General features: G+C 65.4%; 31 protein-coding genes (1 of these 31 only partly in view). 13 read left to right on the plus strand and 18 right to left on the minus strand.

Annotated elements, in window-relative coordinates; genetic code table 11:
- From PSET11_RS11935 to PSET11_RS11995, 13 genes are all read right to left on the minus strand, one after another.
- Positions 1–1,125, minus strand: the 5' portion of a protein-coding gene (locus PSET11_RS11935; protein ID WP_124092543.1) for a serine/threonine-protein kinase. The gene continues 570 nt to the left of window position 1, outside the view; 1,125 of the gene's 1,695 nt are visible here — the first part of the coding sequence; the start codon lies at positions 1,123–1,125; its stop codon lies beyond the left edge, outside the window.
- The gene (locus tag PSET11_RS11940; protein WP_124092544.1) at positions 1,122–3,071 is read right to left on the minus strand and encodes an FHA domain-containing protein; all 1,950 of its coding nucleotides are present in this window, start codon (positions 3,069–3,071) and stop codon (positions 1,122–1,124) included. The genes PSET11_RS11935 and PSET11_RS11940 overlap by 4 nt, the downstream gene beginning before the upstream one ends.
- Entirely contained in the window at positions 3,058–4,050 is a 993-nt protein-coding gene (locus PSET11_RS11945) for a PP2C family protein-serine/threonine phosphatase (protein ID WP_124092545.1), read from the minus strand. Before PSET11_RS11945 ends, PSET11_RS11940 begins: the two co-directional genes overlap by 14 nt.
- Positions 4,047–5,321, minus strand: a complete 1,275-nt coding sequence (locus tag PSET11_RS11950; protein ID WP_124092573.1) for an RDD family protein — start codon at positions 5,319–5,321, stop codon at positions 4,047–4,049. The genes PSET11_RS11945 and PSET11_RS11950 overlap by 4 nt, the downstream gene beginning before the upstream one ends.
- Positions 5,322–5,629: 308 nt before the next feature.
- Positions 5,630–8,281 (minus strand): transglutaminase TgpA family protein, encoded by a 2,652-nt coding sequence (locus tag PSET11_RS11955; protein WP_124092546.1) that lies wholly within the window; start codon positions 8,279–8,281, stop codon positions 5,630–5,632.
- Complete coding sequence (locus PSET11_RS11960; RefSeq protein WP_124092547.1) at positions 8,278–9,609, minus strand: DUF58 domain-containing protein; 1,332 nt, start codon at positions 9,607–9,609, stop codon at positions 8,278–8,280. Before PSET11_RS11960 ends, PSET11_RS11955 begins: the two co-directional genes overlap by 4 nt.
- A gap of 53 nt (positions 9,610–9,662) precedes the next feature.
- Complete coding sequence (locus tag PSET11_RS11965) at positions 9,663–10,634, minus strand: AAA family ATPase (protein WP_124092548.1); 972 nt, start codon at positions 10,632–10,634, stop codon at positions 9,663–9,665.
- 73 nt (positions 10,635–10,707) lie between these two features.
- Positions 10,708–16,833, minus strand: a complete 6,126-nt coding sequence (locus PSET11_RS11970) for an Ig-like domain-containing protein (RefSeq protein WP_124092549.1) — start codon at positions 16,831–16,833, stop codon at positions 10,708–10,710.
- Between the two features lie 181 nt (positions 16,834–17,014).
- Entirely contained in the window at positions 17,015–23,185 is a 6,171-nt protein-coding gene (locus tag PSET11_RS11975) for an Ig-like domain-containing protein (RefSeq protein WP_124092550.1), read from the minus strand.
- 117 nt (positions 23,186–23,302) lie between these two features.
- Positions 23,303–24,457 carry an adenylate/guanylate cyclase domain-containing protein gene (locus tag PSET11_RS11980; RefSeq protein ID WP_124092551.1) on the minus strand — a complete coding sequence of 385 codons (1,155 nt, stop codon included), beginning with the start codon at positions 24,455–24,457 and terminating at the stop codon, positions 23,303–23,305.
- The gene (locus PSET11_RS11985) at positions 24,447–25,052 is read right to left on the minus strand and encodes a PH domain-containing protein (protein WP_124092552.1); all 606 of its coding nucleotides are present in this window, start codon (positions 25,050–25,052) and stop codon (positions 24,447–24,449) included. Before PSET11_RS11985 ends, PSET11_RS11980 begins: the two co-directional genes overlap by 11 nt.
- Positions 25,045–25,953 (minus strand): biotin--[acetyl-CoA-carboxylase] ligase, encoded by a 909-nt coding sequence (locus PSET11_RS11990; RefSeq protein ID WP_124092553.1) that lies wholly within the window; start codon positions 25,951–25,953, stop codon positions 25,045–25,047. Before PSET11_RS11990 ends, PSET11_RS11985 begins: the two co-directional genes overlap by 8 nt.
- A 70-nt stretch (positions 25,954–26,023) precedes the next feature.
- Positions 26,024–26,911: an SDR family oxidoreductase gene (locus tag PSET11_RS11995; protein ID WP_124092554.1), complete on the minus strand. Its 888-nt coding sequence runs from the start codon at positions 26,909–26,911 to the stop codon at positions 26,024–26,026.
- A 236-nt stretch (positions 26,912–27,147) separates the two neighbouring features.
- On the opposite strand from PSET11_RS11995, the gene PSET11_RS12000 reads away from it, so the two are divergent.
- From PSET11_RS12000 to PSET11_RS12015, 4 genes are all read left to right on the plus strand, one after another.
- Complete coding sequence (locus PSET11_RS12000; protein WP_124092555.1) at positions 27,148–28,731, plus strand: acyl-CoA carboxylase subunit beta; 1,584 nt, start codon at positions 27,148–27,150, stop codon at positions 28,729–28,731.
- Positions 28,728–28,955: an acyl-CoA carboxylase subunit epsilon gene (locus tag PSET11_RS12005; protein WP_124092556.1), complete on the plus strand. Its 228-nt coding sequence runs from the start codon at positions 28,728–28,730 to the stop codon at positions 28,953–28,955. Before PSET11_RS12000 ends, PSET11_RS12005 begins: the two co-directional genes overlap by 4 nt.
- A 256-nt stretch (positions 28,956–29,211) precedes the next feature.
- On the plus strand, positions 29,212–30,897 hold the full coding sequence (locus tag PSET11_RS12010; RefSeq protein WP_124092557.1) for a DUF885 domain-containing protein: 1,686 nt from the start codon (positions 29,212–29,214) through the stop codon (positions 30,895–30,897).
- 173 nt (positions 30,898–31,070) lie between these two features.
- Complete coding sequence (locus tag PSET11_RS12015; RefSeq protein ID WP_124092558.1) at positions 31,071–32,531, plus strand: dicarboxylate/amino acid:cation symporter; 1,461 nt, start codon at positions 31,071–31,073, stop codon at positions 32,529–32,531.
- A gap of 125 nt (positions 32,532–32,656) precedes the next feature.
- Here the strand turns inward: PSET11_RS12015 and PSET11_RS12020 are convergent, their stop codons facing one another.
- Complete coding sequence (locus tag PSET11_RS12020; protein ID WP_124092559.1) at positions 32,657–33,223, minus strand: hypothetical protein; 567 nt, start codon at positions 33,221–33,223, stop codon at positions 32,657–32,659.
- Between the two features lie 165 nt (positions 33,224–33,388).
- On the opposite strand from PSET11_RS12020, the gene PSET11_RS12025 reads away from it, so the two are divergent.
- The 6 genes from PSET11_RS12025 to PSET11_RS12050 all read left to right on the plus strand — a co-directional run bounded on the left by PSET11_RS12025 (position 33,389) and on the right by PSET11_RS12050 (position 40,537).
- Positions 33,389–34,078 (plus strand): TetR/AcrR family transcriptional regulator, encoded by a 690-nt coding sequence (locus PSET11_RS12025; RefSeq protein WP_238989136.1) that lies wholly within the window; start codon positions 33,389–33,391, stop codon positions 34,076–34,078.
- 17 nt (positions 34,079–34,095) lie between these two features.
- Positions 34,096–36,603 carry an MMPL family transporter gene (locus PSET11_RS12030; protein WP_124092560.1) on the plus strand — a complete coding sequence of 836 codons (2,508 nt, stop codon included), beginning with the start codon at positions 34,096–34,098 and terminating at the stop codon, positions 36,601–36,603.
- A 141-nt stretch (positions 36,604–36,744) separates the two neighbouring features.
- A complete protein-coding gene (locus PSET11_RS12035) occupies positions 36,745–37,395 on the plus strand; it encodes a Maf family protein (protein WP_124092561.1) in 651 nt (216 codons plus the stop codon).
- Positions 37,396–37,555: 160 nt separating this feature from the next.
- The gene (locus PSET11_RS12040; RefSeq protein ID WP_124092575.1) at positions 37,556–39,334 is read left to right on the plus strand and encodes an acetyl/propionyl/methylcrotonyl-CoA carboxylase subunit alpha; all 1,779 of its coding nucleotides are present in this window, start codon (positions 37,556–37,558) and stop codon (positions 39,332–39,334) included.
- Positions 39,335–39,348: 14 nt separating this feature from the next.
- Positions 39,349–39,789: a YybH family protein gene (locus PSET11_RS12045; protein WP_124092562.1), complete on the plus strand. Its 441-nt coding sequence runs from the start codon at positions 39,349–39,351 to the stop codon at positions 39,787–39,789.
- Positions 39,790–39,799: 10 nt separating this feature from the next.
- Complete coding sequence (locus PSET11_RS12050; protein ID WP_124092563.1) at positions 39,800–40,537, plus strand: glutamine amidotransferase; 738 nt, start codon at positions 39,800–39,802, stop codon at positions 40,535–40,537.
- A gap of 78 nt (positions 40,538–40,615) precedes the next feature.
- Here the strand turns inward: PSET11_RS12050 and PSET11_RS12055 are convergent, their stop codons facing one another.
- Complete coding sequence (locus PSET11_RS12055) at positions 40,616–42,028, minus strand: MFS transporter (protein ID WP_124092564.1); 1,413 nt, start codon at positions 42,026–42,028, stop codon at positions 40,616–40,618.
- A 269-nt stretch (positions 42,029–42,297) separates the two neighbouring features.
- Between PSET11_RS12055 and PSET11_RS12060 the strand changes: the two genes are divergently transcribed.
- From PSET11_RS12060 to PSET11_RS12070, 3 genes are read left to right on the plus strand one after another with little or no spacing between them, the layout of a single operon-like run.
- On the plus strand, positions 42,298–43,743 hold the full coding sequence (locus PSET11_RS12060; protein WP_124092565.1) for an MFS transporter: 1,446 nt from the start codon (positions 42,298–42,300) through the stop codon (positions 43,741–43,743).
- Between the two features lies 1 nt (position 43,744).
- Positions 43,745–45,976, plus strand: a complete 2,232-nt coding sequence (locus PSET11_RS12065) for a molybdopterin oxidoreductase family protein (RefSeq protein WP_124092566.1) — start codon at positions 43,745–43,747, stop codon at positions 45,974–45,976.
- The gene (locus tag PSET11_RS12070; RefSeq protein WP_124092567.1) at positions 45,973–47,547 is read left to right on the plus strand and encodes an FAD-dependent oxidoreductase; all 1,575 of its coding nucleotides are present in this window, start codon (positions 45,973–45,975) and stop codon (positions 47,545–47,547) included. Before PSET11_RS12065 ends, PSET11_RS12070 begins: the two co-directional genes overlap by 4 nt.
- A gap of 182 nt (positions 47,548–47,729) precedes the next feature.
- Here PSET11_RS12070 and PSET11_RS12075 read toward each other — a convergent pair whose 3' ends face one another.
- The 3 genes from PSET11_RS12075 to PSET11_RS12085 all read right to left on the minus strand — a co-directional run bounded on the left by PSET11_RS12075 (position 47,730) and on the right by PSET11_RS12085 (position 49,873).
- Positions 47,730–48,452 carry a VIT1/CCC1 transporter family protein gene (locus tag PSET11_RS12075; protein ID WP_124092568.1) on the minus strand — a complete coding sequence of 241 codons (723 nt, stop codon included), beginning with the start codon at positions 48,450–48,452 and terminating at the stop codon, positions 47,730–47,732.
- Positions 48,453–48,550: 98 nt separating this feature from the next.
- Complete coding sequence (locus tag PSET11_RS12080) at positions 48,551–48,901, minus strand: cytoplasmic protein (RefSeq protein WP_124092569.1); 351 nt, start codon at positions 48,899–48,901, stop codon at positions 48,551–48,553.
- A 75-nt stretch (positions 48,902–48,976) separates the two neighbouring features.
- The gene (locus tag PSET11_RS12085; protein WP_238989137.1) at positions 48,977–49,873 is read right to left on the minus strand and encodes a methyltransferase family protein; all 897 of its coding nucleotides are present in this window, start codon (positions 49,871–49,873) and stop codon (positions 48,977–48,979) included.
- Between the last annotated feature and the right edge of the window lie 139 nt (positions 49,874–50,012).

Raw genomic sequence — 50,012 nt, forward strand, 5'->3', positions numbered from 1 at the left:
TGCGGCCGCCTCCGCAGCCGGTGTGGGCAGCCACGGGGTGGCGGGCGGAGCGGGAACGCGCGACGCCGGACCGTTGGTACCAGCAGTGCCTGCACCGGCGTCGTACGTCCCCGGGCGCTGGTTGGCTGTGGTGGGCCGGGTCCGCGCCGGGAACGTGGGGGCGCTGCCCGTGCGTTCGGGGTCGATGCTGGCGATGCTGCGGACGCGAGTCTCCTCGGCCCCATCGTCAGGGTGCTGCTCTTCGAGGTGCGGTTCATCCACCACTTCGAAGGGAGTGACGGAGAGGTTCAGTTCGGCCTGGATCCGCTGCAGCGCCAACGCGAACGCGTGGGCGGACGAGTAGCGGGACGCCGGTGTCTTGGCCATGGCGGTGGCCAGGGCCAGCTCCAACGATTCCGGTACATCGGCCCGGCCAAGGCGCGGCAACGTCATGGAACTGATCCTGCTGATCAGTTCGCGCTGGGAGTTGTCCGCCCCCGGCATCACGAACGGGGAGCGGCCGGCCAGCAGGGTGTAGAGGGTGGCACCCAGGGCCCAGACGTCCACCCTGATGCCGTCGACGCTGCCGTCGGTGAACTGTTCGGGCGGCGACCAGGGAATGGACATGCCGGAGTCGTCGTCGGTGTCATCCGCCAGCGTGCCGGAGATGCCGAAGTCGGTGAGGGCCGGTCGGTTGTAGTCGGTGACCAGGATGTTGGCGGGCTTGATGTCGCGGTGCACAATGCCTGCGCGGTGTGCGGTTTCCACGGCAGAGGCCACCTGGATTCCCACGGCGAGCACCTCGTCGACGCTGAAACGCTGGCGCCGGTACCGCACGTCCAGGCTGGGCCGGGAGCAGTACTCCATGGCCAGGTAGGAGTGCCCGGCGGCGGTCACCTCAGCTTCGTAGATGGTGACAATGTAGGGGTGCGAGGACAGTTGGGCCATCAGGTTGGCCTCGGACTCGAACCGGCGGCGGGCGCCCTCGGTCTTCAGGTCCGAGAGCAGCACCTTGACGGCCACCTTGCGGCGCGGCCGGTCCTGTTCGTAAAGGTAGACGTCGGAGAAGCCGCCGGACCCCAGCAGGCTGATGTAGTTGAACCCCGGAATTAAGGGGGGCGGCGCGATGGGCCGTTTGGAACTCAAAGAATCTCCTCAAAACGCAACGAGATGCCCTCGCCCAGCTCGGCGATATCGCCGTCCAAAAGGATGGCCATCTCGTTCTGAGCCAGCCGACGCGGCGGCTGGCCTTCGCGCACCAGCACGGTGCCGTTGGTGGCTTTCAGGTCGCACAGCATGACGTGCCAGCCCTCCAGGCGAACCTCCACATGCGACCGGGAAATATCACCCTCAGGACTGGCTACCTGCACCAGCTTGGGCATGCCGGCGCCCTGGACCCGCGACACCGAGGGGTGCCGGCCAACAATCAGCGACTGGTCCAGGTCCACCAGTTCGCCGGTCGAGACCCGCATCCGGCCAAGGCGTGGCCGCGCCACTTGGATGGCGTCGGGCAGCAGCGCGGCGCCGCAGGCAGCGCACTGTGAACGGGTGGGTGGGTTGGCGTGGCGTTGGGCACAGACGCGGGCCAGGACCACGGGGCCCTTGCCGGGATCAGCTGGCGAGGCTGCCCCGCCCGGCCCGGACGACGACGACGGCGCTGCTGAGTCCTTGAGGCTGCTCTTCATCACAGTCTGGCCATCATGGTCACCGAAGTCTTCCGCGGCCGCATCGGTTGCCGGGCTGTCAGGGGCGACTACGACACCGATGCTGGCCGCCGGTTTGGGTGCGCTGGGTGCACTGGAAGTATCCGGCGTTTTCGTCGGCGCGGCGGACCCGGTGCGCCATGGCACGGAGTCGATCAGGAGGCCGGCCGGCTTGGCGGCCACAGGCGCGGCTGCAGCCGTCTCCGCGGAAGTGGGGAGGTTGCGGTTGTTGTCCGGTGCTGGAACGTCCTTGGCGTGCGCCTGGTCGGGGTTCGAGTCCTGCTCCGGGGCCTCTGCTGCCGGCTCTTGGTTCGTGGCCGGATCTGGGGCTGTGGCCGGCTCGGCGTCGGGGTCCTCGCGTACGGCGGCGTCTTCGATGTTCCGCATCACCGTCCGTTCCCACAGGTGGTCATAGGAACTGGTGAACTCGCTGGCCGGGGCTTCATCGCCGGCCGGGGAATCGGCAGGTTCTTCGTCTGGCGCTGCCACAGGTTCGGCTGAGGAAGCTACTTCTTCAGCAGTGCCATTCGCCGACGGTTCAGCGTCCTGGCCCGCAGACGCGATGGTCTGGCCGTCCGAGGCTTCCGGCTCTGCGGCAAGTCCGTGGTCCGGCATGATGGTGATGCCCAGATCTGCTGCTTCCTCGGAAACGTCCCCGTCCTGGACGGGGTCTGTAGCCGGGAGCGGGATGGCGGCAGCAACTGCCTGGCCTGCCGCGTCCGGGTCCTGGGGCGCCTCAGCTTCATCTCCGGTGGTTCCCTCCTGAGACGGCGCGGCCGAAGGGACCTGTACTGCGTGGGTCAGGGTGGGCGCGTTGGGCTCTGGCACCACGGCGGCCGCTACGCTCTGGGGCGTTGCAGCTGCAGGGAGCACGCTGCCGGGAAGAACAGCCGGAACCAAAACAGGACCGCCGATTCCGGCAGCGGAGTCGGCCTCTGCGGGCACGCCGGAAAGGGTCAGGGTCAGAGAACGAAGCAGCACCACGCCTTCCACCAGGGGAAGCTCGGCAACGTCTGTGGCCTCAACGTCGGAAATAGTCAGCTGGCAACGCTCGGCGCCCTCGAACCTGCGTTCGTTCCAGGTGGTGACGTCCCGGCCATCAAGGTCAACAGTTCCCTGCGATGACTGGACAGCCAGGTCCAACGGGCCACGCAGGAAGACCCGGAGCGGACCGGTGAAGTCCACAATGCCGAAGGCGGGGATGTCAGCTAACGATCCGCCCGCACTGCCCGTGACGGCGTGCAGGATCTCGTGGACCTGGGGTCGCTTTGCGAGCAGGTCCCAGAGGGCAGCCGCAAGTCCGGTGGGCGCGTCCGGGCCCAGGACTACTGCCGTCTTCGCCCGGACAACGCCTACCCAGGCGCCCGGCTGGTAGCTAGCTGCGCTCATTGTCCACGGCTCCCTCGGTCGCGTCGGCGTCACGTGCGACGGCGTCGCTGTCAACAGAACGGTCATCCTCGCTGTCTGCGGCCGCAGCCTGCTGGACCTGGTGCGGGAGCGGCGCAGTGGTGGCGTGGGGTGACTGCGAGCGCGGCAGGGTGTTTTCGTCCTCGGCGTCGGCGCCCCGGCGCGGCGCAGTGGTGGCAACGCCGGCGTCGTTCATGACATTTTTTGCGTCCACCACAATGACCGTGATGTTGTCGCGTCCGCCGCTGCGCAGTGCCGCCTGGATGAGGGCGTCCACGCACTCCTGCGGGCTGCCGGCAGTGGCGAGCAACCGGAAGATATGTTCGTCCGACAGTTCGCCGTTGAGCCCATCAGAGCAGACCAGAACGCGATCTCCCTCTTCGACGGGCAGCAGCCAGAAGTCGGCTTCCGTTTCGTCCCCGGTTCCCAGGGCGCGGGTCACCACGTGCCGGCGCGGGTGGACGGTGGCCTGTAGCGCGGTGATCTGGCCGGCGTCCACGAGTTCCTGGACCTCGGAGTGGTCCACGCTGATCTGGTCGAAGCGGCCCTGGCTGAGTCGGTAGGTCCGCGAATCGCCGATGTTCATGACCAGCCAATACGGCATGCCCATTTGCTCCACCACCACCGCACCGGTCAACGTGGTGCCGGCCCTGGCGCCGGTAGCTTCGCGGATGGCGGTGTCGGCGCGGACCAGGTACTGCTGCAGGATGGCAGCCGTGACGCTGCGCTCCCCCGTGGCAAGCTGCGGAATGGCAGCCAAAGCGCGGACACACATGCCACTGGCAATTTCGCCTGCCTCGTGGCCGCCCATACCGTCGGCCACGGCGAACACGGGGTCCGACGCAATAAACGAATCCTCGTTCAGTTCGCGGCGGAGTCCCCGGTCCGTGCCGTAGCCGTAGTTCAGGCTGAGGCCGGAACCCTGCCTTGTGGCGGAAACGCTGGCGGGCTGTTGGTTCATGCCTGTCCTAGGTAAAAGGTCCGGTCACCGAAGTGAATGGTGGATCCCGGGGTGACAAAGGTGGGGACGCCGGGGGCCAAGGCGTCGCGCCGGCCGTCCGGAGTGGTGACGGCACTGCCGTTCGTGGAGTTCCGGTCGGTCACCCAGATGCCGGCGCCGTCGCTGAGGAGGTGAAGGTGGGTTTTGGAAATGGATCGGCCGGGATCGTCGACGGCGAGAAGTTGGGCGTGCTGTTCGCCCGCCTGGCCCACGGGGTTCCGTCCCACCAAGACGCTGCGGTCCAGCTGGAAGTCTCGGCCGTCGTCGAGCCGCACGCGCAGCACGGCAACGGGTGCCGGGACCGCGGTTCCGGGGCGAATGTGGGTGCGTTCCACATCATCGTCAGGGTGGCTGGGTGGTTGCGCTGGTGCAGCAGCCGCTGGAACCACGACGGCGGGCGGCGCCGAAAAGGTGGGGGTCACGAACGTGGGTGGCACGGCGGGTGCGGGCGCTGGCGCGGAAGCGGCGGCCGACGTCGGGATCCCTGCCGAAGCGGCAGCAGGAGCGGCAGCACCGGGTACGACAGGAGGTGAGGCCGGCGCCGGCGCCGAGCTGGCCGCGTTCGCTGCCGGGCGGAAGCCGGCCACGGGCGACAGGACCTGCTGCACCGGCGGCAGGTCCATTGGGGCGAAACTGTAGGGTCCCTGGATGCCACCGCTGGTGATGGGATCGCGCCCTGCCTTGACGTCGAAGACCAGCGTCTTGGCAGCCGAATCGTGCCAGCCGCGGAGCCCGCCTTCCTTGTCCCACCGGCTGGACACCACCACCAGGATGGCCCAGATGGCAGCTACCAGCAGCAACGGTCCCAGGATAAACAAGGCAACGCCGAACCACTGGAAAATCAGCACCAGGACGCTGGCGATCAGGGCCAGGATGACGCCGGCGCCGGTGATCAGGCCGCGGAGGAAAACGGCGCCGGCCCCGGGTGCATAGCCGTCGGCGTCGGCACTGCGGATGCCCAGCAGGATGTTGCCAAGGGTCTTGCCGGTGCGCGCCTCAAGACCCAGCAGCACCGCGGCATAGATGATGGTCACGCCCACGCCGATGCCACCGAAGAGGACCACGGAACCGGTGTCGTACACAATGAAACCGCCGCTGCGGGTTCTGGTGATCCCGGCAAAGCCGATGCTGAAGGTCACGGCCAGGACAGCGAGCGGGAAGAGCCAGTCCAGCACGGCAGCACCCAGCCGCTTGCCCGCCGTAGCCGGTACAAGCTGAAGGTTCACTGCCATCCGGGTTCCTCCCCCTAGAGCGGCGCCATGAGGTGCGCCGGGTCCGCTGGCACCACCGCGCGGTGACGGCGATACTGCGCCCCCGGCAAAGCCCGGGAGCGTTTCCACTACCGGGATAGTACCGGGAATCCCGGCACCGTGCGGCGCGGGGGCCGCCGGTTGGCCGGGCAGCGCGGCCCCGGCACCCAGGTCCTGGTTGCGGACGCTCCGGGCCGCACGGTTGGGCAGGGGCACCCCGCAGGCGGTGCAAAAGGTAGCCCCGGCCCGCACCACCTGGTGGCAGCGCGGGCACTGTTCGGTGGGCGCGGTCATGGACCCTCCGGCGGGGACGACGGCGGATCCGCAGGCCGCTCCGGATCGGCCGACGACGGCGGCGCAGGAGGTTGCTGCGGCTCGGCTGGCCGCTTCGGTTCGGCCTGCTCCTGCGCGGAAGGCTGCGGTGACGCTGCTGTCACTTCCTGGGATGGCTTTGCGGCGGGGGCTTTGGCTACGCCCGGCAGGGACAGTCGCAGGCTGCGCCCGTTGAGCGCCGTCCGGGCGTCAGAGAGGAGGGACCTGGGTGAGAACCTGGCTTGTTGCCGACGCCAGAAACCCACGGTCCCAGTCATTTCCTTCAGCGACCCGTCAACGATCTTCCAGTACTCTGCAACCTCTGCTTCGCTGGGCGAACCAGCACCGAAGATGGCGGCGTCGGCGCGCCGGGCAAGCAACGTGGTGGCGCTGCTGCTGCCCGGGAAGGCGTCTGCCAGGACGACGGCGCTTTCCCGGCGCGTGGACCGGGTGTCCACTGCGGCACCCATGTCGGTGGCCAGGCTGACCACCTCGCTCCACCCGCCGCCTACCCGCTGCGCGGGGTGACCGGCGCTGAACCGTGACTTCCGTCGTCGTGATTTCAGCAGTGCCACCAACAGCAGCGGCAACGCAATGATCAGCAGCGGAATGGCAGCGATCCCCAGGGCGCTCAGGAGGGCGCCCCAGAACAACCAGGGGTTGTCCTTCTTCTGGTCGGCGTCCAACGCATCCGGTGAGGAATCCGGCGGGAGGTCCGCTGGCTCCTGCGGTGGCGGCGGCGGCTGCAGGACCTGCGGCTTGGGCTTGGACTTGTTTTCCGGGTCAGGTGGGATGGGGATGTTGTCTTTCGGCGGGGTGGGGTCGAAGCTGACCCAGCCCACGCGCTCGAATGCTACTTCCACCCAGGCGTGCACGTTCTTGCCGGTGATTTTGACCTCACCGGCACCGTTTTCCGGGCTGGTGGGATCAGGGTAGAAGCCCATCACCACGCGGGAGGGAATTCCCAGGTGGCGCAGCATCAGGGACATGGCCACCGCGTACTGCTCGTCATCACCCAACATCTGTTTGGCCGTGAGGAGGCTCCGGATGCGGGCGGCACCGTGGCCGGAGACGCTGGGCAGCTGCCCATCGCTGACCAAGCCGTTGCTGAACGCCCCCGTTTTCTGGAAATGCGCTTCGATCTGCCTGACCCTGTCGATCGCCGTGGGCGCGTCGGCTGACAGGTCGTTGGCCTGGGAACCCACCACGGGCGGAACCTCGGCGGTGTCGGGCAGGTTGAGCCGAGCGAAGTCGTATTGGGTGAGCTGACCGTGCTCCAGTTTGACAGGTTCGGAGACCTGGACGCTGTAGGAGTCGCCGCGGGAGAGCCCGTTGGTGGTGACGGCGGTGTCCGTCCCGGCGTTGAAGTAGAGCCCGGCCGCCGCTGCCGCCGCGTCCTGGTCGAAGCTCAAGCCGGTGGTGGTCCGGCCGCCGGGCACGAAGAAGCCCTGGTAGTCCTCGATGCTGATGTCGATTTCGTAGTCCTTGGTGGGGACTACGCCTCGAGTGTCGGCCAGGGTGTTGATGGACTGGGAATCGCCAACCTTGCTGAAACTACCTGAGCCGTTGGGGTCCATGGTGTAGTTGGTGCCGTTGTAGGAGTCCAGCGCGCCCAACCGGACCCTGCTGTCCCGAGGCAGCCCCTTGACCACGAACAGGGTGTCGTCCTTTTGGTCTTTGACGTAGGTTCGGAAGCTGGCCAACGGCGTGATGTAGGCCTTGGGGTCGAATGGCGGCACCACCACATTGCGGAGCACTTTTCTGTCATCCGCGGCGGTGATGAGTGGCGAGGCGAGGGCTGTGACCCCCACGCTGACGGCGATGACGCCTGCCGCGAGGCCCAGCCGCTGCAACCTGGCGCGCTGGGCGGTGCCGGCGTCCACCTGCGGGTTATTGACGGCCACCCGGCGGGTGCTGCTCTGGCGGAGCACGTCCCGGCGGAAGGTAGCCCAAGCGATACCCAGGACTGTCAGGCCGATGCCACGTTCCAGGGTCAGGAAGGCAGCGTTGGTGCTGAAGGCGATACCGGTGACAAACAGGACCAGGACGGGCAGGAGCGGGAAGTACGGGCTCCGCGTCCGCCACGTGAGGATGCCGGCGGCCAGCGCGGTGATGAGCGCACTCAGGAACGGCACGATGAGGACACCGCCGGCAGTTCCAACGGGCACGCCGACGGTGAGCATGTCCTTCCAGGCGAAGACGACACCCAGGAGCAGGGTCCGGAGCGAATCAAGGGTGGGAACAAAACCAGCAATCGCGGCGTCTGGAACGGCCAATACCGTGCCGAAGACCAGGTAGGCCGCCAGGGCAAGGGCTGTGGTGATCAGCAGGCCCAGCCTGAGATGAGCGTTGAAAGCCCCGATTCCCAGCCCAAGGATGATGCCACCGAATCCTGAAATCAGGTAGTAGGCATCGCCACCGAAGCTGAGGCCGAAGCCCAGCAGGCCCAGCCCGAGCAGGACGGTGAGGGCGCCGGCGTCGAGCAGGAAGTGCCACAGCGGCTGGCCGGAAGCGAAGCCGGACTCCTGCTGTCCTGCCGTCTTGCGGCGGGCACGGACGGGTTGCGGGGCGGCGAAGCCCTTGGCAGGTGCGGTCTTGCGGCGGGGCCGCTTGCCGGGTGCGGAGCTCATGCTGCCGCCTTTCTCAGCATGATGGCCAGATCGGACAGGTCGCCCAGCGTGAGGACGGTGAGGTCAGCAATGTTGGCACGGGCGGGAGCGGCGCCTTCGTCGATCCGGATGGCGAGGCTGCGGACGCCCATGGGCACGGAGGCCGCCGCGGAGCGGAGCTGGGTGGGGGTCACGTTGCTGCCCACCACGAAAAACACCACAGAGGCGTTGGGGACGGTATCTGCCAGGCTGCGGGCGAGGTCGACGGCGGTGCGGCGCATGGGTGCGCCTACGATCCTGGTCATGTCGTCCAGCATGTTGCGGCCGGTTTCGCAGCGCAGCGGACCCTTTTGGGTCAGGACGTCCAGCTCGCGTTGTTCCCGGATGGCCTGCCGGCCGATGGACGCCGCGGCGGAGATGGCCATTTCGAATTCCTGGTCGCTGGCGTATTCCTCGGTGTTGATGGACAGCGAGATGGCCAGGTGGGCCCGGCGGGTCTCCTCGAACTGGCGGACCATGAGCTTGTTGGTCCGGGCCGTGGTTTTCCAGTGGATGTGCCGGCGGTCATCGCCCGGAACATAGTCCCGCAGGGCGTGGAAGGAGACGTCGGCGCTGGAAAGGTCGGTGGTGGGCATGCCTTCAAGGTCCCGGATGAACCCAGCGGCGGAGCCTGCCAAGGCCACCGTCCGGGGATGCACAAACAGGTCCTCGGGTTCGGTCCACAGGACCTGGCGGCGGAGCAGGTGCAGCGGGTCGGCGCGCACGGAGCGGACCGGACCCACCACGATCACGGCGCGCCGGGCCGTGGGAATGGTGAACAGGTCCTCGTGAACCTGCTGCGGCTTCATCCGGGGCAGGTGGAAAATGGCTGTGGCGTTGCCGACGGGCAGTTCCAGGGCTGCCGGCAGCAGCGGCCGCGCCGAGGTATTGGACACGGCAATGCTTCCCACCGCGTTGTCCCCCACCGCCACCCGGGTGCGGGCCAGGTCAAGGACCACACCGTAGGACGATCGGCCCAGGATGAATGCCACCGCCACCGCAAACAGCACAAAAGCGGCGATGGCTGCGGCCTTGGCTTCCTGCCAGCCGAAGGACTGCCCGGTGATCCAGAGCAGCAGTGAAGCGGCCAGCACCGACCAGCCCAGGACGCTGACGACGGACAGGACCGGCCAGGGGTACTTGAACCAGAAGTACCGAACGGATTTCCAAGCCGGTGCCGCGGCCAAGGCTGCCGTGTTCGTGGCTTCTGCCCACACTGCGGACGGATGCAGGGCGGTGGGGCGGCCGTTCTTGATGAAAGGCCGCTTCAGGCGCTCTGCGAGCCTGGTCAACGGGGTGCCGCTGGACATATGTGTTGCCTTCGTTTTGCTGGGTCTAGTGCTGTCGGGAGGTGTAGGAAGGGTCAGGCGTTGGTGCGCTGTTGTGGCGCTGCCACGTCCGCAAGAATCCGCGTCAGGACGGCTTCGGCGGTGGCGCCGGAGAACTCGGCCTCGGCGTCCATCACGAAGCGGTGGGTCCACACCACGGCGGCCAACTCCTTGATGTCATCCGGCAGGACAAAGTTACGGCCCTGGGCGGCAGCCCACACCTTGGCTGCCCGGACCATGGCCAGTGCACCGCGGACGGACACACCCAACCGGGTCTCCGGGGCGCTGCGGGTCTCTTCGCAGAGCCGGGAGATGTATTCCAGCACGGCGGTGTCCACGTGGACAGTGGTGGCCAGGTCGGCCATGTCAGCGACGGCGGCGGTGGTAATGACCGGAGTGAGGTCCTGTGAGCGGTCCTTGAGGTTGTTGCCGCCCAGGAGCCGCACCGTGGAGGCGTGGTCAGGGTAGCCGATGGAGGTCTTCATCAGGAAGCGGTCCAGCTGAGCCTCGGGCAACCGGTAAGTACCGGCCTGCTCGATCGGGTTCTGGGTTGCCAACACCATGAAGGGCCGGCCGGCGGAGTGGGTCACGCCGTCCACCGTCACCCGGGACTCTTCCATGACTTCCAGGAGCGCAGACTGGGTCTTGGGTGAGGCCCGGTTGATCTCGTCGGCCAGGACGATGTTGTTGAAGATGGGTCCCTTGTGGAACTCGAACTTCTGCGTCTTCTGGTCGTAGATGGTCACACCGGTGACGTCAGAGGGCAGCAGGTCGGGAGTGAACTGGATGCGGTTGTTGGAGCCCTGCACGGTGGCGGCCAACGCGCGGGCCAGGGAGGTCTTACCCGTTCCCGGCGCGTCTTCGAAGAGGATGTGCCCCTCGGCAAGCATCGCTGTGAACGTGAGCCGGATGACGTGTTCCTTGCCCAGAACGGCCTGGCCCACGTTGGCAACCAGCTTTTCGAACGTGTCGGCAAACCATTCGGCCTGCTCTGTGGTCATGGTCATGGTGATTCCTTCTTCTGCTGTGTCAGGGGATTCTAGGGTGGGGCCGGTTGGCCGATCCGGGACGTGCTGGAGGTTATCTGTTGGGCATGCCGTTGGGCGGGTTGCAGCCAAGATTGGAGGTGTCGCAGCGGAGCCAGTTACCGGCCGCTGGACCGGACGTCAAGTGGTACCAGATGCCGCTCGGGTTGTTAGACGTCTTGTACCAGACCTGGTACCTGTCCGACTTCGATCCGACGTTCGCGTCCAGCCACTTGCCCTCGCCCACGCACGACGACGGGTTGCCGTCTCGGAAGCTGTCCGTTCCCTTGCGGGGTTCGGTGCAGCTGCGGACGGGGCTGGCCGTGATGCCCCACGAGTCGGGCACAGGCGGAGGCGGCTCCGCACCACTACGGGACGTATCGCTGCCGATCCGGCCCGGCTGGCCGCCGCTGATGGCCCGCACCCGGAGCGTAAGGGTCTCGCTGAAACCAACCGTCTTCGAGAACGAGCGCTGGTCGGTGTCCTGCCAGCCGCCGCCATCAAGGCTGTACTGGTAGCCCGTGACAGCGCGGCCGTTTCCGTCCGGCTGGTTCCAGGTCCAAGACACTGTCTTGTCGCCCACGCCGCTGCTCTTGCTGCCGTTCACGTTCGGAGCAAAGGCCAGGCCGTAAGGATTGACCTGGTTGGACGGAGCGCTGGCGTCTCCGGCGGTGGAACTTCTCGAGGAGACGGCCCAGACCACCACCGAGGTGGGCGTGCCATTTGCGGCGGCAACAGTACCCCCGCCGGCATTGATGGCTCCACTGCTTCCACCCGAGGTCAGGCTGTATCTGTACGTGATTTCCTGCGCGGTGGAACCATTGCGCTGGGCGTCAGACAGAGGAGTAAATCGGATGTCGATCTTTCCGCCTGCTCCACCGGTGTCCACAAGCGTCGCCGTCGGTGCGCCGACGATGCCGGGCTTTCCTACCGCACGAATCGCCGCCGACTGGGCACTGGTGGCACTAATTCCCGCTTTGTTGGTGGCCGCCACCGTGAAGGTGTAGTTGGCCTCGGAGTTGTCCACTGTGACGTTTTGCGATGTGCCGGCCACTTGCTGGGTGGCTACCGCCGCACCGCCCCGGAGGGTGGTGAGAGTGTAGGCCTTTACGTCGTCACCGTTGTTGTTCGGTGCAGTCCAGCTGACCTTGAGCTGGCTCTGCGGACCCAAGGGCGCTGCCTGGGCGGCCGTGGGTGCAGCCGGGGTGGCAGGCACACCAGCCGGTACTTCAGCTGCAGAGTATGGGCTCCACTCGGACGGCTCCTTGGCGTCGTTGCGTGCCAGGACACGGACCTTATAGGACACGCCGTTCGTGAGGCCCTTCCAGACGTAGCTGACAGCCGTCAGGTTCTGGATCTGGGCGTTCTGTCCGGCCGGTGCCGGCGAAATTTCAAGATCATAGCTCTTGACCGGGGAGCCCTTGCCGGCAGGAGCAACCCAGTAGACGGCGAGTTCCTTGTCCCCGAACTTGAGCCCCGGCGCCAGCGGAGTATCCGGCTTGACGTCCGGCCGCACCTCGGCCGAGGCCGGCGACCTGTCGGAGTCGCCGAACTCGTTGGTGGCGGTGACCTGGAAGTGGTACTTCGTGTTGTTGATCAGCCCGTTCAGCGTGCAGGTATTGGCGGGACAGTCCTGCTGGAACCCGCCCTCGCCGTACACGGTGTACTTGGTGATGGGTGAGCCGCGGTCAGCAGGTGCCGTCCAGTTCAGCAGTGCGGTCCGGTCCCCTACGCTTTGGGCCTGCGGCGTCGTAGGGGCCGCGGGCGCGTCCTTTACGGTGAGCCGAACGCGGGCCGTGGCATGCCTCGAGGCGTCCTGGGTCTTGTCCTCCACAGTGTAGGTGACCACCATGGTCCCCGTGAATCCGGGAGCGGGCGTCACCGTCACAGAGTCGCCGTTCACTTCCACGTTGCCGTTTCCAGTCTCGGCGCCCGCGGCGATGATCTTCAGCGCTGTCTCGGGGAACGGATTAACGTCGTTGGCCAGGACGTTGATGGTGACGGGTTTGCCGGCCGCGGCGTTGGGTTCAACGTCGTCGTTGGCTACCGGTTTGGGCCGGTTGGATGCCGTCACGGACAGCTGGAACGTAGCAGTCGCTTCAAGGCCGCGCGGGTCCTTGGCCTTGACCTGAACGGCACCAGCTGTACCGGCCCGGCTGGAGTCAGCCGCAGAGACTTTGAGGCTCTTGCCGTCGACGCTCACATTAAACCCGGCCGGCACGCCGTCGAGAAGCTCGTACTTCATGTTCTCGACATCGTCCCCGTCCGGGTCCGAGGTGAGCTTCCCCAGGTCGATGCTCGTCGAGTCGCCCATCGGCACTTCGACGTTCGACCCCAAGAGCTCGGGCGGGTTGTTCTTGTTGGGATCCGGGAGGACCTTGGTGCGAATGCTGAGCGTCGCCTTCAGGCCGGCGGGGTCGTCGGGTCCGGATCCGTCAGTAACCTCAAAGGTCAACGAGCCCGGCCCCACGTAATCGGTGCCAGCCGTGTATTTCAGGCCGGTTCCGTCACCGGTAATCGGGTTGCTGCCATCAGCTCCGATGAGTTTGATCTTGTCGGCCTGCGTCAGCCGTGGCGAGCGGCCCTCGCGGACCTTGACCCATTCGGCCAGGTCCACGGTGATGGACTGACCGGCAACCACCTCAATGACATCGTCCTTGGCCAGGGTTGGCACCTGCTGGCCGATACCGGGGACCCAGATGATCGCCGTCGAGCGTTGCCCGTCGACGTCCTCAACCGTGTAGGGAATGAGCTGCGGACCTTCGGTGAGATCCACCACCACATTGCCTTCGGTGCCAGGCCGGGCCGCGGGGTTGTCAGTGGTGACCACCAGGTTCTCGCCGACACCGTCCGGGTCCTCATCGTTCTTGAGGACCGGCACGTCAACGGCGGTCTTGCCCATGGTCTGGGCGGAGGTGACGCGGTCGTCCCGGGCGATCGGCGCCTTGAGCGGCACCTCTCTGTCGACAATCACGCGGATGGTGGCCTGTGCACTCGCGTCCCGGTCATCGCTGACCGTGTAGCGGACGTTGACGGTGCCCTCTTCCTGGGGCGCGGTCAAGAGCACCCTGCCGCTGGTCTTGCTGACGGACGCCTGCAGCGCAGGGTCAGCCTCAAGGCCGTCGGTCCGGATCCGGATGGTGTCGCCGTCAGGGTCGGTGTCGTTCTTGGTTGCGTCGACGGCAATCTGCCGCCCGGGCCGGACCCGCACCTCGTCATCAACCGGGGTGGGGTTCTGGTTGATGTCGCTCCGCGGAGCGATGCCCACAGTGACGGTCCCGGTGTTGACGGCACCTTGACGGTCCACCACCTTGTAACGGAAAGCATCCGTGCCTGCGCCGTCGCCGGCGGCGGTGAAGTCGATGAAGTTGCTGCCCACCGTGGCGGTACCCAGTGCGGGAGAGCTGTCAATACCGGTGAGCTGGACAGAATCACCATCGGGATCAATGCCATCCAATGGAACCGGGATCCGGACCGTGCCACCGGCAACCACCCGGGCAGTCAGGTTCTGCGGCTGCGGGCGCGAGTTCTGCGCTCCCTCAAGCGGGAGGATATGAATGGTGATGGCTGCTGCGCTCTTTTGGCCCTGCGGGTCCACGGCGTTGTAGATGGCGCGGACTGTCTTGGGCTGGGCGCCGGCGAGGAACCGGACGGTGTTTTCCGAGACGAAGCTCTTGCCATCGGCGGGATCCACGCCCTGCGGCAGGACCGGGTCCACGGAAAGTTCCTGGCCCTGTGGGTGGGTGTCGTTGTCGAGCACCGGAATGGTCACCACATCGTTAACGCGGACATTCACCTCGTCCGGCTTGGGCTGAGGTGCTTCCACCACGGCCGGTGCCGGAACGGGTACCACGGAGACGGAGCCGGTGGCCGACTTCTTGCCGTTGGACATGGTGTATTCGAAGAGGATCGGGTCCTTGGTTCCCAGGATGTCCGTGATGCGCAGGACGCTGTGGTCGATCACGCTGACCGAGATGGTCGCGTTGTCCGGCAGCTTCACGGATTGCAGCACCAGGACGCCGCCGGAGGGATCGGAGTCATTGGCGAGCGGGTCCAGCAGGACGCTGCCGCCAGTGGGCATCAAGGCGACGTCGTGCACGGCCACGGGATCGCCGGCGTCGTTCCCGGATTCCACGTCGACACGGATCAGGCCCTGGCTGCTTTGCGGGCCGTTGCTGGCAATGTACGTCAAGTAGACCGGGCCCGGTGTACTGCTGCGGAAGGTAAAAGTGCCGCCATCCGTCACGGGGCCGACGTCGGCGGGACCGTTGGCCTCAACCTGGGCCAGGCGCAATGCGCCGCCATTGGGGTCCACATCGTTTTTCAGCGGCGAGATGACCAGGTCTTGCCCCACGACGGCGGTGACGTGGTCGGCGTTGACAACGGGCGCGAGGGCACCGGGCGGTTGGACGTTGATGACCACCTTTCCCTGCACGGTGTCGCGGCCATCCCAGATGGTCACCTCAACGTTCTTTTTCCCGGCGGTGGCGCCGGAATCCTGGAAGGTAAGCAGGCCGTCGCGGCGGACCTTCACTTGGTCCTGGTCATTGTCGGCCTTGGCGTCGAGCAGCACCAGGTCGTCGCCGTCGGGGTCGACCCAGTCCGTGAGGATGTTCTGGCTCACGGTCTTGCCCTGTTCCACCAGCATGGTGGTGGTGTTGTCGCCGCGTTTGAACTGCGGCGGTTTGTTCTGGTCCGGCGCAACCACGGTGAGGGTTACCTGTCCGGTGGCGGAAAGACCTCGCCCGTCAGAGGCTGAATAGCTGAAAGTCTCCGTTCCCGGCTTAGCATCGCCAGGCACGGAGATCTGGAAGGCGGTACCGCCGTAGATACTTTCCAGCGTGCCGGCCTTCGGCGGATTGCCCTGGACTGCGGCGGTGAGGACATCGCCGTCGGGATCCGAGTCGTTGTCCAGGACGCTAAGAATGGTGGTCCGGCCGGGGCGCACGCCCACAGCATCGGGCTTGGTTTCCGGCGGCCGGTTGGGCTTGGTGCGGTCCGGGAGCACGTTGATGGTGTTGTTGTCCGCGGACTCTTCGTCTTGTTCGTCCGACTCGTTCTTGGGCGGGACAACGTCGTCCCAGTTGTTGACCAACTGCATGTTCTGGTTCACCAGCCACACGTTGCCGGAGTTGACATCGTTGAGGACCACCAGGTCACGGTTTACGCGGAAAACGTACGACGGCGACGCGCTCGCCTTGGGCACGGCCACGTTCTTGTCATCAACGTCATTGACGCAATCCCGGACATACTTGTTGGCGCCGGACCAGGCTGCGTGCACGCAGCCGCCCAACTGGACCGGGGCTGCCGGGACACCTTCGCCGTCGAACGTGACGGTCTTGGCGGTGCCACCACCCAGCGGCTGCTTCAGCAACGCTTTCGGCGTCGAGATAGCCACAAAGTCGCTGGCAGGGCCGCTCTGCTGGAGCTTGGCGTTGCCAGCGTCCGCGAGCTGCAGCCGTTTGCCGCCCGGTAGGAAGAGATTACCAGCGGCGGCGTCCAGGACCACGGGCTGGTCCCCCACCACTGTCAGTTGCAGATCGCCTGCGTCTTTGAGGTCATTCCATGTACTGGAATCGGTGGACACCACTGCACCGTTGGCGTCGACACTCGTCACCGTCACCACGCCCGTGGCGGGGTCCGCGGAGTAGATCCGGTCGTCGGTGCCCACGGCGGAGACCGTCCCCTCTGACCCCACCAGGACGGGCTCCACGGATTCTTCGTCAAACCCGTTCACGGTGGACGGCGATGCAGCCCAGACCTTGCCGGACGCAGCGTCGGTCACCGAAATTACCTGGGCACCGAAACTCACGTCAGCGGCACCGGGCAGCTGCTTGTCGCCACCCAGGCGCATGTTGGCCGGCGATACCTGGTTCAGCGTTGAACCGGCCTCGTCATCGACAAACACATCGCCCGAATGCTGAAGGATGTCAAAGGTAGAGGATGCCGGTGTCACGGCGCCGTCAAGCACGCGGGACGGATAGTTCAAGCGCCCCACTGCGTTCTTGGACTTGGACACCACCCAGACGCCGCCGTCATTGAGCTCGACCTCGGCGGTCTTGAACCCCGGGTAGATAATGGCGCCGGTTACCAGCACGGCTGTGGCGGCGGCAAGTGCCGTGCCCGCAACGGCTTTCTTGTGGCGGCGTTTTAGGCCGAGCTTCGCCAGCAGAGATGTCACAGAGGTGTTCCTTCGTTCGGGCAGCCGGCCCAGATGTGGCACGTCCGAAGCCCCCCAGCGGGGCCCGCGTTCGGGGCAAGCCTACCCAACGCGGAGGCACCCTGCGATGGGCAGGGCTCCCCTGCCAGCCGGCTCCTCAGCGGAAGTGCGCTTTGACCTGCGACGACGTTCGTAAGGTGGCTTAGCATCGGGGTGCACCCAGCCCGGCTGGATCGGCCAGTGTGGTGTGGCTGGCAATGACGTAACGTCCCACGTTGCGGGCCGAGCCGGCTTCCACGCGCCACCAGCGGACAACACCGCTGTTGGACCAGTTGTCGTCCTGGTCGATGTAGCACTTCACGACGATCCGGTCCTGAGTGTCCTTGTAGAACCACGGCGGGTTATTACCCGTAACACGGTCGCAGTCTGTATACGGGTAGGGCCGGTAGTTCGATCCACCCAGGGTGTACGTACAGGTCCGTTGGAACTTAGGATCGTACGTCCTGATGGCCGTCACCCACTCCCCCTGTTGGCCCGACGTAGCAGAAGCAGACACCACTGCGCTACCCGTGCCCAGCGAGTTGAGCGTCTGGACGTCAAAGGTGCGGGTCTGCTGCCAGCCGCCAGTGTTGACCGTGCGGCTGCCGGAGGCCGCCACGTTCTCCCACGCGCCACCGTTGATGCGGATCCTGGTGCTGGCCACATCGAAGGCAGAGCTTGACGGTGACGACCAGGAGAAGCTGACACTCTGATCGTTGACGGCACCGTTGGTTCCGCTGGCGGATGGGGTCCCCGGCGAGCCGTAGGGGGTGGCTGTTGCTGGGGTGCTGGCATCGGAGCTAGGCGCCACGCTGGAGACCGCCGTAATGGTCACGCTGGCGGCCTGCCCGTTGGTGAAACCGCCGATCGTGGCACCGCTGACGATGGGTCCGGACAGGTTGCCCGCCCGGTACTGGTAGCTGACCTCGCCGGCCGACGAACCGTTACGTTGGGCTGCCGTGAGGTTGTTGAACGTGATGGTCAGTTGCCGGCCAGCAGCGTTGGTATTGGCCGGCACGGCGCTGACGCCGGTCACTGTTCCGAGTTTTCCAGTGGCACGGCGGGGTGCGGAGGGGTTGCTGACCGCTCCCTTACCGGCCTTGTTGTCGGCCTGAACGGTGACCGTGTACGCGGTCTCGGAGTTGTTGGCCACGAACACCGCGGAACGGACAGTTCCTGCCACTGTCTGGGTCTGCGGTGTGCCGCCACCGCCGCTCATGGTGACGTAGTAGTTCTTGATGGGATCGCCGTTGGTGTTTGGCTGCTCCCAGGTCACCTGCAGCTGATTGGTGCTCCCCACAGGTCCCGCCACCGAGGTCTGTGGTGCAGCCGGCGCTGCCGGCACACCTGCCGGGTTGTCCTCGGCCGAGTAGGCGCCCCACTCGGAAGCGCCGAGCTCGTTGACGGCCTGGGCGCGGACCTTGTATTTCACGCCATTGGTCAGTCCTGGCCAGGTGTAGTTCAGGCCGGCCACCTCGGATTTGAGGCCCACGCCGGACGCGGGTGGCGGCGAGATCTCCAGGTTGTAGAACTTGACGGCCGAACCCTCGGTTTTGGCTGCCGGCCAGGTGATGGCCATGTCCTTGTCGCCGGCCTTGACGGTGGGGGCCTCAGGCGGCGATGGCTTCTCGTCCGGCCTGATCTCGTTGGAGGCGGCAGATGCGGGTGACTCGCCTACCTCGTTGGTTGCTTTGACGGTGAACGTGTATTTCACGTCGTTGGTGAGTCCGCTGAGGGTGCACGTGGTGGTGGCGCACTCCTGGCTGAAGCCGTTGTTGGCCGTCACGGTGTACTTGCTGATGGCTGCACCGTTATCCGACGGCGGCGCCCACTTCAGCACGGCAGTCCGGCTCCGGACGTCCGTGGCAGTCGGGGCCGAGGGCGCGTCGGGGGCGTCCCGGACGGTGATCCGGACCCGGCCGTCCGCCTGGCGCGAGAGCTCGTTGGTCTTGTCCGCAATGGTGTACCGGACCACCATGACGCCCTTGAAGCCGTCAGCGGGTGTCACGGTGATGGAGTCGCCGTCGGGCACCGGCTGGCCCTGTGCTGAACCGGTCTCCACGACAGCGCCCGCAATGCGCAGCGGGGTGTCGCTGAAGGGGTTGAAGTCGTTGGCGAGGACGTTGACGGTTTCGCTCTTACCGGCGTTGGCCTTCTCCACCACGTCGTCGTTGGCCACTGGCATGGGCCTGTTGGAAGCCACGCGCCGGACCTGGACCGCGGCGGACACGGGATCCGAGCGGCCGTCCGTGACGGACACCCTGATGGTGCCGGAGACGCCCACCCCCACCGAGTCGTCGGCTTTGACCACCAGGTTGCTGCCGTTGAGTTGGGCCTGGAACCCTGGCGGCAGTGCTGGATCCACGGCGAACGTGAGGTTGCCCTGGTCACGTTCGTCCACGTCCTTGGCCAGTGGAGCCAAGTCAAGGGTTCCGGTTTCGGTGCTCGGCACGTCAAGCGATGCGCCCTGGAAGGTGGGCGGGGTGTTGGCCTGGTCGGGGTCTGGGATGACGATCGTCTTGATGACCAGCGTCGATTTCAGCCCCTCGGCGTCGTCGGGTCCACTGCCGTCGGTGACCTCGAAGGTGATAGAGCCGGGGCCAGCATAGCCCTCCCGTGCGGCATAACGCAGGGCATCGCCGTCGCCCACCACTACACCTTCAGGTGAGCCACCCAGCACAGACACGGACTCCACCACGGTGATTCGGGGCTTCCTGCCGTCGCGGACGCGGACGTACTCGGCAAGGCTCAGCGTTACTTCCTTGCCGGCCATCACCTCCACCGGATCGGTGCGTGACAGGGTGGGGTGCTGGGCGCCCTGGCCTGGAATCCAGATCACGGCGGTGGCGCTCAGCCCGTCCACGTCGGTCACGGTGTACGGCACCAGTTGGTCCTCGGGGGTGAGGTCCACCAGCACCGAGCCGGTGCTTGAGACCCGCGCGTTGGGGTTGCCGTCCGGCAGTGTGACGTCGAGTTCTGAAGCTACCCCGTCAGGATCGGAATCGTTTTTCAGGACAGGGACATCAACGGCTGTCTTGCCCAGTGTCTCGGACAGCGTCACCCGGTCATCCTTGGCGATGGGCCGCTTAAGTTCGGCGTCGGGGCTGACCCTGATCCGGATGACGGCGCTGGCCTGGGCCTTCTTGTCGTCCTGGATCCGGTAACCGATACTTTCGTTGCCAGCAGTGTCAGGAGCGGTGAACAGGACGTTGGCGCCGTCCACCACCTCCACCGCAAGTTCAGGCTTGGCTTCGAAACCGTCCACCAGGAGGGCAATTGGATCGCCGTCGGGGTCTGAATCGTTGGCGAGCGCCTCGACGGCCACGTTCCGGCCCGGCCGAACGTCTACGGCGTCATCAACGGCAATGGGCTTCTGGTTGATGGCCTCCGGCGGGGCGATCCCCACAATCACGGTGCCGGTGTTTTCTGCGCCGATGCGGTCGCGGACCCGGTAGGTAAAGGTATCGGTGCCAGCACCATCGCCGGCGGCCGTGTATTCCAGGAACCCGTCGCCCAGGACGGCGGTGCCCATCCGGGCAGCCTTATCGATGCCGATCAGCTGCACGGAATCGCCGTCCGCATCGATGCCATCCAGCGGCACGGGGATCCGCACGGTCATTCCGGAGACCACCCGGCCGGTGAGGTTGCGCGGTTCGGGGCGGGTGTTGCGGTCATCATCGCGGGCCACGATCCGGATGCTCACCTGCTGGGAATCGACCTGACCGGAAGTGTTCTGCACCTTGTAGATGGCGTAGACGGTTTTGGGGGTAGGTCCGGCAATGAAGCGGAGCTGGTCGCCGGCCACGAAGGTCCGGCCGTCCGCCGCATCAGGCTGCTGCGCCAGATCCGGGATGAGGCTAAGCGTACCGCCGTTGGGGTCCACGTCGTTTGCCAAGACGGGAATGGTCACCACATCGCCCACGCGCACCGTGGCCTCATCCGGTTTGGCCTGCGGTGCCTGCAGCTTGGTGGGCGCGGGCACCACCAAGACTGCGATTTCTCCGGTGGCCGAAGCCTTGCCGTTGGAAATTGTGTATTTGAGGGTGAGCTGACCCTCTGCCCTGAGATCCGTAATGCGTACCACTGAATGGTCCAGGACGGAAACGCTCACCGGCAGGGAACTATTTGCAGTGACCGACTGGACCACCAAGACCCCGCCGGAGGGATCCGAATCGTTGCCCAACACGTCCACCAGAACGTTCCCGCCCGTGGGGAGCAGGGCAATGTCGCGGACCGCCACCGGGGTCCCCTCCGCGGTTCCGGGCACGACGTCGACCCGCACCAGTTGCTGGGCGCTGGCCGGCCCGTTGGTCACCAGGTACTCCACATAGTGGGAGCCCAGGGTCTCGGAGGTGAAGGCGAACGTTTGCTGGTCAGTTCCAATAGACACCCTGCACTGCTCGTCCGGCGTGACCTGGGCCAACCGCAGGGTGCCGCCCTGCGGATCGATATCGTTGCTGAGCGGGGTGATCACCGTTTCGGTTCCGGCCACGGCAATGACATGGTCAGCGTTCGCGATCGGTGGCAGCGCGCCGGGGGCGCGGACATCAACGGTGATCCTGCCCTCGGTGGTTGCTTGGCCGTCGGAAATCATCACGGTGAGGACCTTGCGGCCGGGGACGGTGCCCGAGTCCTGGAAGGTGAGTTGGCCGTCGGGCTGGATGCGGACCTGGTCCAGGGGATCCGGACTGGAGACCGAGACCGCGAAGAGGTCATCGCCGTCGGGATCGGACCAGTTCGGCAGGATGTTCTGGGCCACCGATTTACCCTGCTGGACCACCAGGGTGGTGTCCCGGTTGGGTTTCTGCGCGGGCGGCGCGTTCTCGGTCAGCGGCACGATCCGGAGCGCGACGCTGGCCGAAGCGGACAGGCCGCGCCCGTCATCCACCGTGTACTGGAAGGTTTCGTTGCCGGACTTGCCCTCCGGAACGGCGATCTGGAAGCCCGTCTCACCGTAGATGGTGGAGAGGGCCCCGGTGGTGAGGTTGCCCGGCGCGCGGACGGTGAGGATGTCGCCGTCGGGATCGGTGTCATTGTCCAAAACCGGAAGGATGGTGGTTTTGCCCGCCCGGATGCCAAATGCATCGGGTTGGGCCACCGGCGGGCTGTTCGGTTTGGTGCGGTCCGGCAGGACGGTCTGCTGCACCTCGTCAGCGGAGTCCTTGTCGGCGTCGTCAGAGGTTTCCTTGGGCGGGATGACGTCGTCCCAGTTGTTGACCAGCTGCATGTTCTGGTTCACCAGCCACACGTTGCCGGAGTTCACATCGTTGAGGACCACCACGTCCCGGTTCACCCGGAAAACGTACGACGGCGATGCGCTCGCCTTGGGCACTGCCACGTTCTTGTCGTCCGCGTCGTTGACGCAGTCGCGGACGTACTTGTTCACGCCGGACCAGGCAGCGTGCACGCACCCCGCCAGTTGGACAGGAGCTGCGGGGACGCCCTCACCGCCAAAAGTGACCGTCTTGGCGGTATCCCCATTCAGCGGCTGCTTGAGCAACGCTTTCGGGGTTGCGAACGCCACGAAGTCGCTGGCGGGGCCGCTTTGCTGCAGCTTCGCATCGCGCGCATCCGCCAATTGCAGTCGCTTACCGCCGGACAGGAACAGGTTGCCGGCCGCAGCATCCATGACCACAGGTTTGTCCCCCACTACCGTGACCTGGAGTTCCCCGGCACCCTTCAACTCGGGCCATGACTCGGTTTCCTGGGACACCACTGCGCCCTCGGCATCAACAGCCGTCGCGGTCACCACCCCGGCCACCGGGTCAACGGAGTACACCCGATCATCAGCACCCACTGCGGAGACCGTGCCAGCGCCACTCACCAGGACGGGTTCGGAAGACTCCTCGTCGAAGCCGCTGACGGTGGACGGCGAAACCGCCCAGACCCTCCCGGAGGACGCATCCGTGACGGATAACACGGCCGAACCGAAACTCACCGTGGCCGCGCCGGGCAGCTGCTTTTCGCCGCCAAGGCGCATGTTGGCTGGTGATACCTGGTTCAGCGTTGAACCCGAGACATCGTCGACGAAGACCTCTCCGGCATCCTGCAGCACCTCGAATGTGGACGAGGCAGGAGTCACGGCACCATCCAGCACCCGCGACGGGTAATTGAGCCGGCCCACGGCATTTTTCGCCTTGGACACGACCCACACGCCACCGTCGTTGAGCTCAACCTCCGCGGTCTTGAACCCGGGATAAACCACAGCGCCCACCACCAACGCCACCAGGGCGAGGCTGAACACTGAACCCCGCAGGGCAGCCGAACGGCGGAAACGGCCAAAGGCAGCGGCGACGGTGGTGCGATCTGCGCGCGGTTGATCGCTACGACTCATTGGTTGGTTCCCCCAGAGATGCTCCGACAACTGCCGGTTTCAGGCGGACTGGTGCCCGGGCACAACAAATGTACCGCCTTAACCTAACAAATGGATAAACTGCCCGCCGGGCAGGACTCAGTCCAGGACCAGTCCCTTGCCGCGGCCACGTGCCAGCAGGAAGGGCAGGATCTCACCGAACCCGCGCACGTTTTCGATGGGCTGCGGTGCCAGCACAAACCGCTCATCGTTTTCCAGGGCTGCTGCCGTCATGGAATCCACCAGCACGGTCCCCGGTTCGGCCAGGGAGGTGAGCCGTGCAGCCAGGTTGACTGTGGGGCCGTAGATGTCACCAAGGCGGGACAGGATCCGCCCCCAGACCATGGCCACGCGCGCTTCCGGCAGGATCTCATCCTCGGTCAGCGCCTGGGCCAGCGCCAACGAGATCTCGGCGCCGGCTGCCGGAGTTTCGGCGATATAAAGGACTTCGTCGCCAACGGTCTTGACCAGCCGGCCACCACCCACGGAGATGATTTCGGCGCACTTGTTTTCGAACCGCTGCACCAACCGGGCCAGGGTTTTCTCGTTCATGCGCCGGGACAGGCTGGTGTAAGAGACCAGGTCGGCGAAGCCCACGGCCCGCGCCAGAGGCAACGGTGCGTCATCCTCGTCACCTTCGCGGCCCTCTTCGCTGGCTTGCAGGCCGGCCTCAGCCCGGACAGCCAGCCGCTGCACACCCGCGTTGAGTTGCCGGCGCCACGAATAGACCAAGACCTGTTCCAGCGCATCCACAATATCCGGGAGCTCGGTGACCATCTGCTTGCGGGCCACCGCATCCGTGAGGCCTTGCTCTTCCACCAGGTCTTCAACCAGGGCTTCAATCTGCCAGACCACCATGCGGTCCGTCATCTGCCCGATGGCGCGGGTCACGGAAATGGCTGCTTCTTCGGTGATCATGCCGGAGCGGACCATGTCCACGATCGCGGACAGGGCTTCCTGGTCGCGTTCGGTGAAGGCAACGTCATCGTCACCGAAGTTGGGGAACCCTAGCGCGCGCCAGAGTTTCCGGGCCGAGAGCAGGGACAGCCCGGCACCGGAGGCAATCTCCCGACGACGGAACTTACGCGGGCCGCCCAGCAGCCTGGTTTCAAGAGCCTTGACGGCGAGCCGCTCCGCTGAGAGGGAAGACGTGGGCGGCGTGGGGTCTACTGCGGGTGCCGGTTCTGGTGTCTGCTCGGCTTCGGCTGCTGGCACGACGGCGTCCGTGGGGTCTTGCAAGGCCTCATCGTTCATTCCGTCCACCTTCTCTCAGCCACCTGTTTCGCTCATCCAGCCACGGCGCGGCACTAGCAGGGTGTCCAGGCTGGGCCGCATATTCTTCCGGGAGATCGTCGATGGCGTCGAGGATGAATTCCCGGAATCGGGCCACCTCCGGGACGTCCTGCAACGTCACCACGCCCTGATGCCCGACTTCCAAGGATATAGTCCCCGACCGCAACATCCGTTGCAACACCGAGCCGTGGATGCTCACGTTCCGGACCGAGCGCAGGTTGACCTGCTGGTCACGGCGCTTGAGAAGGCCAAACTTGGCCACGACGCGTTGGCTGGTCAGGGTGTAGTTCGTGCTGGACCAGCGCAGGAGTCGCGGCAGGCAGAACCCCACCAGGATCCAGGCTGCCAGCACAAAGAAAGCGCCCATGAGCCATGGCTTCCAGGAATCGTTGAGCGCCGGAAAAACCTGCTGTGCCCCGCCCCGGTTGACCCAGGCGGCGCCAAACGAAGCTGCTGCCGGCGCAACAATAAATGCCACAGCTGAAAGGGAGAGTCTCCTCGGCTGCGGCCTGGTGCTGACAATCAACTGCTCGCCAGGGAAGAGGTCCTTACGCATAACCGCCGGCGCCGGACCCATCTTCGGCCGGCCAGGGCCGCAGGTGCACAACATCGCCGGCGGTGACCACGTGCTCCCGGGAATCCCGGTCCACCACCAGGAGCGAGCCATATTCATCCAGCCGTGAGGCGTGGCCGATGATTTCGTGGTCACCGGGCAACTGGGCGCGGACCTGCTTGCCCAGCGTGGCCATGACGGCCTCCACCCGCTTACGCAGTGACGGACCGCCGCCCATCCCGGCGGTGGGATCGCCGTCGGCATCGCAGAACTGGCGGTAAAGCGCAGCGAAACGTTGCAGGTAGCTCTTGAGCAGCACTGTCCGGTCGAGGGTGCGCGAGCCCGCCAACACCACAGACGTTGCCGTAGGAACGGGGAGCTCGTGCTGGCGCAAGGTCACATTCAGGCCCGTTCCCAAGATCACCGGTGGCGGGGTTCCATCCACCATGGGCCCAAGCTGCGCGAGAATGCCGGCGATCTTTTTGCCCCCCACCAGGACGTCATTGGGCCACTTGATATCGGCAGCCACACCACCGGTCTCGAGGAGCATGTCCCGCAGCGCCAACGCCGCGATCAGGGACAACCACGAGTAACTCTGCGTTGGCAAGGGACGGCCCTGGGCGTTGACGGGCCGGAGCACCAGCGACACGGAGATGGAGCTCAACGGCGGCGCCTCCCACTGCCTGTCCAGCCGGCCGCGCGCCGCTGTCTGGTATTCGGCGGTCAGGACTGACAGGTCTGGCCAGTTGGCGCCGTCCACGTTGGCCAGCCGGACCAGGTCAGCATTGGTGGAGCCCGTGGAGTCCACCACGTCCAACCGTGCGATCCCCGTCGCGGCGAAGAACTCTGGGTCAGCCAGGTCCCGCCGGTTCAATGGAGTCCCGGGAATGTGTGCGTCAGCCATCCTTGAATCTTACCGACTGCCGCTGACAACGAGCCGGATCGTTGATCCGAGGCCCCTTGTCCTGGCGTGCCTAAAGGAAGATGTCCGGAACCAGGCGATCTTCGTCCGCGCCAAGGCTGTAGGAGCGGAAATCCGTCACGCCAGCAGCTCCCAGGACCTCTTCATCTGTGTAGAAGTTGCCACTGGGTACTGCCCCACGGCGCAGATGCGCACCGGTCAGGACAGCGTGCGCAGCATCGGCCATGATCTGCGGACCCCTGGCCGACAGCGCGATGGCCTCCCCCTGGGGCATGTTGCGGATCGCTGCGGTGTCGATCAGGGTGCAGGGCCACAGCGAATTGACCCGGATGCCCTCCTCCTGCAGCTCGTGGGCGAGTCCCAGCGTGGTCATGCTCATCCCGTATTTGGCCATGGTGTAGGCCAGATGGCGGCCGGCCCACTGCGGGTCAAGGTTCAGTGGTGGCGAGAGCGTCAGGATCTGACCGGCGGCCGATTTCCGCAGCGCCGGTAGCGCCAGTTTGGCCATCAGGAACGTACCCCGGACGTTGATGTCCTGCATGAGATCGTACTTTTTCATGTCCACTGCATCTGTCCGGGACAGGTCGATGGCGGAGGCATTGTTGATCACAATGTCGATCCCGCCGAATCGTTCTTCCGCCGCCGCGACCGCGCCGGCCACGTCCTCGTCCCGGCGCACATCACCCACCAACGGCAAAGCCTGGCCGCCAGCGTCGACCAATGCTTGGGCAGCCGTATGCACGGTGCCCGCCAATTTTGGATGCGGTTCGCCGGTCTTGGCCATCAGGACAATGTTGGCGCCATCGCGGGCGGCCCGGGTGGCGATAGCGAGGCCAATCCCACGGCTCCCGCCCGAGATCAAGATGGTCTGTCCCCGCAGTGAGCCAGTGGCCCGATAGGGACTGTCGAGGGCAGGCACAGCGTCATCGCTTGGAGTCATGGAAACACTGTAACCCAAATAAGTTACCGGCGAGTAACATTGGGGCCAACTCTTCGGCACGGCAGAAAATTGTAGGTTCCCTACAGCTCCAGGCGCGCACGGCGTTACTAGACTTGCCTGCAGGGATGGGCCTTTGTGCGGAAGCTACTTAACATTTCGACCGCAGGCCCGGCCACTTGGCCCCGCCCCATGCACAGCAGTACCGAACCAATCTGCAACAGAGCCGGAGACATCTGATGAGCCACGATCTGAGTACCACCGCGGGAAAGATCGCCGACTTCCGCGACCGCCAGGCCCGTGCCGAACAGCCTTCCGGCCCCGAAGCGATCGAGAAGCAGCACGCGCGCGGCAAGAACACGGCGCGCGAACGGGTCGGCCTGCTACTGGACGAGGATTCGTTCGTGGAGTTTGATGCCTTGGCCGTGCACCGGTCAACGGCCTTCGGAATGGAGAAGAAAAAGCCCCTGGGCGACGGCTTGGTCTCTGGCTACGGCACGGTGGACGGCCGACTCGTTGCGGTCTACAGCCAGGACTTTTCCGTCTACGGCGGCTCCCTCAGCCAGGTCAACGGCGAGAAAATCGTCAAAGTACAAGAGTTCGCGCTCCGAAACGGCTGCCCGGTGGTAGGCATCCTGGACGGTGGCGGCGCCCGCATCCAAGAAGGCGTGGCCTCGCTGGCCATGTTTGCCGACATCTTCCGCAACAACGTCCACGCATCCGGCGTCGTCCCCCAGATCTCCCTGATCATGGGCCCCTCCGCCGGCGGTGCGGCGTACTCCCCCGCACTGACCGACTACGTGGTGATGGTGGACAAGACCTCCCACATGTTCATTACCGGCCCCGACGTGATCAAGACCGTCACCGGCGAAGACGTGGACATGGAAACCTTGGGCGGCGCACGGCAGCACAACGCCACCACCGGCACCTCTACCTACCTGGCCGTTGATGAACCCGACGCCATCGAGTTCGTCCGCGAACTTCTCGACTTCCTTCCTTCCAACAACCTGTCAGAGGCTCCGGTCACGGATTTCCTGCAGTCCCTGGAGGTCGACGACGACGATTTTGCCTTGGACAAGCTGGTCCCGGACTCCGCCAACCAGCCCTATGACATGCGCACCGTCGTCGACCAGATTGTGGACGACGCGCACTTCCTGGAAATGCAGTCGCTGTATGCGCCCAACGTCATGATCGGCTACGGCCGGGTGGAGGGGCACACGGTGGGCATCGTCGCCAACCAGCCCATGCAGTTCGCAGGCACCCTGGATATTGCTGCATCTGAGAAGGCCGCCCGCTTTGTCCGGAACTGCGACGCCTTCAACATTCCCATCATCACCCTGGTTGACGTGCCCGGCTTCCTGCCCGGCAAGGACCAGGAATTCCAGGGCATCATCAGGCGTGGCGCCAAGCTTCTCTACGCCTACGCCGAGGCCACCGTCCCCAAGATCACCGTGATCACGCGCAAGGCTTACGGTGGAGCGTACATCGTGATGGGGTCCAAGAAGCTGGGTGCCGACCTCAACCTGGCCTGGCCCACCGCGCAGATCGGCGTCATGGGTGCCCAGGGTGCCGTCAACATCCTTTATCGCCGCGATCTTGCCGGCGTGGCCGAATCCGGTGGCGATGTCGATGCGCGCCGGGCCGAGGTCATCCGCCAGTACGAAGACGAGCTCCTCAACCCGTACCAGGCTGCCGAGCTCGGTTACGTGGATGCCGTTATCGCCCCGTCCGACACCCGGGTCCAGATCGTCCGCGGCCTTCGGGCCCTCCGCGACAAACGCGCCAGCCTTCCCGCCAAGAAGCACGGGAACATCCCGCTGTGACCACCGACGCCAAGCCGGGCGGCACGCCGGAACCACTACTGTCCGTGGTCAAGGGCAAACCGGACGCCGAAGAACTGGCGGCGCTGACCGCCGTCGTGCTGTCCCTGGCCGCAGCGGCGCCAGAGCGGGCCGCCGAACCGTCCGTCCGCTCCTGGGTGCGCCGGCACCAGCTCCGGCTGGCTCCCAAGCCCGGCCCGGGGGCCTGGAAGCGCAGCCGCGGCTGACCCTCCCGTAGCTCTTACGGCCAAAACCGCATCCCTCCCGGAGCTTTGGCACCCGTCCGGCTAACGCTCCCGGAGCTTTGACACCCGTCCGGCTAACGCTCCCGGAGCTTTACTTGACGCTTTGGGACACGACGGCGGGATCCCCCAGGAGGGTTGTCCAAACTCCCGCAACAACTCCGGGAAGGTTGTCCAAACCGCTGCAACAACTCCGGGAGGGTTGCCGGCGTGGCGTGCGCAGTCCGGTTAGTCTCGGAGGGTGACTACAGAATCTGCTCCCGCCACCCGACCGCACACTCCCATCGACGCCGTCGCGGACAGATACACGGCTGAGCTCATCCGCCTGAATCCGTCGTTCGCCACCACCTTGGGCGTGGCCGGACACGAAACTGAGTACCAAGACTTCTCGCCCGCCGGGATTGCCGAGTTCGCTGCCGCTGCCCGGCAGGCACTTGCCGATCTTGACGGCCTGGAGCCGGTGGACGACGTCGACGCCGTCACCCTCGACGCCATGCGCGAACGCCTTGGCCTGCAGTTACTCATCAACGAGTCCGGCTGGGACCATGCGGACCTGAACAACATCGCCTCCCCGGCGCAGGACATTCGGGCCATCTTCGACCTCATGCCAACTGACACGGTCCAGGACTGGGAGCACATCGCTGGCCGCGCACACCACGTTCCAGCGGCGATCACTGGTTACATCGACTCGCTGAGGGTGGGCCTAGCCGCAGGCAAGGTGGCCGCCGCGCGCCAAGTGCGGATCGTCGTCGAGCAGACCACCAAGTACGCCGCCGCGGACGGCTTCTTCGCCAAACTCGCTGCAGGCGCGCAGGCGTCCGACGGCGCCCTGCCGGCAGAGACCCAGGCCCGCCTCGACGCAGGCGCCGCCACAGCCCGCGAAGCGTACCGGGGATTGGCCGATTTTTTGCAGGCCGAACTGCTCCCCGCCGCGCCAGAAAAGGACGCCGTGGGCAGGGAACGCTACACGCTGGCCTCACGATCCTTCCTCGGTGCCACCGTTGACCTCGAGGAAACCTACGCCTGGGGTGCGGCCGAGCTGGACAGCTTGATCCAGCAGCAGGAGCAAGTAGCGAAGAGAATCAAGCCCGGGGCCAGCATTGCCGAGGCCAAGGAAATCCTGAACAACGATCCTGCGCGCCAGCTCAAGGGAACGGATGCCCTGCAGGCCTGGATGCAAGAACTCTCTGACAGGGCTGTGGCCGAACTCGCTGGCGTTCACTTTGATATTCCTGACGTGATGAAGACCCTCGAGTGCAAGATCGCGCCCACTGACGAGGGTGGCATCTACTACACGGGGCCATCGGATGACTTCAGCCGTCCAGGCCGAATGTGGTGGTCGGTTCCAGCCGGCGAAGACACCTTCACCACTTGGGCGGAAACCACCACGGTGTTCCACGAAGGCGTGCCGGGCCATCACCTGCAGGTAGCCACCGCCACCTACCGCCGGGAACTCCTCAACAACTGGCGCCGCAACGCGTGCTGGACGTCTGGCCACGGCGAAGGCTGGGCGCTCTACGCAGAAAAGCTGATGCAGGAGCTCGGCTACCTGTCCGATCCCGGTGACCTGATGGGCATGCTGGACATGCAACGGATGCGCGCGGCCAGGGTGGTCTTCGACATCGGCGTCCATCTGGAGCTCGACATCCCGGAACGGTGGGGCTCCGGGACCTGGACGGCCGAGAAGGGTTACGACTTCCTCCGCGAAAACCTGCCCATCAGCAAGGGGCAACTTGACTTCGAGTTCGCCCGGTATCTGGGCTGGCCCGGCCAGGCGCCCTCTTACAAGGTGGGACAGCGGCTGTGGGAACAGATCCGCGCCGAGCTTGAAACCCGGCCCGGCTTCGATCTCAAGGAATTCCATACCCGTGCGCTCAACGTTGGCTCGGTTGGGCTGGACACCCTGCGGCGAGCGCTGCTGGCCTGAGCGGGCGCGCAGAAGCGCGAGACGTTTATTACACGCCGGCTGGGAATAACTTCACAATTCCCTGTGCCCAGACCGAAATACCGGGCATGATGCGAAGCAGCGGCATCAAGGACAACGTAACATTTCTCAACATTCGTTCGTCATGATAAGAGCCGCAGTCCTAGCGTGTTCTGGTGAGCACTCAAACCCGCACCCCAGAATCCGCCGGAAAGACCGGCTTCCAGCTCCCCAAGTGGGCTGGCTCCTTCGGCGTCCAAATCATTGCAGCCTTGATCGTTGGCCTTGGCCTCGGCCTGCTGGCCAAGTACACCGGCAGCACCAAGGAGGCGCCCAACGGCCTCGGCGCGACGCTGCAGACCATCGGCTCGAGCTATGTCGCCTTGCTGCAGACCGCCGTCGTCCCTTTGATCTTCACCGCAGTGGTCAGCTCGATCTCCAACCTGCGCCAGGTATCAAACGCTGCGCGGCTGGCCTGGAACACCCTGCTGTGGTTCGCCATCACCTCCCTGATCGCGGTGCTGATCGGCATCGGCCTGGGCGTGCTGCTGCAGCCCGGCGCCAACACCGGCATCTCCGGCGAAGGAAAAGCGCCCTCCTCCGTGGGCAACTGGTGGGCCTTCCTGACGGGCCTCTTCCCCAAGAACTTCCTGGGCCTGGGCGCCAGCTCCACCGTGACGGAAAGCGCCGACGCCGCCACCACCGTGGCCACGGCCGTCAACTTCAACGTTCTGCAGATCCTGGTCATCGCGATCGCCGTGGGCGTCGCAGCATTGAAGGTGGGCAAGGCAGCAGAACCGTTCCTGGCCCTGAACGCCTCGGCGTTGGCTGTCATCCAGAAGGTGCTGTGGTGGATCATCCGCGTTGCACCGTTGGGCACCGTGGGCCTGATCGGCAACGCCGTCGCCGTCTATGGCTGGGACACCATCGGCTCCCTCGGTAAGTTCGCGATCGCCATCTACGTTGGCCTGGCCTTGGTCCTCTTCGTGGTGTACCCCATCCTGGTCCGCACCCACGGCCTGTCGATCAAGCAGTACTTCTCCGGCGTCTGGCCTGCCGTGCAGTTGGCCTTTGTTTCACGCTCCTCTGTTGGCACGCTGCCGCTCACACAGCGCGTCACCGAGCGCAGCCTGGGTGTCCCCCGCGGCTACGCCTCCTTCGCCGTCCCGTTGGGCGCCACCACCAAAATGGATGGTTGCGCAGCGATCTACCCGGCCATCTCCGCGATCTTCGTGGCACAGTTCTTTGGCATCCAGCTGGACCTGAGCCAGTACCTGCTGATCGTTCTGGTCTCCGTCCTCGGCTCGGCCGCCACCGCAGGGACCACCGGCGCCGTGGTCATGCTGACCCTGACGCTCTCTACCTTGGGCTTGCCGCTGGCGGGCGTCGGCCTGTTGCTCGCCATCGACCCGATCCTGGACATGGGCCGCACCGCGGTCAACGTCGCAGGCCAGGCCCTGGTCCCCACCATCGTGGCGAAGCGCCAGGGCATCCTGGACGAGACGCTCTACAACGCACCGCGGAACGGCACACCGTTCGTCGATGACGAGCACGACGCCGACGCTGCCGCCACCACCGATGCGATCGTCTTGAACGACTCAGCCGAGTCCCGCGAACTGCACGAGTCGCGCGCATAATTCGGCAGCGGCGGCATTGACCGCCACGGCGGCACCCGCAAAACTGGCCGCCGTCGGCCATCACCACAGAACGTCCCCGGGAGCTCCAGGGGACGTTCTGTGTTTCTCAGGTCAACGCGCCGACGCTACCGGCCGCCACCGCCGATCACGCCGTTCTGGACGGCTTTGGTCACGGCGTCAGCCTCGGCCTGGGTGAGTTTGCCGTCCGTGACGGCCTGATCCAACCGGGTCTTGAGCTCTTCCGCCCGATCTGCCTGGGCCGCAGCCTTCAGATCGGACAGCGCAGCCGTCACCTTGGCTTCGTCGATGCCGAGCGAATCTGCGAGCGACTTCGCCAATGCGGCCTCGCGGACGGTCGGATCCGGCTTTTCCCCCTCGGCGGGCTTTGTGGGCTTGTTCGCCTCGCGGAAGGCCTTGAGCGCATCAGTGACCTTTGATTCCTCCACACCGAGCTTTTCGGCGAGCGCAGACGCTGATGCGCCCTCCAGGCCACCCGGTCCGCCATGCCGGCCCATGCCGCCGGGGCCTTTGCCGCCCTGTCCGGAATCGGCCGGGGCGCTCGAACTGGCGCTGGGGGAAGGTGCGGGGGTGGCTGTGGTGGACGCGGAGGCCATGCCGGCTACTCCGATGCCGGCCCCGAGGGCCAAGGCTGCGGCCGAGGCGCCGAGGGTCATTTTCTTTGTGCGTGACATTTCTTATCTCCTGGATCCGCCGTCGCGGGGACGACTGCTGTATCAACATCCGCTACGGGACATATCCAGTGTTTGCCGCAACGCTCAGGGCAGGCTGTCGGGAACCTTTCATTCTGCTGTGAATCAAAGTTGCTCACAGTGCAAAGTTGCACGTAGTGTAATTACGTGCCCATCTCAACACCAGCTCCTGACGCTGCGCCAGAGGGAACGCCCACCCGGCGTGAACTCAACAAGGCCGCGACCCACACGGCCATCATTGATGCCGCCTTGGGGCTCCTGCGCACCTCCGGTCCCGGCAACTTCACTGTTGAGGATATTGCCGCGGAAGCGGGCATATCCCGCCGAACGTTCTTCAACTACTTCGCCAGCACCGACGCCGCCCTGGCCGCCATCTCGCACAGCTTCCTCGACTCCGCCATCCAGCAGCTCAGGCTGCGCCCCACGGACGAACCCATCCTGCAGTCGGCGCAGGCAGCACTGATGGCACTCGCCGATCCACGCACGGTGGCCCCATTGGCCGAAATGTTTGCCCTGACCCAACAGAGCCCGCTGATGGCCCACACCGAACTGGACGCCTGGGAATACTGCCGCGAACAGATCTTTGCCGTAGCCCGCGAACGGCTGTCCGCCTCTCCCGCCGCCTCCGACGAACTCTATATCCGAGCGCTGTCCGGCTCGGTCATTTCCTGTGGCAAAGCTGCCATGGAGGCCTGGTTCGGGCGCCGCGGCCAAGACCTCTCCCCTGACTCCCTGGCGGAGCTCCGGCTCCTCCTAGTCGAAGCCATGGCCCTGTTGGGGTCCGGCTTCGCCACCCCGGCAACCACACATCCGTCAACCGCAACCCCTTCCTCCTGATCAGATCGGTCCCCACCATGGCACTGCTTCTTTACCGGCTCGGCAAATTTTCATACCGCCGCCGCTGGCTGGTTCTCTCCCTCTGGATCGCTGTGCTGCTGGCAGTGGGCGGGTCTGCCGCCGCCTTCCACGGCACGCTGTCCAACAACTTCCAGATCCCGGGCACTGAAACCCAGCGCATCGCGGACAAGTTGAAGGAAGAACTCCCCTCGGCGTCCGGAGGCACCGCCACGATCGTTTTCGAATCGCCCGACGGCGGCTTTACCGATGCAAGCAAGGCTGCGGTCACTGCTGCACTGGCCAAGCTCCAAGAACTTCCGGACGTCCGTGGCACGGTGGACCCGTTCGCCGTCCAGGCCCGGGTTGACCAGGCCGGGCAGACCATTGCCGACGGCAAGCAGCAGCTCGCGGCAGGCCAGGCACAGTTGGATGCTTCCCGCGCCCAGCTGGAAGCGGGCCAGGCGCAGGTAGCAGCCGCCGAACAGCAGTTGACTGCCGCCGGCGCATCCGCGGCAGCCATCGAGGCGCAGTTGGGCCAGCAGAAGGCAGCACTCGCCGAAGGACAGGCAAAGCTCGACGCCGGCACCCAAGAACTAGCCGCCAGCAAGGCCAAGCTCGACCTCGGCGAGCGGCAGGCAGACGCGTCGTCTGCCATCCGGTTCGTGTCTGAGGATGGCCGGGCCGCCGTCGCACAGGTTCAGTTCAATACCTCAATCAACGGGCTGACTCCCGCGGTGCGCGAAGAAGTCCAGGAGATCGCGCATGAAACCTCCTCGGCGGGCGTCACGGCGTTTGCCAGCAAGGAGATCACCGAGGACATCTCAGAACTGTTCGGCATTGCGGAGATCATCGGCATCGCCGTCGCCGCCCTGGTGCTGATCCTGATGCTGGGTACCCTGATTGCCGCCGGACTGCCGCTGCTCATGGCCGTGGTGGGAGTCGGCGTCGGAGTTGGCATTACCTTTGCGCTCTCCGGGCTCTTCGACATGAGCTCCATCTCCCCCATGCTGGCCCTCATGCTGGGCCTCGCCGTGGGCATCGACTACTCACTCTTCATCGTCAACCGGCACCGGACCCAACTGCTGGCCGGGATGGATACCGAGGAATCAGTGGCCCGCGCCACCGGCACCTCCGGTAACGCCGTGGTGTTTGCCGGTCTCACCGTCATTATTGCCCTCGCCGCCCTGGTGGTTCCTGGCTTGCCATTCCTCACCGTAATGGGCCTGGCCGCTGCCGGAACCGTTGCCGTCGCCGTGCTCGTGGCCATCACGCTCACCCCGGCAATGTTGTCCCTGATCGGCCGGAAGATCATCTCCAAGCGGGCATGGGCCAAGGCCGCCGCGCACAATGCCGAGCCTGGCCACGAGGCTGCGGACGAGGCCATCGACCGCGACCGCAGCACCCGCGGCTGGGGTGGCCTGGTCACCCGGCACCCCATCGTGTCGCTCATTTCCGGTGTCGTGCTTCTCGGCGTCCTCGCCATCCCGGCCACCCAGCTGCAGTTGGCACTGCCGGACGGCGGTTCCGAACCCGTGGAGTCCGAGGCTTACCAGGCCTACGACCTCACCGCCCGCAGCTTCGGCGAGGGTGTCACCGGCCCGATCGTGGCCGTGGGCGAGTTCCCCGCCAACCTCGACGAGGCTCAGGCGCAGACGCTGCAGTACGACGTCGCGGACAAGCTCCGCGCCGTCGATAACGTGGTGGCCGCAGTTCCGGTGGCGCTCAGTGACGACCGCAGGACAGCTGTCTTCCAGATCATCCCGAAGGAAGGCCCGGCCAGCGCCAGCACCGTGCAGGTCGTCGCCGAGCTACGCGGCCTCAACGGCGAGATCCAGTCTGAGTACAACGTGGCCATGGGCTTGACGGGGCAGACGGCCGGCAACGTCGATGTCTCCACGAAGCTCGGTGACGCCCTGCCGCCGTACCTGGCGATCGTCGTCGGACTTTCCCTGATCCTGCTCCTGCTCGTATTCCGCTCCATCGTGGTGCCGCTGCTGGCAACGGGCGGCTTCCTGCTCTCACTCGCCGCGGCGTTCGGCGCTGTGGTGGCCGTCTACCAATGGGGCTGGCTGGGCGGCGTGTTCGACGTGGCCAATCCTGGCGCCGTGCTGAGCTTCCTGCCGATCATCCTCATCGGTGTGCTGTTTGGCCTGGCCATGGACTACCAGGTGTTCATCGCCTCCGGCATGCGTGAGGCGTACATGCACGGTTCCTCGGCCAAGGAAGCTGTCCGTATTGGTTTCCGGCACGCCGCAGCAGTGGTGACCGCTGCCGCCATCATCATGGTGAGCGTGTTTGCCGGCTTCATCTTCAGCCACTTGACCATGGTCAGGCCGCTGGGCTTCGCGATGGCCTTCGGCGTGTTGCTGGATGCGTTCGTGGTGCGCATGACGATCGTTCCCGCCGTCATGTACCTGCTCGGCGAGAAGACCTGGTGGTTGCCCAAGTGGCTGGACCGGATCCTGCCGGACGTGGACGTTGAAGGTGCCAAGATCACTCGCCAGGCCGCAACCGTCCCGGAGTAGTTACGCCGGAATCGAAAACCCTCCCGGACAAGCTGACACCTCAACTTGTCCGGGACGGTTGTCATTTAACCCGTCAAACGTCCGGGAAGGTTGGCGTCTAAGCCGTCAAACCTCCGGGAGGGTTGGTCTAGGCTTGGGGCTGTGACTGCACTGATCCTGGCTTCCCAGTCCCCCGCCCGCACCAAGCTCCTCACGGAGGCGGGAATTGGACACACAGTCCTCGTTTCGGACGTGGACGAGGACGCGGTCCAGGCCAGATATGGCGTGACAGATCCGCACGACACCGCCCTCCTGCTGGCCCGTGCCAAGGCCGAAGCGGTAGCGGCACTCCCGGAGGCTGAAGGGGCACTCGTGATTGGCTGCGACTCCGTCTTCGAGTTCGACGGCGAGGCGCACGGCAAGCCCTACACCGCCGACGTCGCGCGCGAGCGGATGCTGCGGATGAGCGGGCGCAGCGGCACCCTGCACACCGGGCACTGGTTGGTGGATTGCCGCGACACGGAAGCAGCCGACGACGGCGCCCCGGCCACAGGCTCCGGCGCCACCTTGGGGACGGTCACCTCAGCCGTGGTCTCGTTCGTGGACATGGAACTGGCCGAGATAGACGCCTACATTGCTACCGGTGAGCCGCTGCATTGCGCCGGCTCGTTCACCATCGATGGCATGGGCGGGGCGTTCATCCGCACCGTGGAGGGCGACCCGCACGCCGTCGTGGGCCTGTCCATCTCGACGCTCCGCGGACTGCTGGCCCAGGCCGGGGTGCGCATCACCGATCTGTGGCCTGTAACGTAGCGGCCAATTTCGAGCCGTCTTGTAGGTTCCCTACAAGCCTTGGGCGCTGCACACGCGGATTACACCAGTAATATGGGTCGATTCCTCAAAATCGCGCTAGGCTCCCTGAAGGAAAGAAGGAGACGCCTTGTCAGCAACAATCGAGCAGTCCGCAGGTTCCATGCCATCCACCATCACCAAGGTGTTGATCGCCAACCGCGGTGAAATTGCCGTCCGCATCATCCGGGCCGCACGCGATGAAGGCATCGGCTCAGTGGCCGTCTACGCTGACCCGGACCGCGATGCCCTGCACGTCCGACTCGCCGACGAGGCCTTCGCCCTGGGCGGGAACACCGCCGCCGAGTCGTACCTGGTCATGGACAAGCTGATCGACGCCGCCAAGCGTTCTGGTGCCGATGCCATCCACCCCGGCTACGGCTTCCTCGCCGAAAACGCCGATTTCGCTGCTTTGGTGATCGCCTCCGGCATCACCTGGATCGGCCCCTCACCGGCCGCGATCTCCGCATTGGGCGACAAGGTCCAGGCCCGGCACATCGCCGAAAAGGTTGGCGCACCGCAGGTTCCCGGCACCGCCGATCCGGTGGAGTCGGCCGAGGAAATCCTCGCCTTCGTTGACCAGCACGGGCTCCCCGTCGCCATCAAGGCAGCGTTCGGCGGCGGTGGCCGCGGCATCAAGGTGGCTCGTACCCGCGAGGAAATTCCCGAGCTTTTCGAGTCTGCGGTCCGTGAGGCGGTGGCCGCCTTTGGTCGCGGCGAGTGCTTCATTGAGCGCTTCCTCGACGCTCCCCGCCACGTCGAAACCCAGTGCCTGGCCGATGCGCACGGCACCGTGGTGGTGGTCTCCACCAGGGACTGCTCCCTCCAGCGCCGCAACCAGAAGCTCGTTGAGGAGGCCCCGGCCCCGTTCCTTACCGAGGAACAGAACCGCCGCCTGTATGAGTCCTCCAAGGCCATCCTGAAGGAAGCCGGCTACCAGGGCGCCGGCACGTGCGAGTTCCTGGTGGGCCAGGACGGCACCATCTCCTTCCTCGAGGTCAACACCCGCCTGCAGGTGGAGCACTGCGTCTCCGAAGAGGTCACCGGCATCGACCTGGTCCGTGAGCAGTTTCGGCTGGCCCGCGGCGAAGAGTTGGGTTACGGGGACCCCGAGGTTCGCGGCCACTCCTTCGAGTTCCGCATCACCGGCGAAGACCCGGGCCGTAACTTCATGCCCGCCCCCGGCACCATCAGCACCCTCAAGAACCCCACGGGACCCGGCGTCCGGATCGATTCCGGCGTGGAACAAGGCGATGTGATCAGCGGTAACTTCGACTCCATGCTGACCAAGCTGATCGTTACCGGGGCCACCCGCGCCGAAGCACTGCAGCGTTCGCGGCGCGCCCTTGAAGAAATGGTCGTGGAGGGCATCCCCACCGTCATCCCGTTCGACCTGGCTGTGGTCAGCCACCCCGATTTCGCCCCGGAAACCGGCTCCTTCAAGACCCACACCCGCTGGATCGAGACGGAGTTCGTCAACGACATTCCGGCGTGGACGCCTTCTGGAACAGATGCGGAAGCGGCCGACGCCGGCGAACGGCAACGCGTAGTGGTGGAGGTAGGTGGCAAACGGCTTGAGGTGGTGCTGCCTGCGTCGTTGGGCACCATCAGCGGCGGCGGAGCTGCCACCAAACCCGCCAAAGCGAAGAAGCGCTCACGCACCGGCGGCGGCGCTGCGGCAGCGGGCGGCGACGCCCTGACGTCGCCCATGCAGGGGACCATTGTGAAGGTTGCCGTGGCCAACGGTGACGTGGTCGCGGAAGGTGATCTCGTCGTCGTACTCGAAGCCATGAAAATGGAGCAGCCGCTGACCGCCCACCGTGCCGGCACCATCACCGGACTCATTGCCAGCCCTGGTGAAACGGTTGCCGCCGGCGCCGTGATCGCCTCGATCGAAGACTGAGCGGACCTGCAGCAATGATCGCCCCGAGCTTTGAAGAAGAAGTGGCCCGCTACCATCTGGCGGTCCCCGAGATCACACAGGGAAACCCCGGCGCCGTGAAGGAACTCTATTCTCGGGCGGACGATGTCACCCTGGCGAACCCCTTCGGTGGTATTGCCAAAGGCTGGGCGCAGGTTTCGGCCCGGCTGGACCAGGCAGCACGGCAGTTCCATGAGGGCGAGATGCTGGGCTTCGAAACCATCACCTCCTACACCGCACGGGATACCGCCTATCTGCTGGAAACGGAGCATTTCCGTGCCCGGCTGGACGGGGCTGCCGCGCCGGAGGACTTCGATCTACGCGTCACCAGCATTTTCCGCCGTGAAGAGGGCTACTGGAAACTGGTTCACCGGCACTCAGATCCGGCTGCCCGGCCGCAGGCGCGCCGCTCCCTGGCCCAGCCGCCGCTCGCCTGAGCCTGGGGTCATGAAGCCATTCCTGCTCCTGGCCTCCCGTGCTGAGGACGCAGCCGCTGACGATGAGTATGCTGCATTCCTCAAGTACGGCGAACTGGAGCCGCACCAGCTGCGACGGATCCGGCTGGAGGCTGCTCCGCTGCCGGAGCTGGACCTGAACGACTACTCTGGCGTGTTCGTCGGTGGCAGTCCATTCACCAGCAGCGATCCGGCGGCTGAGAAGTCTGCCGTGCAGCACCGGGTGGAGGAAGAACTAGCCGGCCTGCTGGATGAGGTAGTGGAACGCGATTTCCCTTTTCTGGGAGCGTGTTACGGAGTGGGGACCCTGGGGCAGCATCAGGGCGCCGTGATCGACAGGACCTTCGGCGAGCCGCTGGGAATGGTGGACATCGAGCTCACCGCAGCGGGCCTGGTGGATCCACTGCTGGCAGGCCTGCCGCAGACGTTTGCTGCCCTGACCGGCCACAAGGAGGCCTGCAGCAAGCTGCCACCCGGCGCGGTTCTGCTGGCCAGTTCCGCCACTTGCCCGGTCCACATGTTCAGGGTCAAAACCAACCTGTACGCCACCCAGTTCCACCCCGAACTCGATATCGCCGGTCTCCTCACCCGGATGGACATCTACCGGCACGCAGGCTATTTTCCGGCCGAATCGGCGGAGGAACTCATGTCTTCCGTCCGCCACTTGAGCGTGAGCGAACCCATGGCAATCTTGCGGAACTTCGTGACCCGCTACGCCGTGGCCGATTAGCAAAAAGGCCCGGCGCTGGCCCCCTCATCAGGGACCAACGCCGGGCCTAAAAGCTGGTGCCTGAACGGCAGAGGCTGACTACGCCACGTTGTTCTCGTAGTCCATGTCCCGCGTTTCGCGGCTGATAAACAGCGCTATGAGCGTCAGGACGGACATGGAGGTGAGGTAGACCCCCACCAGTACGGGGCTGCCCTTGGCCATCTCCCACAGCCAGACGGCAATGAAGGGGGCCACGGCCGCACCAAGAATACTGGAGACGTTGTAGCTGATGGCCGAGCCGGTGTACCGCACATTCGTGGGGAACAGCTCGGGCAGGACCGCGCCCATGGGGCCGAAGGTGAGCCCCATCAGCGAGAAGCCGAGAATCAGCAGAGCCATGGTGCCCACGAATCCGCCGCTGAACAGCGGCACCCAGAGCAGGCCAAAGACGAAGATGCCGGCCGTGACAGCCAGCAGCATCTTCCGCCGGCCGTACTTTTCGGCCAAGGGACCGGACACCAAGGTGAAGATACCGAAGAAAACGACGCCGGCAATCAACATCCAGAGGAAATCGTTACGGGCGATGCCCAGCCCCGGAACGAACGCAGCAGCAGCAGCCTCGGTCATGGGCTTGCCTGCCTTCTGGGCAGCGGCCTGGGCTGCTTCCAGACTTGAGGCCCGGGTGCCGTACGTGAGGGTGAACGTGGTCATCAGGTAGAAGAGCACGTAGGTGGCGAGCATGATGAACGTGCCGAGGATCAGCTGGCGCCAGCTGGTCTTGAAAACGCGGGCCAAGGGCAGCTTTGCCACTTCCTTGGACTCGATCACCTTGGTAAACGCAGGGGTTTCGATCAGTTTGAGCCGGACGTACAGGCCGATGATGACCATGACGGCGCTGACCAGGAACGGCACTCGCCAACCCCATGCCATAAACGCAGCCGGAGACAGTGCGTAGCTGAAGACCAGGAAGATCACGTTGGCGATGATGAAGCCAATAGGTGCTCCCAGCTGCGGGAACGTGCCGAAGATGGCGCGCTTGTTGGCGGGGGCGTTCTCTGTTGCCAGCAAGGCGGCCCCGCTCCACTCGCCGCCGAGGGCCAGGCCCTGGGCGAAGCGCATGACGACCAGCAGTGCCGGTGCCCAGAACTCCCAGCCCGGGACAAGGGCGGTGGGCAAGCAGCCAATCAAGAAGGTGGCGATACCCATGGTCAGCAGCGACGCCACGAGCGTGCCCTTACGGCCAAACTTGTCGCCGAAGTGGCCGAACAGGATGGACCCCAGTGGGCGGGCCACGAAGGCCACGCCAAAGACGGCGAAAGAGCTCAGCAGCTGCGTGGTCTCGTTCTGGTTGGGGAAGAAGAGCTGCGGGAATACCAGCACGGCAGCCGTGGCATAGACGTAGAAGTCGTAGAACTCGACAGTGGTGCCAATCAGGCTGGCCACAATCACTCGGCCGCGGGAGTTCACCGGCTGCGGCTGGCCCGGGACCCTTGATGTATCGGTGGTTGACATAGTAAACGCTTTCATCAGGATGCGCCGGAGCCTGCAGGTCCGGCCTAGTCAGAGTTTTATCTTAGTTCCCGCCGTCCACCCTCTGGACAACTTGTCCGACATCCGGTCGTGTGGGCTGCATCTCAGCACTAGTGGTTCCTCACCAGCCTCACACTCCCCCGACGTCGCAGATAGGCAAATGTCACAGCGCGTTAACACGCCGCGACCATCCGCGAAACGCCGCTTCCCTACCTTTGAAGCCATAACATCCCGCACAAAGGAGGTACACCGTGACTGTCGATCGCATCGCTGATGCCGGCACCGGACCTTCCGTTGAACTCACCGGAGTCAACGGTTCCGCAACCGCCCAGCCCAGCCGTGAGAGTACCGCCCTGGAGTTCCGCCCCGGCCGTTGGATTGCCAACTGGGACGCCGAGAACAAGGAACAGTGGGAGAGCGTGGGCCGTGGCATCGCCCGCCGCAACCTCAACTGGTCCATCTTCGCCGAGTTCCTTGGCTTTGTGGTCTGGCAGCTCTGGTCCATCGTGGTGGTCCAGCTCCCAGCCGCTGGCTTCACGTTCAGCACCTCCGAGATCTTCTGGTTGATCTCCATGCCCAGCCTGGTGGGCGCAACCCTTCGGATCCCGTACACGTTCATGGTTCCCCGCTTCGGTGGCCGGAACTGGACCATCGTCTCGGCCCTGCTCCTGCTGATCCCCTCGGTAGGCCTGGCCCTCTGCGTGGCCAACCCGGAGACGCCCTTCGGTGTCATGCTGCTGGTGGCCGGCCTGGCCGGTTTCGGCGGCGGAAACTTTGCCAGCTCCATGGCCAACATCACCTTCTTCTACCCAGCCCGCGAAAAAGGCTGGGCGCTGGGCCTGAATGCGGCCGGCGGAAACTTGGGGGCCGCCGTCGCGCAGCTTGCCGTCCCCATTGTCATCACCCTGCTGGCCGTGGGCACCGTCAATCTCCCCATGGCCGGGTGGATGTGGGTGCCGTTCATCCTGCTGGCCGCGTTCGGTGCGTTCAAGTTCATGAACAACCTCACCAGTGCCAAGGGTGACGTGGCTGGTTCCGTTGCTGCGCTGAAAGAACCGCACCTGTGGATCATGGCGCTGCTGTACATCGGCACCTTCGGCTCCTTCATTGGCTTCGCAGGCGTGTTTCCCAAGCTGATCAAGGACTACTTCCCGGACTTCTCCACCATCGGAGTGGGCACGGTTGCCTTATCCCTGGCGTTCCTGGGCCCCTTGGTGGGTTCACTGGCCAGGCCGTACGGAGGCCGGATGGCCGACCGCATGGGCGGGGCTCGGATGACAGTGGCAGCGTTCGCGTCCATGGCCATCATTACCCTGACCATGATCTGGACCCTGCCGCTGCGCAGTTTCTGGCTCTTCCTGGTCCTGTTCCTGATGCTCTTCACCGCCAGCGGCTTCGGAAACGGCGCCACCTATCGGATGATCCCGGTCATTTTCGCCACCTCCAGCAGGGCGGCGAAAAACGGAGCAAACTCCGTGGCAACGCAGCGGCTGGCGTCCTCAGCGCTGGGACTCATCTCCGCCATCGGCGCCTACGGCGGGTTCGTGATCCCGCAGGTCCTGAACGCTGCCAACACCGCCACCGGCTCCTACACCCCGGCGTTCTACGGCTTCGTGGCCGCGTACGTCCTCATGCTGGTGGTCTGCTGGGCCTGCTACATCCGCAACGCCAACCGAAATGCGATGGGACACGTCTAACATGCCCGGAAGCGCCGACACGCACTGCCCCTACTGCGCGCTGCAGTGCGCCATGACGCTGATCCCCACTGCGGATCTGGCCCCGGCATCAGCGCCGGGGCCAGCCCCTGTGTCCCCCACCGCGGCTCCACTGCTCACCGTGGCCGGTCGTGATTTCCCCACTAACCGGGGCGGGCTTTGCCGGAAGGGCTGGACGTCGGCAACCCTCATCAACCACCCCGGCCGTATTACCGAACCACTCCTGAAAGGGCCCGACGGCGTTCATCGCCCCATCTCTTGGGAGCAGGCCTTGGCCACTGCTGCTGCCGCCGTTCGCAGCACGCGGGCCCGGCACGGCGCAGACGGGGTGGGCGTCTTTGGCGGCGGCGGCCTCACCAACGAAAAGGCCTACATGTTGGGCAAGTTCGCCCGGCTGGCGCTCGGAACGTCCCGGATCGACTACAACGGTAGGTTCTGTATGTCCTCCGCAGCGGCGGCCGGGATGCGCGCCTTTGGCGTGGACCGGGGACTCCCCTTTCCGCTCGAAGCGCTCGATGCGGCGTCGACCATCATGTTGCTGGGTTCCAACGTGGCCGAGACCATGCCACCGTTCGTGAAGCACCTCAAAGGGGCCCGCGACACGGGTGGGCTGATCGTGGTGGACCCGCGCCGTTCGGCCACCGCCGATTTCACGTCCGACGGCGGCGGCCTGCACCTGCAGCCCCTGCCGGGCACCGACCTCACCCTGCTCCTCGGCCTCTCGCACGTGGTGATCGCTGAGAACCTGGCGGACGCCGCCTACATCGCGGACCGGACCTCTGGCTATGCGGCGGTGGCCCGCAGCGTGACCACGTTCTGGCCAGAGCGGGTCCAATCTCTCACTGGTGTCCCGGCGCACCTGATCCGAGAGACGGCGCGAAGGCTTGCCGCTGGCATCACCCGCGGCGGCACCTACATCCTCACCGGCCGCGGCGTGGAACAGCACGTGGATGGCACCGACACTGCCACCGCCGCTATCAATCTCAGCCTGCTGCTGGGACTCCCCGGCTCGGCCACCAGCGGCTACGGCACCCTCACCGGCCAAGGCAACGGCCAGGGCGGCCGCGAACACGGACAGAAAGCGGACCAGTTACCTGGCTACCGCAAAATCACGGACCCCGCCGCACGGGCCCACGTTGCTGGGGTGTGGGGCGTCCCCGAAAGCCTCATCCCCGGGCCGGGGCTTCCCGCCGTGCAACTGCTCAAATCACTGGGACAACCGGGCGGCGTGCATTGCTTGTTCGTGCATGCCTCCAACATTGCCGTGGCCTCCCCCGATGCCAACGCCGTCATCGCTGGCCTCAAGAGCCTGGATTTCCTGGTGGTGTGCGACTTCTTCATGTCCGAGACGGCAGCCATGGCGAACCTGATCCTCCCGGTGCTGCAGTGGGCTGAGGAGGAAGGCACCCTCACCAACCTTGAGGGCCGGGTCCTCCGCCGCCGTCGTGCACTCACCCCGCCAGCCGGCGCCCGGAGCGAGCTGTGGATCATGGCCCGGTTGGCCGAGGCCTTGGACGCACCATCCACCTACAGCGAAGACCCCGAAACGGTATTCGAGGAGCTGCGGCTCGCCTCCGCCGGAGGACTGGCCGACTACTCGGGGATCAGCTACGCCATGCTGGACCGTGGCGAGGCCGCCTATTGGCCCTACCCTGCCGGGAGCACCGGAACGCCACGGCTCTTCACTGAACGATTTGCGCACGCCGACGGCAAGGCGGTGCTGACCCCGGTGACGCCGCGCCGCCGTCGTACGCCTGAGGCAACGGTTGCACCCGACGCGCCAGGCGCAGTCCGCACCGGTGCCGCCTCACCCACTGCCAAGGCCATGACCCTCATCACCGGTCGGCTGTTGGAGCACTATCAGTCGGGGGCACAGACGCGGCGGGTGGCTGAGCTCCTCGCCACGAAACCCGAGGCGATGCTGCAGATCCATCCGGCAGCAGCGGCCGCACTGAATCTTACTGAGGGCGACCTGGTCTCCGTGGCGAACGAGCGCGGCGAGGTGGTGTGCCGCGCTGAATTGAGTACCGCCATCCGGCCCGAGACCGTGTTCCTGCCGTTTCATTTCGCCGAATTGCAGAGCGCCAACCGCCTGACGGAGGCCGCGACGGATCCCCTTTCGGGGATGCCCGAGTTCAAATTCAACACCGTGTGGGTTCGGCCGGTCGCCGCTCCCCAGACGGTGACGGTTCCTGACATGCTGGAGATCCCATGAGCGAGCAGACAGTCATTGTGGGGTTTGGCCCCGTGGCCGCCCGATTGGTGGATGAGCTGATGCCGGCCGTCCGCGCAGGCCACGTCCGTCTCACGGTGGTGGGCGAGGAAGCGGAAGCGGCGTACAACAGGGTGCTGGTTGCTGACTTGGGAGTTGGCCGCACCACCGCTGACGCCTTGGCGTTGGCCGATGCTGCGTCCCTGGTCACCGCCGGCGTTGACGTGCGGCTAGGCACCCGGGTCCGCCGCGTGGACCGGGCACGCCAGCAGGTACTCCTCACCGATGGCAGCGCTGTTCACTACGACAGGCTGGTGTTTGCCACCGGTGCGCGGCCGGTCATTCCCAACCTCACCGGCCTCAATCCGGACCCCACCTCCCCCGTGCTGCCTCGGGGCGTGATTGCGCTGCGGGATCTTCGCGACGCCGGCATCCTGCACCGGGCCGTGGCTGGCGGCAAGCGGGTGGTGGTGTTGGGTGGCGGTGTGCTGGGCCTCGAGACGGCGCTGGCCGCAGCCGAGGAAGGCGCCACAGTCACCGTCGTTCACAACGGGCCGCACCCGTTGGGCCGCAGCATCGACCGCGGTGGCGGAGCCGTCCTCGCCGCGAACCTGCGCCGCTGCGGCGTGCGGATGGCCGGCAACGCACGGTCCACGGGCGTGGAGCACCACGCGGCCGACGGCGGCTTCTCGGCCCTGCTGCTCAGTGATGGTTCCGCGATTGACGGCGACCTCCTGGTCCTCTCGTGCGGGGTCCGGCCCCGCACGGAGTTGGCCCACGGTTGCGGCCTGTCCACGGGTATTGGGATTGTGGTGGATCACCGGCTGCGGGCGCACCACGAACCGCACATTTTCGCGATTGGCGATTGCGCCGAAGTCCACTGCCCCGATCCCACGTGCGCGCAGTGCAGTGATGCTTTGGGACCGCCCGGCCTGGTGGGACCGGGCTGGCGGCAGGCCGAATGGTTGGCCGAATACCTCACGTTGTTGGCGCAAGGCCACGCGGAGCAGGCCGAAGCGTTGCCCGAACTGCCGGCTGAGCAACCGGGTGTGATCGTACTCAAGGCTCGCGGCATGAATATGGCGGTGGCCGGCAACAACGCCGTTGAACCGTGGGACGAGGAGCTGCTCACTGCGGGTTCGGGCAACGGCAGGGCTCGCCTGCACGTTGCCCAGTGGGCAGACCCTGAACACGGCCGCTATGTGAAGATGACCACCCGGGATGGAGTGCTCGAGGGCCTCGTGGCCGTGGGCATGCCGCGCACTGCTGCGGAACTGGTGGGACTTTACGAACGCGGTGCCGAGCTGCCCGCGGACCGCTCGCTGCTGCTTCGGCTCGACGGGCCGGACCAGTTGCCGGGCAGCGGCTCAGCCGACCCGAACGGCACCGTCTGCCGGTGTGCCGGCGTCAACGGCACCAGCATCCAAGCCGCAGTGGCAGACGGCTGCGCAACCGTGACCGAGGTGTCCAAAGCAACCCGGGCCGGGACCGGTTGCGGCGGCTGCCATGATGACATCCGCGGGCTCATCGAAGAGCACTTTGCGGTCGTTGGTCTGCCTCAAGAGCGCTTGTAGTGCTGAGGATGAGGCCCTAGCTGCCGCTCCATTCCGAAGCCGACCCCGAGTGGCCGGTCACGATGGCTTGGTAGATCAGGAACAGTCCGGCAAGGGCTCAGAGCACTGATGTGGCGGGAACAAGCCGGCGGGCAGCCAGTTGGCGGCTGACGCCACGTAACGCCGGGCCAGGTGTGCTGTAGTCAGGCTATCCCGGTGGTACCAAGCAACAGGCCAACGCCGTACGTGAAAGCCATCGCAAATGCACCGCCAATAACCAACCGCAAAGTTGCCTTGCGTTTCGAACTGCCACCAATCCTTGCACTGATCGTGCCCGTGACTGCTAGGGCAATAACAACAGCCACAAAGGTCATCGGGATCCGGATGTCGGCCGGTGGCAGCAAGATCGCCAACAACGGCAACACCGCGCCCACGGTAAAGGCAACAGCTGAAGCACCTGCAGCCTGCCAAGCGCTGGCCACTTCCGTCTCGTCGATCCTCAGCTCAGCCTCCAGATGCGCGGCCAAAGCATCACGGGCCGTAAGCTCCCTCGCGACAGTTCGGGCGGTCGCTTCGCTGAGTCCCTTCGCCTGGTAAATGGCCGCAAGCTCCTCCAGCTCGCCCTCCGGATCGTCGGCGAGTTCTTGGCGTTCTTTTTCAATCAGCGCCCGCTGGCTGTCACTCTGACTACTGACGGACACGTACTCGCCCAGCGCCATCGAGACGGCACCACCCACGACGGCCGCCGCCCCAGCCACCAGAATGGGAGTGACATCGTTGGTTACGCTGGCGACACCGACTACCGTAGCGGCAACGGACACAATGCCGTCATTGGCACCAAGAACGCCAGCTCGCAGCCAATTCAAACGAGCGGCAATGCCATCATTGTGCGGCTCGTTGGGGTGTTGCTTCAGCAGCTCACTCATACGGGCCAGTAAAACACCGTCTAACTCCCCCGACCAGACAGGATTGCATAGCCTAATCCTCCAGCTCCCGTTACCATCAGTGAATATTCACAACTCGCTCAAGGACCTGCGGGTCCCAGCTGATCGGGACGGCCCCGGGATGAATCCGGCGCGGCTTCCTTGAGTTCAACGAAGAAGGTGTGCGTCTCCGTGTCGCCGATGTTTTCTCCGGCGTGGTCCTGCTCCGGCACCCACCGTGCCACGCCGGCCGGCAACTCCACATCCATAGTTTTGCCATTGGAAGAAAGCCGCCGGTGGAACGCGCTGGCTGTGATCATCACACTGTCGGGATGATGGTGTTCAGTCGTTGAATGCCCAGGGCTGTCCGTGTACTCGAGTACACGGACACGATCGTTCTCAAACACCAACCGGTAGTTCCCGGGGTTGGTCTCCACAGGATCCTTTGCCATGTGCGGACTCTACGCCGACGGTTCCGCTCGCACCAGAGGCGCTGCATCCGCTCAGCTGTGGCCGTTGCCCGCCGATCACTGGCGTGGTGCTGGCCGTGTGCTTCGGTCCTGCGGCACGCGAGGAATCCAACAGCTCACAGCGTCGCGGTAGCGCTGGAATTCTTCGCCGAACCGTCCCTCAAGATCAGCTTCCTCCAGCGGTCTGACGGCGTAGTTCCACACGAGAGAGCCCGCCACCGCGTAGACCACCACAAACCAGGATTGGACGATCAGGCCGACCGCGGCGCCTTGGACGATTCCAGAGACCGCCATCGGATTACGAACCCACCGATAAGGTCCTGCGATGACCAGTCGGTTGGCTGTTGCTGACGGCAAGGGAGTGCCATCTCCAAGCGTCGACATCGCCACGGCAGACCAGAGGCCAAGGCCGCTGGCGAGCACCAGAATTATGAACCCAACCGGAGCAACGAATGATGGAAAGGAGAACACAACATCCCAGCGCCGTTCCAGGGCGGTCAAAGTGACCGGAACAACCACAAGGAAGAGTCCCCAGAAGACGACTATTTGGATAAACGTTGAGGCGACGTGCCTTGCAGATGTCGCACGGCTTGCGGCGGGGCGGAAGGCGAACGGACCGCGGATGATGAACTCATTCGGTACCCGCCCCAACAGAATCAAGCAGAGTGCAATCACCGAACCGCCAGCAGCAGCAACCATCGTCACGGCACCCCAACCGGCCTCCGTTGTCACTGTCGCGTACCACGCCAAGGCGACAGCCACGGTGCCGGTCCAGCAGGTGCTGACTATCGCGGCCACCCTGAAACCACACGCCGCAAACGCCGAGGCCAGGACGAACAACGGAATATCGAAGGCCGCGACCACGACCGGATCGAGACTACCCAGAGTCGCCTCCCGCACCACGGGCGAGGCAAAGACTGCAATCCACCACGACAGACCAGCAATCGCCTGCAACCCGAAATAAACCCGCCCCCATCGAGCGATGGAGCCGGTCTGAGCTGCTGCGGGGATTTCGGACAGCGGAATTAGTGGTTTCTTCTACGCTGCCAGGGCTGGCTGTTGATAACCATAGTGGACTTCGTTGGGCCGACGG

The organism is Arthrobacter ulcerisalmonis (genome assembly GCF_900609065.1).
In the GTDB taxonomy this organism is placed as follows: Bacteria; Actinomycetota; Actinomycetes; order Actinomycetales; family Micrococcaceae; genus Arthrobacter; species Arthrobacter ulcerisalmonis.

Bases quoted from the DNA above. Each gene is read 5' to 3' on its own strand.
- PSET11_RS11940 (WP_124092544.1), bottom strand. From the start codon at position 3,071: ATGAGCGCAGCTAGCTACCAGCCGGGCGCCTGGGTAGGCGTTGTCCGG.
- PSET11_RS11945 (WP_124092545.1), bottom strand. From the start codon at position 4,050: ATGAACCAACAGCCCGCCAGCGTTTCCGCCACAAGGCAGGGTTCCGGC.
- PSET11_RS11950 (WP_124092573.1), bottom strand. From the start codon at position 5,321: ATGGCAGTGAACCTTCAGCTTGTACCGGCTACGGCGGGCAAGCGGCTG.
- PSET11_RS11955 (WP_124092546.1), bottom strand. From the start codon at position 8,281: ATGAGCTCCGCACCCGGCAAGCGGCCCCGCCGCAAGACCGCACCTGCC.
- PSET11_RS11960 (WP_124092547.1), bottom strand. From the start codon at position 9,609: ATGTCCAGCGGCACCCCGTTGACCAGGCTCGCAGAGCGCCTGAAGCGG.
- PSET11_RS11965 (WP_124092548.1), bottom strand. From the start codon at position 10,634: ATGACCATGACCACAGAGCAGGCCGAATGGTTTGCCGACACGTTCGAA.
- PSET11_RS11975 (WP_124092550.1), bottom strand. From the start codon at position 23,185: ATGAGTCGTAGCGATCAACCGCGCGCAGATCGCACCACCGTCGCCGCT.
- PSET11_RS11980 (WP_124092551.1), bottom strand. From the start codon at position 24,457: ATGAACGATGAGGCCTTGCAAGACCCCACGGACGCCGTCGTGCCAGCA.
- PSET11_RS11985 (WP_124092552.1), bottom strand. From the start codon at position 25,052: ATGCGTAAGGACCTCTTCCCTGGCGAGCAGTTGATTGTCAGCACCAGG.
- PSET11_RS11990 (WP_124092553.1), bottom strand. From the start codon at position 25,953: ATGGCTGACGCACACATTCCCGGGACTCCATTGAACCGGCGGGACCTG.
- PSET11_RS11995 (WP_124092554.1), bottom strand. From the start codon at position 26,911: ATGACTCCAAGCGATGACGCTGTGCCTGCCCTCGACAGTCCCTATCGG.
- PSET11_RS12000 (WP_124092555.1), top strand. From the start codon at position 27,148: ATGAGCCACGATCTGAGTACCACCGCGGGAAAGATCGCCGACTTCCGC.
- PSET11_RS12020 (WP_124092559.1), bottom strand. From the start codon at position 33,223: ATGTCACGCACAAAGAAAATGACCCTCGGCGCCTCGGCCGCAGCCTTG.
- PSET11_RS12030 (WP_124092560.1), top strand. From the start codon at position 34,096: ATGGCACTGCTTCTTTACCGGCTCGGCAAATTTTCATACCGCCGCCGC.
- PSET11_RS12040 (WP_124092575.1), top strand. From the start codon at position 37,556: ATGCCATCCACCATCACCAAGGTGTTGATCGCCAACCGCGGTGAAATT.
- PSET11_RS12045 (WP_124092562.1), top strand. From the start codon at position 39,349: ATGATCGCCCCGAGCTTTGAAGAAGAAGTGGCCCGCTACCATCTGGCG.
- PSET11_RS12050 (WP_124092563.1), top strand. From the start codon at position 39,800: ATGAAGCCATTCCTGCTCCTGGCCTCCCGTGCTGAGGACGCAGCCGCT.
- PSET11_RS12055 (WP_124092564.1), bottom strand. From the start codon at position 42,028: ATGTCAACCACCGATACATCAAGGGTCCCGGGCCAGCCGCAGCCGGTG.
- PSET11_RS12065 (WP_124092566.1), top strand. From the start codon at position 43,745: ATGCCCGGAAGCGCCGACACGCACTGCCCCTACTGCGCGCTGCAGTGC.
- PSET11_RS12070 (WP_124092567.1), top strand. From the start codon at position 45,973: ATGAGCGAGCAGACAGTCATTGTGGGGTTTGGCCCCGTGGCCGCCCGA.
- PSET11_RS12075 (WP_124092568.1), bottom strand. From the start codon at position 48,452: ATGAGTGAGCTGCTGAAGCAACACCCCAACGAGCCGCACAATGATGGC.
- PSET11_RS12080 (WP_124092569.1), bottom strand. From the start codon at position 48,901: ATGGCAAAGGATCCTGTGGAGACCAACCCCGGGAACTACCGGTTGGTG.